Annotated in this window: 48 protein-coding genes and 7 pseudogenes (1 of these 55 cut by a window edge); 31 read left to right on the top strand and 24 right to left on the bottom strand. The window is 71.5% G+C overall.

Annotation, left to right across the window (positions count from 1 at the left end):
• On the bottom strand, positions 1–617 hold the 5' portion of the coding sequence (locus AB0N14_RS22400; protein ID WP_366027463.1) for a helix-turn-helix transcriptional regulator. 247 nt of this gene lie to the left of the window's left edge; 617 of the gene's 864 nt are visible here — the first part of the coding sequence; it begins with the start codon at positions 615–617; its stop codon lies off the left edge, out of view.
• A gap of 121 nt (positions 618–738) precedes the next feature.
• Positions 739–1,581, bottom strand: a complete 843-nt coding sequence (locus tag AB0N14_RS22395) for a helix-turn-helix transcriptional regulator (RefSeq protein ID WP_366027462.1) — start codon at positions 1,579–1,581, stop codon at positions 739–741.
• Positions 1,582–1,609: 28 nt separating this feature from the next.
• On the opposite strand from AB0N14_RS22395, the gene AB0N14_RS22390 reads away from it, so the two are divergent.
• From AB0N14_RS22390 to AB0N14_RS22380, 3 genes and pseudogenes are all read left to right on the top strand, one after another.
• Positions 1,610–2,674, top strand: coding sequence for an ADP-ribosylglycohydrolase family protein (locus AB0N14_RS22390; protein WP_366027540.1), 1,065 nt, complete (start codon positions 1,610–1,612; stop codon positions 2,672–2,674).
• 114 nt (positions 2,675–2,788) lie between these two features.
• Positions 2,789–3,094 carry a 4a-hydroxytetrahydrobiopterin dehydratase gene (locus AB0N14_RS22385; protein WP_200417958.1) on the top strand — a complete coding sequence of 102 codons (306 nt, stop codon included), beginning with the start codon at positions 2,789–2,791 and terminating at the stop codon, positions 3,092–3,094.
• A 13-nt stretch (positions 3,095–3,107) separates the two neighbouring features.
• Positions 3,108–3,845 (top strand): annotated as a pseudogene (locus AB0N14_RS22380) (class I SAM-dependent methyltransferase); the annotation flags it as partial.
• Positions 3,846–3,872: 27 nt separating this feature from the next.
• Here the strand turns inward: AB0N14_RS22380 and AB0N14_RS22375 are convergent.
• Both AB0N14_RS22375 and AB0N14_RS22370 read right to left on the bottom strand, forming a co-directional pair.
• On the bottom strand, positions 3,873–4,334 hold the full coding sequence (locus AB0N14_RS22375) for a hypothetical protein (RefSeq protein WP_366027461.1): 462 nt from the start codon (positions 4,332–4,334) through the stop codon (positions 3,873–3,875).
• A complete protein-coding gene (locus AB0N14_RS22370) occupies positions 4,334–4,810 on the bottom strand; it encodes a hypothetical protein (protein WP_366027460.1) in 477 nt (158 codons plus the stop codon). The genes AB0N14_RS22375 and AB0N14_RS22370 overlap by 1 nt, the downstream gene beginning before the upstream one ends.
• Positions 4,811–4,850: 40 nt before the next feature.
• Here AB0N14_RS22370 and AB0N14_RS22365 point away from each other — a divergent pair, with 40 nt between their 5' ends.
• Positions 4,851–5,819, top strand: coding sequence for a YafY family protein (locus AB0N14_RS22365; protein WP_366027459.1), 969 nt, complete (start codon positions 4,851–4,853; stop codon positions 5,817–5,819).
• Positions 5,820–5,869: 50 nt separating this feature from the next.
• A pseudogene (locus AB0N14_RS22360) lies at positions 5,870–6,040 on the top strand (hypothetical protein); the annotation flags it as partial.
• A 43-nt stretch (positions 6,041–6,083) separates the two neighbouring features.
• Here AB0N14_RS22360 and AB0N14_RS22355 read toward each other — a convergent pair.
• The 3 genes and pseudogenes from AB0N14_RS22355 to AB0N14_RS22345 all read right to left on the bottom strand — a co-directional run.
• On the bottom strand, positions 6,084–7,391 hold the full coding sequence (locus AB0N14_RS22355) for a vanadium-dependent haloperoxidase (protein WP_366027458.1): 1,308 nt from the start codon (positions 7,389–7,391) through the stop codon (positions 6,084–6,086).
• A gap of 111 nt (positions 7,392–7,502) precedes the next feature.
• Positions 7,503–8,027: pseudogene (locus AB0N14_RS22350) on the bottom strand (cellulose binding domain-containing protein); the annotation flags it as partial.
• Between the two features lie 83 nt (positions 8,028–8,110).
• Positions 8,111–8,398 (bottom strand): annotated as a pseudogene (locus AB0N14_RS22345) (phytanoyl-CoA dioxygenase); the annotation flags it as partial.
• Positions 8,399–8,522: 124 nt separating this feature from the next.
• On the opposite strand from AB0N14_RS22345, the gene AB0N14_RS22340 reads away from it, so the two are divergent.
• Positions 8,523–9,395, top strand: coding sequence for a class I SAM-dependent methyltransferase (locus AB0N14_RS22340; protein ID WP_366027457.1), 873 nt, complete (start codon positions 8,523–8,525; stop codon positions 9,393–9,395).
• An 82-nt stretch (positions 9,396–9,477) separates the two neighbouring features.
• On the opposite strand, the gene AB0N14_RS22335 is transcribed toward AB0N14_RS22340, so the two are convergent.
• The gene (locus AB0N14_RS22335; RefSeq protein ID WP_366027456.1) at positions 9,478–10,170 is read right to left on the bottom strand and encodes a glycoside hydrolase family 75 protein; all 693 of its coding nucleotides are present in this window, start codon (positions 10,168–10,170) and stop codon (positions 9,478–9,480) included.
• 172 nt (positions 10,171–10,342) lie between these two features.
• Positions 10,343–11,179 carry an aldo/keto reductase gene (locus tag AB0N14_RS22330; RefSeq protein ID WP_366027455.1) on the bottom strand — a complete coding sequence of 279 codons (837 nt, stop codon included), beginning with the start codon at positions 11,177–11,179 and terminating at the stop codon, positions 10,343–10,345.
• Positions 11,180–12,004: 825 nt separating this feature from the next.
• Between AB0N14_RS22330 and AB0N14_RS22325 the strand changes: the two genes are divergently transcribed.
• A complete protein-coding gene (locus tag AB0N14_RS22325) occupies positions 12,005–12,790 on the top strand; it encodes a Tat pathway signal sequence domain protein (protein WP_366027454.1) in 786 nt (261 codons plus the stop codon).
• 28 nt (positions 12,791–12,818) lie between these two features.
• On the opposite strand, the pseudogene AB0N14_RS22320 reads toward AB0N14_RS22325, so the two are convergent.
• From AB0N14_RS22320 to AB0N14_RS22310, 3 genes and pseudogenes are all read right to left on the bottom strand, one after another.
• Positions 12,819–13,120 (bottom strand): annotated as a pseudogene (locus tag AB0N14_RS22320) (IS200/IS605 family accessory protein TnpB-related protein); the annotation flags it as partial.
• Positions 13,121–13,249: 129 nt separating this feature from the next.
• The gene (locus AB0N14_RS22315; protein ID WP_366027453.1) at positions 13,250–15,076 is read right to left on the bottom strand and encodes an AMP-dependent synthetase/ligase; all 1,827 of its coding nucleotides are present in this window, start codon (positions 15,074–15,076) and stop codon (positions 13,250–13,252) included.
• A gap of 328 nt (positions 15,077–15,404) precedes the next feature.
• Positions 15,405–15,929, bottom strand: a pseudogene (locus tag AB0N14_RS22310) (MFS transporter); the annotation flags it as partial.
• A gap of 31 nt (positions 15,930–15,960) precedes the next feature.
• Here AB0N14_RS22310 and AB0N14_RS22305 point away from each other — a divergent pair.
• Positions 15,961–16,581 (top strand): annotated as a pseudogene (locus AB0N14_RS22305) (Lrp/AsnC family transcriptional regulator); the annotation flags it as partial.
• On the opposite strand, the gene AB0N14_RS22300 reads toward AB0N14_RS22305, so the two are convergent.
• The gene (locus AB0N14_RS22300) at positions 16,582–17,445 is read right to left on the bottom strand and encodes a LysR substrate-binding domain-containing protein (RefSeq protein WP_366027452.1); all 864 of its coding nucleotides are present in this window, start codon (positions 17,443–17,445) and stop codon (positions 16,582–16,584) included.
• Positions 17,446–17,627: 182 nt separating this feature from the next.
• Between AB0N14_RS22300 and AB0N14_RS22295 the strand changes: the two genes are divergently transcribed.
• Entirely contained in the window at positions 17,628–18,641 is a 1,014-nt protein-coding gene (locus tag AB0N14_RS22295; protein WP_366027451.1) for a bile acid:sodium symporter family protein, read from the top strand.
• A gap of 103 nt (positions 18,642–18,744) precedes the next feature.
• Here AB0N14_RS22295 and AB0N14_RS22290 read toward each other — a convergent pair whose 3' ends face one another.
• Entirely contained in the window at positions 18,745–19,662 is a 918-nt protein-coding gene (locus AB0N14_RS22290; RefSeq protein ID WP_366027450.1) for a zinc-binding dehydrogenase, read from the bottom strand.
• A gap of 83 nt (positions 19,663–19,745) precedes the next feature.
• On the opposite strand from AB0N14_RS22290, the gene AB0N14_RS22285 reads away from it, so the two are divergent.
• Positions 19,746–20,183: a MarR family transcriptional regulator gene (locus tag AB0N14_RS22285; protein WP_366027449.1), complete on the top strand. Its 438-nt coding sequence runs from the start codon at positions 19,746–19,748 to the stop codon at positions 20,181–20,183.
• 19 nt (positions 20,184–20,202) lie between these two features.
• Positions 20,203–20,730 (top strand): isochorismatase family protein, encoded by a 528-nt coding sequence (locus AB0N14_RS22280; RefSeq protein ID WP_366027448.1) that lies wholly within the window; start codon positions 20,203–20,205, stop codon positions 20,728–20,730.
• A 23-nt stretch (positions 20,731–20,753) separates the two neighbouring features.
• Here AB0N14_RS22280 and AB0N14_RS22275 read toward each other — a convergent pair whose 3' ends face one another.
• The 6 genes from AB0N14_RS22275 to AB0N14_RS22250 form a co-directional block, all read right to left on the bottom strand.
• Positions 20,754–21,026 carry an SDR family oxidoreductase gene (locus AB0N14_RS22275; protein WP_366027447.1) on the bottom strand — a complete coding sequence of 91 codons (273 nt, stop codon included), beginning with the start codon at positions 21,024–21,026 and terminating at the stop codon, positions 20,754–20,756.
• 327 nt (positions 21,027–21,353) lie between these two features.
• Entirely contained in the window at positions 21,354–22,202 is an 849-nt protein-coding gene (fdhD, locus tag AB0N14_RS22270; protein ID WP_366027446.1) for a formate dehydrogenase accessory sulfurtransferase FdhD, read from the bottom strand.
• A gap of 7 nt (positions 22,203–22,209) precedes the next feature.
• Entirely contained in the window at positions 22,210–23,070 is an 861-nt protein-coding gene (locus AB0N14_RS22265) for a 2Fe-2S iron-sulfur cluster-binding protein (protein ID WP_366027445.1), read from the bottom strand.
• The gene (locus tag AB0N14_RS22260) at positions 23,067–24,890 is read right to left on the bottom strand and encodes an NADH-ubiquinone oxidoreductase-F iron-sulfur binding region domain-containing protein (RefSeq protein ID WP_366027539.1); all 1,824 of its coding nucleotides are present in this window, start codon (positions 24,888–24,890) and stop codon (positions 23,067–23,069) included. Before AB0N14_RS22260 ends, AB0N14_RS22265 begins: the two co-directional genes overlap by 4 nt.
• Before the next feature lie 5 nt (positions 24,891–24,895).
• Positions 24,896–26,815, bottom strand: coding sequence for a molybdopterin-dependent oxidoreductase (locus AB0N14_RS22255; protein ID WP_366027444.1), 1,920 nt, complete (start codon positions 26,813–26,815; stop codon positions 24,896–24,898).
• A complete protein-coding gene (locus AB0N14_RS22250) occupies positions 26,812–27,783 on the bottom strand; it encodes a 2-dehydropantoate 2-reductase (RefSeq protein WP_366027443.1) in 972 nt (323 codons plus the stop codon). The genes AB0N14_RS22255 and AB0N14_RS22250 overlap by 4 nt, the downstream gene beginning before the upstream one ends.
• Positions 27,784–28,016: 233 nt before the next feature.
• Here AB0N14_RS22250 and AB0N14_RS22245 point away from each other — a divergent pair, with 233 nt between their 5' ends.
• The 20 genes from AB0N14_RS22245 (at position 28,017) to AB0N14_RS22150 (ending at position 51,335) form a co-directional block, all read left to right on the top strand.
• Positions 28,017–29,348: an OFA family MFS transporter gene (locus tag AB0N14_RS22245; RefSeq protein ID WP_366027442.1), complete on the top strand. Its 1,332-nt coding sequence runs from the start codon at positions 28,017–28,019 to the stop codon at positions 29,346–29,348.
• Positions 29,323–29,451 carry a hypothetical protein gene (locus AB0N14_RS22240; RefSeq protein ID WP_366027441.1) on the top strand — a complete coding sequence of 43 codons (129 nt, stop codon included), beginning with the start codon at positions 29,323–29,325 and terminating at the stop codon, positions 29,449–29,451. Before AB0N14_RS22245 ends, AB0N14_RS22240 begins: the two co-directional genes overlap by 26 nt.
• 151 nt (positions 29,452–29,602) lie before the next feature.
• Positions 29,603–30,550 carry a beta-ketoacyl-ACP synthase III gene (locus AB0N14_RS22235; RefSeq protein ID WP_366027440.1) on the top strand — a complete coding sequence of 316 codons (948 nt, stop codon included), beginning with the start codon at positions 29,603–29,605 and terminating at the stop codon, positions 30,548–30,550.
• A gap of 431 nt (positions 30,551–30,981) precedes the next feature.
• Positions 30,982–31,659, top strand: a complete 678-nt coding sequence (locus AB0N14_RS22230; protein WP_366027439.1) for a GntR family transcriptional regulator — start codon at positions 30,982–30,984, stop codon at positions 31,657–31,659.
• A gap of 159 nt (positions 31,660–31,818) precedes the next feature.
• Positions 31,819–33,000, top strand: a complete 1,182-nt coding sequence (locus tag AB0N14_RS22225; RefSeq protein WP_366027438.1) for an ROK family transcriptional regulator — start codon at positions 31,819–31,821, stop codon at positions 32,998–33,000.
• Between the two features lie 121 nt (positions 33,001–33,121).
• On the top strand, positions 33,122–34,639 hold the full coding sequence (locus tag AB0N14_RS22220; RefSeq protein ID WP_366027437.1) for a sugar ABC transporter ATP-binding protein: 1,518 nt from the start codon (positions 33,122–33,124) through the stop codon (positions 34,637–34,639).
• Entirely contained in the window at positions 34,636–35,655 is a 1,020-nt protein-coding gene (locus AB0N14_RS22215) for an ABC transporter permease (protein WP_366027436.1), read from the top strand. Before AB0N14_RS22220 ends, AB0N14_RS22215 begins: the two co-directional genes overlap by 4 nt.
• 17 nt (positions 35,656–35,672) lie before the next feature.
• Positions 35,673–36,713 (top strand): substrate-binding domain-containing protein, encoded by a 1,041-nt coding sequence (locus AB0N14_RS22210; protein WP_366027435.1) that lies wholly within the window; start codon positions 35,673–35,675, stop codon positions 36,711–36,713.
• A 56-nt stretch (positions 36,714–36,769) separates the two neighbouring features.
• A complete protein-coding gene (locus AB0N14_RS22205; protein WP_366027434.1) occupies positions 36,770–38,008 on the top strand; it encodes a Gfo/Idh/MocA family oxidoreductase in 1,239 nt (412 codons plus the stop codon).
• Positions 38,009–38,021: 13 nt separating this feature from the next.
• The gene (locus AB0N14_RS22200; protein ID WP_366027433.1) at positions 38,022–39,020 is read left to right on the top strand and encodes a sugar phosphate isomerase/epimerase family protein; all 999 of its coding nucleotides are present in this window, start codon (positions 38,022–38,024) and stop codon (positions 39,018–39,020) included.
• Between the two features lie 84 nt (positions 39,021–39,104).
• Complete coding sequence (locus tag AB0N14_RS22195; protein ID WP_366027432.1) at positions 39,105–41,609, top strand: PQQ-dependent sugar dehydrogenase; 2,505 nt, start codon at positions 39,105–39,107, stop codon at positions 41,607–41,609.
• A 12-nt stretch (positions 41,610–41,621) separates the two neighbouring features.
• Positions 41,622–42,950, top strand: coding sequence for a ThuA domain-containing protein (locus AB0N14_RS22190; RefSeq protein WP_366027431.1), 1,329 nt, complete (start codon positions 41,622–41,624; stop codon positions 42,948–42,950).
• Between the two features lie 91 nt (positions 42,951–43,041).
• A complete protein-coding gene (locus AB0N14_RS22185) occupies positions 43,042–44,190 on the top strand; it encodes an inositol-3-phosphate synthase (protein ID WP_366027430.1) in 1,149 nt (382 codons plus the stop codon).
• Entirely contained in the window at positions 44,187–45,104 is a 918-nt protein-coding gene (locus AB0N14_RS22180; protein ID WP_366027429.1) for an SCO3242 family prenyltransferase, read from the top strand. The genes AB0N14_RS22185 and AB0N14_RS22180 overlap by 4 nt, the downstream gene beginning before the upstream one ends.
• On the top strand, positions 45,101–46,084 hold the full coding sequence (locus AB0N14_RS22175) for a sugar phosphate isomerase/epimerase family protein (RefSeq protein WP_366027428.1): 984 nt from the start codon (positions 45,101–45,103) through the stop codon (positions 46,082–46,084). The genes AB0N14_RS22180 and AB0N14_RS22175 overlap by 4 nt, the downstream gene beginning before the upstream one ends.
• Positions 46,081–46,779 carry an EboA domain-containing protein gene (locus AB0N14_RS22170; protein WP_366027427.1) on the top strand — a complete coding sequence of 233 codons (699 nt, stop codon included), beginning with the start codon at positions 46,081–46,083 and terminating at the stop codon, positions 46,777–46,779. The genes AB0N14_RS22175 and AB0N14_RS22170 overlap by 4 nt, the downstream gene beginning before the upstream one ends.
• Positions 46,779–47,627 (top strand): TatD family hydrolase, encoded by an 849-nt coding sequence (locus tag AB0N14_RS22165; RefSeq protein WP_366027426.1) that lies wholly within the window; start codon positions 46,779–46,781, stop codon positions 47,625–47,627. Before AB0N14_RS22170 ends, AB0N14_RS22165 begins: the two co-directional genes overlap by 1 nt.
• A 3-nt stretch (positions 47,628–47,630) precedes the next feature.
• Positions 47,631–48,800, top strand: coding sequence for a metabolite traffic protein EboE (gene eboE / locus AB0N14_RS22160; RefSeq protein WP_366027425.1), 1,170 nt, complete (start codon positions 47,631–47,633; stop codon positions 48,798–48,800).
• Positions 48,797–50,191: a nucleotide pyrophosphatase/phosphodiesterase family protein gene (locus AB0N14_RS22155; RefSeq protein WP_366027424.1), complete on the top strand. Its 1,395-nt coding sequence runs from the start codon at positions 48,797–48,799 to the stop codon at positions 50,189–50,191. Before eboE ends, AB0N14_RS22155 begins: the two co-directional genes overlap by 4 nt.
• A gap of 91 nt (positions 50,192–50,282) precedes the next feature.
• The gene (locus AB0N14_RS22150) at positions 50,283–51,335 is read left to right on the top strand and encodes a sugar phosphate isomerase/epimerase (RefSeq protein WP_366027423.1); all 1,053 of its coding nucleotides are present in this window, start codon (positions 50,283–50,285) and stop codon (positions 51,333–51,335) included.
• A 69-nt stretch (positions 51,336–51,404) separates the two neighbouring features.
• On the opposite strand, the gene AB0N14_RS22145 is transcribed toward AB0N14_RS22150, so the two are convergent.
• From AB0N14_RS22145 to AB0N14_RS22130, 4 genes are all read right to left on the bottom strand, one after another.
• On the bottom strand, positions 51,405–52,811 hold the full coding sequence (locus AB0N14_RS22145) for an OFA family MFS transporter (RefSeq protein ID WP_366027422.1): 1,407 nt from the start codon (positions 52,809–52,811) through the stop codon (positions 51,405–51,407).
• A gap of 1 nt (position 52,812) precedes the next feature.
• Positions 52,813–54,201, bottom strand: coding sequence for an OFA family MFS transporter (locus AB0N14_RS22140; protein ID WP_366027421.1), 1,389 nt, complete (start codon positions 54,199–54,201; stop codon positions 52,813–52,815).
• A 114-nt stretch (positions 54,202–54,315) separates the two neighbouring features.
• Positions 54,316–56,517, bottom strand: coding sequence for an acetate--CoA ligase family protein (locus AB0N14_RS22135; RefSeq protein WP_366027538.1), 2,202 nt, complete (start codon positions 56,515–56,517; stop codon positions 54,316–54,318).
• A 4-nt stretch (positions 56,518–56,521) separates the two neighbouring features.
• Positions 56,522–56,968, bottom strand: a 447-nt coding sequence (locus AB0N14_RS22130; protein WP_366027420.1) for a CoA transferase, incomplete at its 5' end; no start/stop codon positions are given.

Genomic DNA, 56,968 nt, shown 5'->3' with positions numbered 1-56,968 from the left:
ATCGCGGGGTTCTCGGAGGCCTCCAGAAGCCGGTCGAGCTGGTCGCGCATCACCTGGGAGCGGATGCTGACCGGGCGCCGCAGCACCGTCTCGTCCATGATCACCCACAGGTGGGGCGGGTTCTCCCCGGTGAGCAGCTTCTGCCGGGCCAGCCGCAGCGCCACGTGCCGTTCGATGTCCTGGGGACTGCCCTGCCCGACCGTCCCGGCCTCCAGCACGGCACGCGCGTAGTCCTCGGTCTGCAGCAGCCCGGGCACGAAGTGCGGCTCGTAGGACCGGATGATGCGGGCGGCGCCCTCCAGGCTGACGTGCAGGCTGAACCAGTCCGGCAGCACGTCGTGGTACCGCTGCCACCAGCCGGCCTGGTTGGCCTCCTCGGCGAGCCGCACGAAGGAGGCGATCTCCTCCTCGGGCACGCCGTACGTCGTCAGCAGCACCTGCATGTACGGGATCTTCAGCGCGACCTCGGCGGTCTCCATGCGCCGCACGGTCGCCGGGGCGACGCGCAGCACCTTCGCCGCCTCCTCGCGCTTCAGCCCGGCGGCCTCCCGCAACTCCTGGAGCCGCCGCCCGAGCACCACCTGCCCGACGGTCGGCGCAGCCCGCCGCTCACTCACGCCACGCCTCCCCACGCGCCGAAGTACGCGAGCAGTGTGGCATGTTCCCGGGTGATTCTCACGGGGCCGGAGAACACTCGGGTGAGGAGACGGCGGCGTACCGGCGGTTACCGACGACCCGTCACGTTCCTCGCGACTGGAGGTACTTCACCGTCGCCGGATCCGCAGGCAGGAACGTCTCGATGGCCAGTTCCGCGACCGTCACGTCCATCGGGGTGTTGAAGGTGGAGATGGACGACACGAAGGACAGCACCCGGCCCTCGTGTTCGATCCGCATCGGCAGCGCGAAGTAGGGGACCTCCTCGGCCTCCTCGCCCGGTCCGGACGCGGACTCGCTCCGGGTCGGGACCGGGTACGCCGCCACCTCCTCGTAGAGCGCACGCAGAGCCGGCGAGCGCTGCAGCGCGATCTGGCGCTCCATCTGCGCGAGCAGGTGGCCGCGCCACTCGGCCAGGTTGCGGATGCGTGGCGCCAGGCCCTCCGGATGCAGCGTCAGACGCATCGCGTTCAGGGGCGGGGCGAGCAGGCGGTCCGGGACGCCCTCCAGGAACATCGCGATGCCACGGTTCGCCGCCACCACCTCGTACGTCGCGTCCACCACCAGCGCCGGATAAGGCTCGTAACCCTGCAACAGCCGCTCCACACCCGCCCGCAGCGCATCCATCGACGGGTCGTCCAGCGGCGTCTCCGGGTAGTGCGGGGCGTAACCCGCCGCCAGCAGCAGCGCGTTGCGTTCCCGTACCGGCACCTCCAGATGTTCGGCGAGCCGCAGCACCATCTCCTCGCTGGGCCGGGACCGGCCCGTCTCGACGAAGCTGATGTGCCGCGCCGACGAGCCCGCCCGCAGCGCCAGTTCGAGCTGACTGACCCGCCGCCGCTCCCGCCACCCGCGCAGCAGCGGACCGATGCCCTGCTCGGAGGGGGCGGGGGAGGGGGCGGCGGGTGAGGAGGCGACAATGGTCATACGGACGACCGTAGTCGAGGAGTGGTGCATGGACGACCGGCTGAACCCGTCCTGGGAGGCGACCGCGATCTACCGGGCCAGGGTGCGCGGATCCCTCCTCGGCGGCGCGATCGGCGACGCCCTCGGGTACCCGATCGAGTTCGCCTCCCTGGACCGAATCCGCGCCACGCACGGCGTGAAGGGCGTCACCGGTCTCGTACCCGACGGGCAGGGCACCGTGGGCCGCGTCACCGACGACACGCAGATGACCCTGTTCACGGTGGAGGGCCTGTGGCAGGCGCACGAGCGTGAGCGCCACAAGGGCATCGGCGGCGGCTGGTCCCGGCTGGTGCGGGACGCGTACGGCCGCTGGTTCGACACCCAGCGCCTGCCCGGCCCGCCCGCCGGCGCCGCCGGTCTCGCCGCGCAGGGGTGGCTGTACGCGCGCCGCGCCCCCGGCAACGCCTGCCTCTCCGGCCTCGCCCAGGACTTCGTGCCCGACCCCGGCGCCGCACTGGGCCGCCCCGGCCCGGTCAACTCCGACTCCAAGGGCTGCGGCGCGGTCATGCGCTCGGCGCCCTTCGGTCTCGCCCGGGTGCCCGGCGACACCGCGTTCCTGATGGCCGCGCTGTGCGCCCAGACCACCCACGGCCACCCCACCGGTTACTACTCCGCGGGCGCCTTCGCCGCGATGGTCGCGTACCTGGTGGAGGGCGACTCCCTGGAGGGCGCCGTACTGCGCGCCCTGCGCCTGCTCGCCCGTCACCCCGGCCACGAGGAGACCACGGCCGCGCTGCGGCGCGCCCTCGACCTGGCCGCCGAGGGCGCGCCGACCGCGGAGAAGGTGCAGACGCTCGGCGGGGGCTGGATCGGCGAGGAGGCCCTGGCCATCGCCGTGTACTGCGCCCTGGCCGAGCCCGATGTCCGGCAGGCGCTGCTGCTGTCCGTCAACCACTCCGGCGACAGCGACTCCACCGGCGCCGTCTGCGGCAACCTCCTCGGCGCCCGCCACGGCGACCACGGGCTGCCGCACGAGTGGCTGGAGCGCGTCGAGGGACGGGCCGAGACGACCGTCCTGGCGGACGACTTCGCCGCGGAGTGCGTACGACGCTGAGAGCCCGTCGCACACAGGCCCTGAGGGCCACGGCCGCGCGTACGGGGCCGCACGGAGGGGATGTGACAGGGTGGGGCCGTCCCCCGCGTCGCGTCGTACGGAAGGAGCCAGGTCATGCCCGTCGAACCACTGTCGCAGAAGGAGATCGAGGACCGGCTGGCGGAGCTGCCCGGCTGGTCCCTCGAGGGCGATCGGATCGCCCGCTCCTACCGGCTCGGCACGCACTTCGCGGCGACCGCGATGGTCGTGCACATCGCCCAGGTGCAGGAGGAGCTGGACCACCACTCCGACCTCACCCTCGGCTACAATACCGTCTCCCTGACGGTGAACACGCACAGCGCCGGCGGCGCGGTCACCGACCTGGACTTCGAACTGGCGCGCAGGGTCGAGGAACTGGCGCCCGGTCACGGCGCGCACTGAGCGGTCGCAGCACGTGCTGGACTACGAGAAGGAGGCCGCGGAGTACGACGCCCTGCGCGGCGGCGAACCCCGGGCCGCCGCGGCGGCCGACGCCGCGCTCCGACTGGTACCCGAGGGTGCCGGCCGACTCCTCGACGTGGCCTGCGGCACGGGCATCGTCAGTCGGCGGCTCGCGGCCGCGCGGCCCGGGCTTCGGGTCGTGGGCGCGGACCTGGCGCACGGGATGGCGTGCCGGGCCGCCGCCCGGCTGCCCGGTGCCGTCGTTCTCGCCGACAGCCGCCGACTGCCTTTCGCAGACGGGGCGTTCGACGCGGTCACCAGCGTGTGGCTGCTGCATCTCCTGGACGGCCCCGAGGCGGTACGGGCCGTGCCGGCCGAGTGCGCCCGGGTACTGCGGCCGGGCGGTGTCCACGTCACCACCGTCGACAAGGCCGCCTCCCACAATGTGGGCAGCGACATCGACGCCGTGCTCGCCCCCCGCCCGCGCCGGCCCGCGGACGACGCCGCCGAGGCGGTCGCGGCGCACGCCGCCGCCTGCGGCCTGGTCCCGGCCGGAGGGGCCCGCTTCACCGGGACCGGCCAGGGCCGCAGCCCCCGCCGCCCCCTGGCGGACCTGCGCCGCGGCTGGTTCGTCACCCTGGCCCCCGGCGACCCGCTCACCGAACGGATCGCCGGCGGACTCGCGGCACTCCCGGACCAGGACCGGCCGCGCCCCGACCCGGTGTTCACCCTGCGGGCGTTCCGCAAGGCCGGACTCCGACGAGGGGACCTGGTGGCCTCAGGCGGCCCTGCTGAACTCCATGACCCAGTTGGTCACCCAGGTCTCCCCGCCGTCCACCGAGAACGCCTGCTCCCAGCGGGCGGCGGTGGGCGAGACCCCCGACCACACGAACCGGACCCGCACGTCCTTGCCGTCGTGCGTGTCGTCGCCGTGGAACTCGCCCCGGTCGCCGTCGAACTGCCCGATCACGGGCGGGAACAGCTTTCCGCTGGCGCTGGAGGACCAGTTCAGCGACCACTGCTGGGTCTCCCGGTCGAACAGCCTCAGGGTGAGTCCCTTCGACCCCAGGTGCGGCATGTCGATCTCGTCGATGTTCGCCGCCCCGTCGAACAGCGGCCAGCAGCAGTGCGTCGCCGGGAACTCCTCCCAGTCGCTGCCGGGGTCGAGGAAGTCGGTCCGGCGGCGGTTGAGGACCTGCCACTCGCCGTGGAAGAAGTCGAAGTCGTGCGGGCTGCTCATCAGCGGTCTCCTGTCGTGCCCTCGGGCAGGGAGTCGGTCAAGTAAGCGTTGAGATCGGGGACGTCGGGTGCGAGCAGATGCCGTACCCAGGCGTCCCGTTCGTGCAGAACCGGCGGCAGCTCCCAGACACAGCCGATCCACGGCCGCTCGGTCAGGACGAAATGAGCGGTGTCCCGGTCCGGGCAGCCGAGCACAGGCTGGCCGGCCGCCGCGCCACGGAAATGCAGGACGTTGTCCCACACCCAGCTGTACGCGTTCAGATAGGCGCCGTCGTCGTCGCCCCGGTGCAGCACGACGAACGTCGCGGGCGGCGTGGCGTCCGGCTCGGGCAGCAGCTGGGGCAGCATCGCGTACGCCGCCTTCTCGACGTCGGACGCGATGCCGGCGGGGTCGGCGGTGACGTGGTAGCGCTTGATCCACCGGCCCGCCACCTCGATCGGCGGCGGCACGGTGAGGAGTTTCTCCCTGAAGGCCATGTCAGGGACGCTAACGCCGGTTCCCTGACATCCTGTGTCAGTGAAGTCCAGTCGGCTCGTCTCCATCCTGCTGCTGCTCCAGACCCGCGGCCGGATGACCGCCGCCCAGCTCGCCGAGGAGCTGGAGGTCTCGGTGCGCACCGTCTACCGGGACGTCGAGGCGCTGCACGCCGCGGGCGTCCCGCTCTACGGCGACGCCGGGCACGCGGGCGGCTACCGGCTGCTCGACGGCTACCGCACCCGGCTCACCGGACTGACCGCGGGCGAGGCCGAGGCCCTGTTCCTGTCCGGCGCCCCGGGACCGGCCGCAGCGCTCGGACTGGGCTCCGTCCTCGCCGCCGCCCAGCTCAAGGTCCGCGCCGCGCTGCCGCCCGAACTGCGCGTGCACGCCGACCGGATCAGCGGCCGCTTCCACCTGGACGCCCCCGGCTGGTACGCGGACGCCGACGAGGCCCCGTTTCTGCCCGCCGTCGCGGACGCCGTCTGGAACAGCCGTGTGCTGCACGTCCTGTACCGGCGCTGGCGCGAACCCACCGATGTGGAACGCCGTCTGGAGCCGTACGGACTCGTGCTGAAGGCGGGGCGCTGGTACGTCGTAGCCGGGCCGGGACCGCGCACCTTCCGCGTCGACCAGGTCCTCGAACTCGGCTCGAGCGACGAGGAGTTCACCGTCCCCGAGGACTTCGATCTGGCCGCCTACTGGGCGGCGTACCAACGGGATTTCCACGACCGGCTCTACCGCGGAGAGGCGGTCGTCCGGCTGGCTCCGGGTGCGCGGCTCACCGGACCGGCGGGGAGGGCGGTCGAAACCAACGGCCGTGAGACGGACGACGGTTGGACTTCGGCCACCGTACCGATCGAGTCCGTCGAGCGCGCGCACGGCGAGTTCCTGAGTCTGGGCGCGGACATCGAGGTCCTGGAACCCGAGGAGTTGCGCCGGCGGATCGCCCGGACGGTGTCCGAGCTGGCCGAAAGATACGGCAACTCCATTGCGGGCGACGGCGACTGAGGACACGTCAATCCCCCGGCCCCCCTCAGGAGGTCCCCGTTCAGCATCCGCACTCCACGCCGTACGAGACCAGCAGACGGATCACCACCCTGCTGCACGACACCCAGTACCGCACTGCGCTGGCTTGGCAGAACACCGGCTACAACCAGCCCCCGCACCCGGGCTTCTTCATCGGGGACGGGATGGTGACCCCGCCCCGGCCGGCGGTGTACGCGCCGTAGGAACCGCGAGGCGCGCGCGTCGCCCAGGCGCGTGCTCCTCGGATCAGCGGTGCGGGCGCAGCGGTCGGAAGTAGTGGGTCAGCGCCCAGGTGCCGATCCGCTTGCCGGCCTGGGCCCCGGCCACGTCCGCCGAGCGGAAGTGGATTCCGGCCCACACACGCGCGTCGATCATGTCCTGGTCGAACTGGTCGGCGTATGCGTAGTGCCGGGTGGTGCCGGTGATCTCGGACGGGATGTTCAGGTCCAGCCGTGTGGTGCCGAGGATTCCGCTGAGGGTCCGGGTCACCGCGCCGGTGACCGTGGTGTGGCCGCTGAGGTAGTCCGGGTGCGGTGGCGTGACGAGCAGCGGCTGCCACTGCGGGTCGGCCCGGGTCGCGGGGTTGCCGTCGGTGTCGGCCAGTTGGACGGCGGTGATGGGCCGCCAGCGTCCGTACCGGAGCTTGGCGTCCCAGGCGGTGATGACGGCGTCGGTCGCCGACGTGTTCGCCGCGGCGAACACGCGTGCCGTCTCGGCGATGCCCAGGTGGTGCCGGTCGGTGTAGTCCCTGAGCGCCGCCTGGATCTGTGTCACCAGACTGCCCCCGAAGAACAGGGCCGTCTCGGTCTGGAGCGCGGTGCGGGGCGAGCCGGTCTTCGCCCCCATGCACTTCACCTCGTTCAGGTCCTGGGCATAGCGCGCCGAGGGCAGGGTGGGTGGCGGGCCGGGACGGAACTGCTCCGGGGAGAGCAGCAGCACCGGGCGCAGCCTGCCGAGCCAGGGGTCGATGAAGGGCAGATGGCCGGGCGGGGTCGGCCGCCAGACACCGGGCGCCGGCGGGGCGGTGAACTGCACGGGCGCGTCCCGGCCGTCGCCTACGCGCAGGGTGATGATGCGGTCGGCGGCGCGCTCTCCGAAGTCCACGCCCTGTGTCTTCGCCGTGCCGTCGGGAATCCTGGCGAGCCAGTCGGCGTAGGCGGCGTCGAGCCCGGCCCGGGAGGCGGGGAAGTAGGTGAGCAGGACACGGTGCGCCGCGGCCACGGCCGCCGCCTCGGACGATGCGGTGGAGGGGCCGCGTTCCTGCCACTTGTACGTGGCGTAGTCGCCCTGGATGCCTACCACGGCGTTGTAGACGGCGGCCGAGACGAACCCGTGCCAGACGACCGCCTGGCCCGATGGGCGGGCGGGGCCGAGGTTGGTGGCGATGGTGTCGGTGGCGATGGCGTTCCACGCGCGGATGGCCGCGGGGTCCGCCGGAGGGACCACGTGACGGGCGGCGGTGGCCGGGGACCCGGACAGGACGGTGACGACGAGAAGCAGGAGCGAGGTGACGGCGCCGAGGGCGGCGGACCTGCCGGAACGAGAAGCTCCCATGACCGGCATAACCGTCCGGCGTGCGCATGGTCACGCCGACGGCTGGGGCGCGTGCCGTGCGCACGGCACGCGCCCCAGCCGTCAGCTCACCGTGCGGGTCTGGTCGTTCACCGGCGCGCTCGTGTCCGTGCCCGGCAGCGTCGTGTCATCGTAGAACTCGACCTTACTGATCGTCACGTTGTCGGCGGCGGCGGCCGTCGTGGCCGGGTGCGGGACCGCGTCGCCCTGCGTATACACCGCGCCGGCGGCCGGGCTGGTCAGCACGGTGACCGGCGGCTGGTGCGCGCCCGCGCAGGTCGTGCCGTTGACGGCGAAATTCGCCGGTGCGGCGTTCGTCCCGCCGGAGGTGAACTGCGCGCCCGTGTTCGCGGCGGCCCCAGCGGCGAACGTGCCGTTCCAGGAGGCGTTCTTCACCGTGATCGACTTGCCGGACTGGGACCAGGTGCCGCTCCACCCGTTGGTCAGCGCCCGGTTGCCCGTGTAGTCGTACGTCAGCGTCCAGCCGTTGATGGCGTCGGCGCCGCGGTTGGTGATCGTGAGGTCCGCGGTGAAGCCGGAGCCCCAGTCGTTGGTCTTGTAGTCGACGCTGCACTGAACTGCCGCCGCATGGGCGGGAGTCGCGCCGTTCGCGAGCATCGTCAGGGGGAGTGCGAGTGCCGCCACGGCGGCGGTCCAGAGCCGCCGCTCTCGCGGCGTCTCCGTCCTTGGGCATGTGCTGGTCAGCCCTCCCGGGTCAGGCCCCGGCGGATCGCGAACTCGACCGGTGAGTAGTCGCCGTCCGGCCGCTGAAGCTCATAGGGGACGGCCGGCATCAGCGGCGGCTGGGCCATGAAGCGGGGACGGGTGCCGTGGTTCGGCTGGGCCGCGTGCACCGGGAACGGGTGGCAGAGGTAGACGTCGCCGGGGCTGCCGGTGGCGTAAGCGAGCGGACGGTGCGCGGAGGCCTCGACGACCTGCGGGGCGATCTCCAGCATGGACACACCCTCCTCGCCGTAGGGCTCAAGGACGGGGCCATCCTTGGCGACCGGTCGGCGACGGTGCACCCCTTTTTTTGCCGTACCGGCAACAGAAGTTGCCCCCTCACGGTGCGTCGGCGCAGGCTGACGGCACCGAGAAGAGAGGGTGACCACCATGGCGCACGAGCACCACGACCATCACGCGCACGCCGACGTCGACTGGGCCACGATGGCCCCGCTGCTGGAGTCGCAGGCCGAACTGCTCACCCCCATGTACCGGCGGATCGCGGGCTGGCTGGGAGAGCGCGGTGCGCGGCCGGGGCTTATCGTCGACGCCGGCAGCGGACCGGGAGCCGTCACCTGCGTCCTCGCCGAGGCCTTCCCGGACGCCCGGGTCGTGGCGGCCGACGGCTCCGAGCCGCTGCTGGAACGCGCCCGTATGCGGGCCGCCCGGCTGGGGCTGGCCGACCGCTTCAGCACTCTGGCCGGCGAACTCCCGGGTGTGCTCAATGAGTTGGAGTACCCGGCGGACCTGCTGTGGGCGAGTCGCAGCCTGCACCACCTCGGTGATCAGCGCGCGGCACTTGCCGCTTTCGCGGATCGTCTCGCTCCCGGCGGGGTCCTGGCGCTGCTGGAGGGCGGCCTGCCCCCGCGCTCGCTGCCGCGTGACATCGGCATCGGACGCCCGGGTCTGGAGGCCCGGCTGGACGCGGTGGAGACCGAGCGGTTCACCACGATGCGCGCGGAGCTGCCCGGCGCGGTCACGGAGACCGAGGACTGGGCCGCGCTCATGACCTCCGTCGGGCTGCGCGCACCGGTGACCCGCACCTTCCTGTTCGAGCTGCCCGCCCCGCTCTCCGACGAGGCCCGCACCTGCGTCGTCGCCGAGTTCCAGCGCCGTCGCGACAAGCTCGCGGACGGCCTGGACGCGACGGACCGCGCGACCCTGGACCGCCTCCTGGACCCGGACGACAAGGCGAGCCTGTACCACCGCCCCGATGTCCACGTGCTGGAGGCGCACACGATGCACACCGCCGTCAAGGCTTGACCTGGAGAGCGCTCCACGACCGGTCGGCCGGCCCGACTGACGTATGCCGGGCGCCCGGTGGCGGGCGCCCGGCATCACGGGCTCAGTTGTTCTGGAGGAACTGCTTGGCCAGCGACTCACCGCGGGACACCGCCGCGCTGTGGCTCTCGATCGGTGATACCTGCGAGTTCTTGAACAGGATGTACGTCACGCCGGAGTCCGCCCCGCCGGTCGCCGGGTCGGGGTCGATGCCGAGCGCCTTCGCGGTGGCGTAGGACGCCTCGCCGATGATCTTTGTGGGGCCGGTGTCGCCGACGACCGCGTACTCGACCTTGTTGTTGTAGATCACGGCGACCACGCCACCGCCCTTGATGCCGGAGCTGGAGTACTTCCAGATGCTGTCGGCGCTCGGCACGACGACGTACGGCAGCGAGTCGGCGAGCAGCGGCTTGCCGTCGGACTGGTGGAACGCGGTGTCGTCCTGGAACCAGGGGTCGGTGTCGCCGTTGCACTTGCCGGTGACCTGGCCGTCGCAGTCGATGTCCATGTCGGCCTTCCAGAACACCGCGCCGTTCTTGCCGCAGACGGGGACGGTGGCCGAGGTCTCGTCGTCGGTCTTGTACTTGCCGTTCGATATCTGCGAACAGGACGTCACCTTGGCGAGGAGGTCGGCCGCGCTGACCGCGCCCTCCTGGGCGGACTTGGGGGCGGCTCCGGAGGCGTTCGCGGGGAGCACGGCGGTGGCGAGGAGTGCGGCGCCGGAGGCCGCGGCGAGGGTCAGTGGTCGAGTGCGCACTGTGGGGGACCCTTCTGTTAGGAAAGTTTCCTTACCGGGTGCCGTACAAGGTGGACCCGTCGGCATGCCCTCGTCAAGCCCCCGTCTTTTCCGCCCTCAGCGCCTTCGGCAGACAGCGACGCGCCCCGGAGTCGCCGTGGCGGCGGTCCGGGGCGCGTCGTTCAGTCGTCGGTCAGCCCATGTCGAACGTCGCCGGGTTCGGGCCGAGGCGACGGTCCTCGTTCAGCGCGCTGATCGCCGCCATGTCCTCGGTGTCCAGCGAGAACTCGAAGACCTCGATGTTCTCCCTGATCCGGGCCGGGGTCACGGACTTCGGAATCACGATGTTGCCGAGCTGGACGTGCCAGCGCAGCACGATCTGGGCCGGGGTGCGGCCGTGCTTCTGCGCGATGGCGACGATCGCCGGCACCTCGAGGAGGCCCTTGCCCTGGCCGAGCGGCGACCAGGCCTCGGTCGCGATGCCCTGCTCCGCGTGGTACTCACGGGCGGCGTGCTGCTGCAGGTGCGGGTGCAGCTCGATCTGGTTGACCGCCGGGATGACGGAGGTGGCCTCGATCAGCGTCTCGAGGTGCTCGGGAAGGAAGTTGGAGACGCCGATCGCCCGGGCGCGGCCGTCCGCGTGGAGCTTCTCGAAGGCCTTGTACGTCTCGACGAACGTACCCCGGGACGGCAGCGGCCAGTGGATCAGGTACAGGTCCACGTACTCCAGGCCGAGCTTCTCCAGCGACGTGTCGAAGGCGCGCAGCGTGGCGTCGTACCCCTGGTCGCTGTTCCAGAGCTTGGTGGTGATGAAGAGGTCCTCGCGGGGGATGGCGGACGCGGTGACGGCCTTGCCGACGCCCTCCTCGTTGCCGTAGATCGCCGCTGTGTCGATGCTGCGGTATCCGGCCTCCAGAGCGGTGGTGACCGCGCTCTCCGCCTCGTCGTCCGGCACCTGCCAGACGCCGAAGCCCAGCTGGGGCATCTCGACGCCGTTGTTCAGGATGATCGGGGGGACCTTGCTGCTCACGAGCTCTCGATCCTTCAGTCGTCGGGTGGTGCTCCTATCGTCAACGATCACCACCTTACGTGCATTTCTGACCGGCGGGTTCCCCGCCAAGTCTCGACGACAACCACACATTGGCCGGAAATGGATCCGACCTTATCGGTCCGGACCATTGACCGGGCCACGCGCCATCCCGTAACTCTGTATCGCGGCACCGAACGTGATGCTGAACACGGTGCATGTATGTGAACAACGCGCCTGCCTGGCCCTGCCCTCGGCCCACCCACCCCCACTCGCTGGAAAGCAGGTACGCACACATGAACGAGAAGGCGTACGCAGCCTGCCGACTGGAGCAGAGCTCTCGGGAAACATCGGAGGAAAGGGGCCCGACAGGCCCCTGACTGACCGGGACCGCGGGGCATGGTGACCCACGGAGGGCACATCCCCGCCGCCGCGCGGGAGTTGGCGGCAGACCCGTTGGAGCTCGTGGACGGTATCGCGAGCCGTGCGGAGCCGGCTCAGGCGCCGCCGCCCCGCTCCCCAAGCGCTCCGCTCCCGCTCCCCGGCCGGGAGGCCGCCGAGCCGTACCGCACTCGTGCCGCCATCGCGCCCATCGCACCCAGCGCGCCAACTAGAGCGTCCTAGCCGTCCTAGCCAGGCTGTCCGTCGGCTCCGCCGGATGCACCGACCTCGCCGACCTCACCGACGTCCCCGTCGGCACCGACATCGGCGACCACGCGTACTACGTCGCCCGCACCGGGCCACCGACGACCTCCACGGTCTGGGCGCCTTCCGATCACGAACGAGCAACTCCGGACGACACATCCCTTCGCAGCGAGGTGAACAGTCATGAGCCCCACCAGAAGAACACTGCTGAGCGCGGCCCTCGGCGGTACGGCGGCCGCGGCGGTCGGTCTGCCGGCGGCCACGGCGCGAGCGGCCTCCTGGCAGTTGAAGTGGTCCCCCTCGGCGAGGAACGACGGCCTCGGTGCCTTCGAGGCCGTCGAGGACGACCGCGCCGACTCCCACCCGGCCGGGCACCCGCACATCTTCGCCACCGGCGACAACTGGCGCTTCAACATGCACACGGTCGACCGCGACACATCGACCGACCGGCAGCGCCAGGAGGTCACCGGGCTGCGCATGAGCAGCAGCGGTTACCTCAAGTGGACCGAGGGACAGACCTGGCGGATCACGTACTCGATGTACATCCCCAGCTCCCTGAAGGCGACCACCACCTTCACCCACATCATGCAGATGAAGCAGCCCGGCACCGGCACCTCCCCGATCGTCGTGCAGTCGCTGCGGCGCGTGAACGGCGTGCAGACCATCGAGCTGAAGCTGGCGATCGACGACATCCTGGTCGGCCGGACCAACCTGGAGCCGCTGCACGACAAATGGACCGACGTCGACTTCCAGATCAAGGTCGGCGACGGCTCGGCCGGTTCGGTTCGGTGGATCCTCAAGAGCGGCTCGACCACCGTCATCGACAAGTCGAAGACAGGCGTCGACACCTTCCTCGCCGACCGGGTGCGGCCCAAGTGGGGCATCTACCGCTCCCTGGGCGACACCTCCGGGTCCCTGCAGGACACCTACCTCCTGCTCACCAACCTCCGCGGCTACCAACTGGCTTGATGAGCCGCGGTGGCCTGGAGAACCGTTCCTAGAGACTGAGCGGGAGTGAGTCCTGGGGCCAGGGCTCGTGCTCAGCCGTGTGCCCCGAACGGTTGTGGGCACGCTGGTCGCCCGCTTTGGCTCCGCAGCCGGCGCCGGCGGATCGTGTCCGTGGTCCGGGAATGCGGGGGCGGGTTCCTCACGTCCCAGGACAGCCGGTGCGGCCTGGACGGTCCGTTGCCCCGCACGATCGCTCCGGTCGTGTGGGGGCGGTGCCGTCCGTCGCCGGATCGAGTGTCCCAGGGCGCGCCTTCCGATCGCCACGGCTGCAGCCTGGTGGCGGGTGGTCTTGACGCGTCCAAGTGCTGTCAATCAGCAGCAGTTCCCAACCCCCGCCGGACTTGGATCGGAACGTCCGCACGCCACCCGCGAAGGGGGGACGGTCAAGCCGGCCCGAGGGACACGGGCGCTGTGCCGGGCTCAGGTCCGGTACAGCGCCTCGACCTCGTTCGCGTACGCGTTCTCGATGGCCTTGCGCTTCAGCTTCAGCGACGGCGTGAGGAGCCCGTGCTCCTCGGTGAACTGGTGGGCGAGGATGCGGAACGTACGGATCGACTCGGCCTGCGAGACCAGCGTGTTCGCGGCGACCACCGCGCGCCGCACCTCGGTCTCCAGGTCCGGGTCGCGCACCATCTGGGCCGGGGACAGCTTGGGCTTGCCCTGCATCTGCAGCCAGTGCTCCACGGCCTCCGAGTCCAGTGTGACGAGCGCGGCGACGTAGGGGCGGTCGTTGCCGACGACGATGCACTGCGCGACCAGCGGGTGGTCCCGTACGCGCTCCTCGAGCAGCCCGGGGGAGACGCTCTTGCCGCCGGAGGTCACCAGGATCTCCTTCTTGCGCCCCGTGATCGTGAGATAGCCGTCCTCGTCGAGGGAGCCCAGGTCGCCGGTGGCGAGCCAGCCGTCGTGGAGGGTCTCGTCGGTGGCCTTGGGGTTGTTGAGGTAGCCCTGGAAGACATGGGGGCCGCGCAGCCAGATCTCGCCGTCGTCCGCGATGTGCACGGTGGTGTCGGGGATGGCCTGGCCGACCGTGCCGTACCGGGTGCGCTCGGGCGGGTTGGCGGTCGCCGCCGCCGTCGACTCCGTCAGCCCGTAGCCTTCGTAGATGTGCACGCCGGCGCCCGCGAAGAACAGGCCGAGCCGGCGGTCCATCGCCGAGCCGCCGGACATGGCGTGCCGTACCCGGCCGCCCATCGCGGCGCGGATCTTGGCGTAGACGACCTTGTCGAAGAACTGGTGCTGCATGCGCAGGCCCGCCGACGGGCCGGGGCCGGTGCCCCACGCCTTCGCCTCCGTCGCGTCCGCGTACTTCACGGCGACCTCGACCGCCTTCTCGAAGGGCCCGGAGCGGCCCTCCTTCTCGGCCTTGCGGCGGGCCGCGTTGAACACTTTCTCGAAGATGTACGGCACCGCGAGGAAGAACGTCGGTCTGAACGCGGCGAGATCGGGGAGCAGCGCCGCCGCGTTCAGCTGCGGCTGGTGGCCGAACTTGACCCGGCCGCGGATGGCCGCCACCTCGACCATCCGCCCGAAGACGTGCGCCAGCGGCAGGAACAGGAGGGTCGCCGCCTCGTCGCCGCGCTTGGTGTGGAACACCGGCTCCCAGCGCTCGATGACCGTGTCGGCCTCGAACATGAAGTTGCCGTGCGAGAGGACACAGCCCTTGGGGCGGCCGGTGGTGCCGGAGGTGTAGATGACGGTCGCCACCGTCTCCGGGGTGACCGCCTGCCGGTGCCGGTGCACCACCTCGTCCTCGATGTGCGCGCCCGCGTCGTACAGCTCCTGCACGGCGCCCGCGTCGAGCTGCCACAGCCGGCGCAGCTGCGGCAGCCGGTCGATGACCGTGGCGACCGTCATCGCGTGGTCCTCGTGTTCCACCATCGCGGCCACCACCTGCGCGTCGTGCAGCATCCAGAAGACCTGCTCGGCCGACGAGGTGGGATAGACGGGGACGACCTGGGCGCCGATCGACCACAGCGCGAAGTCGAAGAGCGTCCACTCGTAGCGCGTACGGCACATGATCGCGACGCGGTCCCCGAAGCGGACGCCCTGGGTCAGCAGACCCTTGGCGAGCGCCAGCACCTCGTCGCGGAACTCGGCGGCGGTCACGTCGCGCCACCGGCCCTTCTCGTCCTTGCGGCCGAGGGCGACACGGAGCGGATCTTCCTGGGCATACTCGAAGACGACATCGGCCAGGCCGCCCACCGGCGGCGCCGACGCCAACGGAGGGTTGGTGAACTCGCGCAATCCCCGCTCCCGGCTCCTTGGTTCGCCTGCGAGGTGCCCCAGCCGGTCAGGCTCACTGGTGGCGCTCCGCACAGCGCCGTGAAAGCTACCCCACCCAGGGGCCCGGCGGGAGAGGGCTGGAAACCCCGGAACTCCTCACAAACGCACAGGTCAGCCACGGAAAATGCGAGCACAAGGGGAAGGGGCGGACAGAATCCCTTACGGCGGCGTAAGTTCCGGTTCCGTAATCTCCACGGAATCTGTACGGGGCGGTTACCGCGCCGCACGCCCTACTGACGAGTAGGGCGGGGCGGTGGCCGGTGCCTTCCGCGGCCACCGCCCCCGGCGGTCACCCCTGCCGTACCACTGTCTTCTTCAGCGTCCGCGGCGCCGATCCTGTCACTCGGTCCCGCGGCTGCCGCACCAGGACCAGCACGGCCGCCCCCGCGACCAGTCCCACCACGCCGGCCGTCACGAGCGCCGCGTCGAGTCCGGAGGCGAAGGCGGTGCGCAGGGCGTGCTCGGAGAACGTGCCGCTCAGCGCCCCGGCGCCGCCGCCCGCCAGGGTGTGCGCCGCGTCGTGCGGCAGCGCGCCGCCCATCCGCGAGGTCAGGACGGTACCGAAGACGGCGACCCCCAGCGCGTACCCCAGCTGCCGGACCGTGTTCACCGCACCCCCCGCCATGCCGGCCCGCTCGGGCGGCACCGCGGCGAGCGCGGCCCCGGCGACGGTGGGCGAGACGAACCCGGTGCCCACGCCCACCAGGACGAAGCCCGGCACCAGCACCACCCAGCCGGAGCCCGCGTCCAGGACGGCCTGGCACAGACACCCCGCCGCCGTCAGCAGCAGCCCGCCCCCGATGGTCAGCCGCGCCCGCGCGTGCGCCGAGGGCGGACTGCGGGTCGTGGTGATCCGCGACGCGCCCCGCACCCCCAGCGTGGTGGAGATCCGCGCCCACCAGGTGCTCCACCGGTTCTACGGCGGCGTCGACGGCTGGGTGCGCAAGTTCGGCGCCCTCACCGCCGACCAGATAGCCGCCCTCCGCCCCCGTCCGGCGCCCGTCCCGGGACCGGCCCGCATCGACCCGGAGGACGAGCCCCTGCTGGCCGTCCTCGAGCGGGACGGGCGCGCCGGCTACCCGGAACTGCAGCGCGCCACCGGCCGCTCGGAGTCCGCCGTCAAGCGCCGCCTGGCGTCCCTGATCGCCTCCGGTGCCGTGTACATCGACGTGGAGTACGACAATGAGCTCCTGGGGTTTCCCGTCGCGGCAGTGCTGTGGATCACCGCCGCCCCCGCCGCCCTGCACTCCGTCGGCCAGGCGCTCGCCGGCCACGACCGGATCGCCCACGCCTCCGCGACGGCGGGCCCCTCGAACATCGTGGCGACCGCCCTGGCGAGGAGCACCGCGGACCTCTATGCCTATCTGAACGGGCCCCTTGGGCACCTGGACGGTGTCCAGCACGTGGAGGTGACGCCGTTCCTGCGCCGGGTCAAGCAGCTCACGTATCCGCGGCCGGTGCGGTGACTACCGTCGGTGCAGCCGGTCGCCACCCGCGAGGATCGTCGACGCCAGCGCCTGGGCCGCGCTGTGGGCGGGGCCCCGGCGCTCTGCGTGGACCAGGACGAAGTCGACCTCACCCAGGTCCGGCAGGCCCGCACGCTCGGGGATCCTGAACAGGCCCGGAGGGATGAGGCCCCGGGAGTGGGCCATCACGCCGAGGCCGGCGTGGGCCGCCGCGATCAGGCCGTTGAGGCTGCCGCTCGTGCAGGTGATGCGCCAGGCCCGGCCTTGTTTCTCCAGGGCCTGGAGGGCGCGGGCGCGGGTGATGCCCGGCGGCGGGTAGACGATCAGCGGAACCGGGCGGTCGGGGTCCAGGCGCAGTCGCTCCGCGCCGATCCACACCAGTTTGTCGTGGCGGACCAGTTCGCCGCGCGGGTCCTCGGGGCGCCGCTTGGCCAGCACCAGGTCGAGCCGGCCCGCCGCCAGCCGTTCGTGCAGCGTGCCCGACAGCTCGACCGTCAGCTCCAGATCCACCTCGGGGTGCTCGTACCGGAAGCCCTCGAGGATCTCCGGCAGCCGGGTGAGCACGAAGTCCTCGGAGGCGCCGAACCGCAGCCGGCCGCGCGGCCGGGTCCCGGTGAAGAACGCCGTCGCCTGCTCGTGCACCTCCAGGATCCGCCGTGCGAAGCCGAGCATCGCCTCGCCGTCCTCGGTCAGCTCCACTGAGTGCGTGTCCCGCAGGAAGAGCGGGCGCCCGGTCGCGTCCTCCAGCCGCCGCACGTGCTGGCTCACCGTGGACTGGCGCAGTCCCAGCCGCCGGGCGGCTTGCGTGAAGCTCAGCGTCTGGGCCACCGCGAGGAACGTACGCAGGTGGGAAGGGTCGTACATGGCTGAAGTTTATCGTGGAACGCGATGACAGTCAGAGCGGCATGAGGGATTCCCGATCACCGGCCGGAAGAGGATGATGGAGAGGGCACGACCGTGCCCCGCACCGGGCACGATGGTGCCCCTGCCCCGGACGTACAGCGAAGTAGTGGAGCACTGTGAAACGCCTGCGATGGCCGCGTCGGATGCCCGTCGATCCGTACATCCTCCTGTTGCTGGGGACCGTGGGGCTCGCCGCCCTGGTCCCGGCGCGGGGCGCGGGCGCGAGCGTCACCTCCGGTGCCTCCACGGCCGCGATCGCCTTCCTCTTCTTCCTGTACGGCGCCCGGCTCTCCACCCGTGAGGCGCTGGAGGGACTCCGGCACTGGCGGCTCCACGTCACCGTGCTCGCCTGCACCTTCGTGATCTTCCCGCTGCTGGGTCTGGCGGCCCGTGGCCTGGTGCCGGTGTTCCTGACGCACAACCTCTACACCGGGCTGCTCTTCCTCACCCTGGTCCCCTCCACCATCCAGTCGTCGATCGCCTTCACCTCGATGGCCCGCGGCAACGTGCCCGCCGCGATCTGCGCGGGCTCCTTCTCCTCCCTCGTCGGCATCGTCATCACCCCGCTGCTCGCGGCGGCTTTGCTGGGCAACAGCGGCGGCGGATTCTCGGCGGACTCGCTCGTCGAGATCGTGCTGCAGCTGCTGGTGCCGTTCCTCGCGGGACAGGTCCTGAGGCGCTGGATCGGCGGGTTCGTCACCCGGCACAAGAGGGTGCTCGGGCTCGTCGACCGCGGCTCGATCCTGCTGGTCGTCTACACCGCGTTCAGCGAGGGCATGGTCCGCGGTATCTGGCACCAGGTGAGCCCGCTCCGGCTCGGTGGCCTGCTCGTCGTCGAGGCCGCGCTGCTCGCCGTGATGCTGGCGCTGACCTGGTACGGCGGCCGCGCCCTCGGCTTCGGCCGGGAGGACCGGATCGCGATCCAGTTCGCCGGGTCGAAGAAGTCCCTCGCCTCCGGGCTGCCCATGGCGAGCGTCCTGTTCGGCGCGCAGGCCTCCCTCGCCGTGCTCCCGCTGATGCTCTTCCACCAGATGCAGCTCATGGTCTGCGCGGTGATCGCCAAGCGCCGCGCCCACGACGCCGGCAGCCCCGCGGTCGGCCCGGAGCCGGCCGCGGCATCACGAACCGCGGTCGGCACGGCGACACGTGCCGGCTGAGGTTCGCCCGCTCCGACCGTGGTGAGACCCTTGGTGCCCGAGACACGGTGGTCAGTAGCGGGCCTGCTTACAACCGAACCGCCATCGGCCGGCCACTGGCGGCTCAGGGGCGCAGCACCACCTTGCCGAGGTTGCCGCGCGACTCGATGACCGCGTGTGCCTTCGCCGCCTCCTCGAGCCGGAACTCGGCGTGCACGACGGGCTTCAGCGCGCCCTCGGCGAACAGCCGCCACAGCTCCTGCCGCCATCGCTCGTACCGCTCCGGCTTCCCGCGGGCGATCCGCGCCATCTGGAAGCCGATCACGGACTTGGCGCCCACCAGCAGGTCGTACGCCTGAACGGTCCCGCCGCCCGAGCTGTACGCGACGAGCCGGCCGCCCGGCGTGAGCGCGGCGACGGCCGGGCCGAGCAGGTCGCCGCCCACCGCGTCGAGGGCGTAGTCGACGGGCTCACCCCACGCGGGGGCGTCGTAGACGACCACCTCGTCGGCGCCGAGCGCGCGCAGGAACTCCGCCTTGCCGGCGCCGGACACGGCGCCGACGACGCGGGACGCCCCGCGCACCCGGGCCAACTGCACGGCGAGATGGCCGACGCCGCTCGCCGCCGCCGTGACCAGGGCCGACTCGCCCGGCTCGGGGCGTGCCGCCTGAAGCGCGCCCAGCGCGACCAGCCCGCTGCGAACCAGCGCGACGGCGTCGACGGCGCTAGCCGTACCGGGGACCGGAGAGGCCATGGCCTCGTGCAGGACGGCGAAGTCGGCATAACCGTGCCCGAAGCACAGTCCCGTCACCCGGTCGCCGGTCCGGAAGCGGGTGACGCCGGCGCCGGCCGCGACCACCTCGCCGGCGATCTCGCCGCCGAGCGCAATCGGCTCGGCGGCCTCGGTGACCTTGCGCACGACGGGCAGCGTGACCCCGACGGCCTCGCACCGCACGAGGAGTTCGCCGGGGCCCGCCTCGGGGACGGGTGCCTCCTCCAGGAACAGGGGGCCGCCGGTGGACTCGTACCGGACGCGACGCATCGCACCTCCAGGGATCGTTGGGAGTCCCAACGGCATCGGAAAACTCATAGGGACTCCCAACGATTTTTCGCTAAGCTGTGGCCGTGGCCGAAGCTCCTCTCCCCGCGATCCGCTCCCTGCCGAGCTGGCTCCTCGGACGTGCCGCCGCCCGCGGTCGCGCCCTGGTGGCCGACGCCCTCGCCGCCGAGGGCATGAAGATGTGGCACCACGTGGTGCTCTCCGCCGTCCGCGACCTCGCCCCGGTGGCCCAGGCCGACCTCGGCCGCGGCATCGCGCTCGACCCGAAGGATCTGGTCGGCATCCTCCACGACCTGCAGGCGGCGGGTCTCGTCCTCCGCGAGCCCGATCCCAAGGACCGCCGCAAGAACGCGGTGTCGCTCACCGAGGAGGGCGCCCGGCTGCTGAAGCGCTGCGAGAAGGCGGCCCGCGAGGCGAACGACGCACTGCTCGCCCCGCTCTCCGCGGCCGAACGCGACCGGTTCATGGATCTGTTGATCCGTATTTCCGGCACGGACGGCTGACGACGGCTAACGTTCCGTGATGACCGCAGCCGACGCACTCGATCCGGCGCGCACGGCCCTCGTGCTCGTCGACCTGATGGACCGCATCGTCGCCCTGCCTCTGGAGCCACGCAAGGGCACGGACGTCCTCGCCACGGCCGAGGGGCTGGCGGACGCCTTCCGCTCGGCCGGCGCTCCCGTCGTCCTCATCCGCGTCGAGCGGCCCGGCGTAGCCGAACAGCCGCCCGGCAGCGGCCTGGTGGCCGACCTGCTCCGGGACGGTGACCTCGAGGTGGTGAAGCGGACGATCGGCGGCTTCCAGGGCACCGGCCTGGACGAGCGCCTGCGCGAACGCGGCATCATCACCCTGGTGTTCGGCGGCATCGCCACCAACCTCGGCGTGGAGTCCACCGCCCGTGCCGCCGCCGACCTCGGTTACGACCTCGTCTTCGTCGAGGACGCCATGGCCGCCTTCACCGCCGCCGAGCACCAGGCGTCGGTCGGGCTGGACTTCCCGCGCCTCGGATCGGTCGTGGCCGCCTCGCAGGTGCGGCTCACGACCGGTTGACACTGAGCCGGTGTCCCCGGCTCTCAGACCAGCAGCCCGCCGCCGTCCACGACCACCACCGAGCCCGTGCTGTAACCGCCGCGCATCGGATACAAGTACGCCTCTGCCACGTCCTCCGGCGTGCCCACCCGGCCGACGGGCAGCGCGGCCGCGCTCGACTCGAACAGGCCGCGCCGGTCCTCCTCGGTCATGTCCCGCCGCAGCTCGGTGTGGACCACGCCGGGGGAGACCACGTTGACCCGGAGCGGAGCGAGCTCCAGGGCCAGTGCCCGGGTGAGCGCTCCATCGCCCCGCACAGGCTCGCCGCGACGGTCGTGCCCGGCAGCGGGCGCTGCCCCGCGATCCCGGTGGTCAGCACCACGGAGCCGCCCTTGCGGATCGAGGGCGCGCCGTGCTTGACGGCCGTGTACGCGCCCCACAGCCGGGTGTCCAGGAACCGCCTGGCCCGCGGAAGCGCGGCGATGCCCGCAGGGCATCGCCACCGGAACGGCGGAAAGGGCGACCGGAGATCTCGGCCTGCGCAAGGTCCGCTGCTTCGGGCGCGAGGGCGCAGCAGGGCCCCGGCGGCGCAGGGGGCGCTCCCCGCCGGCCGGGGTCCCCGCCGCCGTGTCGCGGGGAGGCGGTCAGCCCTGGGCGGCCGTGGCCCCCAGGGCGATGCGGTCCTCGCCCGCGTACACGTTCATGGAGCTGCCCCGCAGGAAGCCCACCAGGGTCAGCCCGGTCTCCGCGGCCAGGTCCACGGCCAGCGAGGAGGGCGCCGACACGGCGGCGAGGACCGGGATGCCCGCCATCACGGCCTTCTGCGCCAGCTCGAAAGAGGCTCGGCCCGACACCAGCAGGATCGCGCGGGACAGCGGCAGGTCCCCGTTCTGCAGGGCGCGGCCGACCAGTTTGTCCACCGCGTTGTGCCGGCCCACGTCCTCCCGCACGTCGAGCAGCTCGCCGTCCTCGGCGAACAGGGCCGCCGCGTGCAGGCCCCCGGTCCGGTCGAAGACCCGCTGGGCCGCGCGCAGCCGGTCCGGGAGGCTCGCCAGCAGTTCCGGCTCCACCCGCACCGGGGGCGTGTCCGCGATCGGCCAGCGCGTCGTCGTACGGACCGCGTCCAGGCTGGCCTTGCCGCACAGGCCGCAGGATGAGGTCGTGTAGACGTTGCGCTCCAGCGTGATGTCCGGGATCGCGACACCGGGCGCCGTCTTCACGTCCACCACGTTGTAGGTGTTGGAGCCGTCCACGGTGGCGCCCGCGCAGTAGACGATGTTCTGCAGGTCACGGTGGTCGCCCAGCACGCCCTCGCTGACCAGGAACCCGGCGGCGAGCGCGAAGTCGTCGCCGGGTGTGCGCATGGTGATCGCCAGCGGCTTGCCGTTGAGCCGGATCTCCAGCGGCTCCTCGGCGACCAGCGTGTCCGGCCGGGTGGAGACCGCCCCGTCCCGGATGCGGATCACCTTGCGTCGTTCCGTGACTCGTCCCATGTCCTGATCAGCCTCGGTTCTGTACGTGCTGGTAGCCGAAACGGCCCTTGATGCAGAGGTTGCCGTGTGTCACCGGGTTGTCGTGCGGGGAGGTGACCCTCACGATCTCATTGTCCTGCACGTGCAGCGTAAGGTTGCAGCCCACACCGCAGTAGGCGCAGACCGTGGTGGTCCACGTCTGCGCCGACTCGTCCCACGTACCCGCCGCGCGCATGTCGAACTCCGACCTGAACGACAGCGCGCCCGTCGGGCACACCTCGATGCAGTTGCCGCAGTACACGCACGCCGAGTCGGTCAGCGGCGCGTCGTGCTCCACGGCGATCCGGGCGTCGAAGCCGCGCCCGGCGACGGAGATGGCGAAGGTGTTCTGCCACTGCTCGCCGCACGCGTCCACGCACTTGTAACAGAGGATGCACTTGCCGTAGTCGCGCACGTACAGGTCGTTGTCGATCCTCGGCTGCTCGTCGACGCGGGCCGCGTCCGGGCCGAAGCGGTCCGGTTTCGCCTCGTACTCCTTGATCCACTCGGCGGCGCCCGGCGTGGTGGACAGGTCCACCGAGGATGCGAGCAGTTCGAGCACGACCTTCCGGCTGTGCCGGGTGCGCTCGGTGCCGGTCAGCACCTCCATGCCCGGCTCGGCCTTCCGCGAGCAGGCCGGGACGAGGGTCCTCGACCCCTCCACCTCGACCACGCAGACGCGGCAGGCGTTCTTCGGAGTGAGCGTGTCGCCCTGGCAGAGGGTCGGCACGTCCTTCCCGGCGGCACGGCACGCGTCCAGGATCGTCGAGCCCTCGGGCACCCTGACCTCCTGCCCGTCGAGAGTGAACTCGACGGGCCTGCGCGGCACCCCCAGCGGTATCGCGGTCATGCGTACGCCCCCAGACGGTCGATGGCGGATTCAACGGCGTTCCACGCCGTCTGCCCGAGACCGCAGATCGAGGCGTCCCGCATCGCGCGGCCGACCTCCCGGAGCAGGGCGATGTCGTCGGCGGCGTCGGCGCCCGTACGCTCCACGATCCGCTGGAGCGCCTCCTGCTGGCGCACGGTCCCCACCCGGCACGGCACGCACTGCCCGCACGACTCGTCGCGGAAGAACTGCGCGATGCGCAGCAGCAGCCGAGGAAGGGGAACCGTGTCGTCGAAGGCCATGACGACGCCCGAGCCGAGCGTCGTGCCCGCCTGCCGTGTGCCCTCGAAGGTGAGCGGGATGTCCAGCTCGTCGGGGCGTACGAAACCGCCGGCCGCACCGCCCAGCAGCACCGCGCGCAGCCGCTCCCGCGCACCGGCGAGCGTCAGCAGCTGGCCGAGCGTGGCGCCGAACGGAAGCTCGTAGACCCCCGGCCGCTCCACGCTGCCCGACACGCAGAACAGCTTCGGCCCTGTGGACGTCTCCGTGCCGACCGCCGCGTACGCGGACGCGCCCATCGTGAGGATCGGCAGCACATTGACCAGGGTCTCGACGTTGTTCTCCACCGTCGGTTTGCCGAACAGGCCCTTCTCCACGGGGAACGGCGGCTTCGAACGCGGCTCGCCCCGGTACCCCTCGATGGAGTTGAACAGGGCCGTCTCCTCCCCGCAGATGTAGGCGCCCGCCCCCCGCCTGATCTCGATGTCGAAGGCGTATCCCTGGCCCAGGACGTCGTCACCGAGCAGGCCCCGCGCGCGTGCCTGCGCCAGGGCGTGCTCCAGGCGGCGCAGTGCCCGCGGGTACTCGCCGCGCAGATACAGATGGCCCCGGTGCGCTCCGATCGCGTACCCCGCGATCGTCATCGCCTCGACGAGCGCGTACGGGTCGCCCTCCATGAGCACGCGGTCCTTGAAGGTGCCCGGCTCGGATTCGTCGGCGTTGCAAACGAGATGGTGCGGGTGGTCGGGCTGGGACGCGGTGGCCTGCCACTTGCGGCCGGTGGGGAAGGCCGCGCCGCCACGCCCGAGCAGACCGGATTCGGTGACCTCGCGGATCACCCCGGCGGGGCCGAGTGCGAAGGCCCGGCGCAGGGCCGTGTAGCCGCCGTGGGCGCGGTAGTCGTCCAGGGAGGAGGGATCGACGACGCCGACCCGGCGCAGCAGCATCAACGACGGGTCTCCGGCCTGGGGCACCGTCGTCGCCGCCTGCGGCTCCTCCGGTGCCGAGTCGGGCGCGGTGGCGGCGAGGACGGCCCCCTCCACCGTCCCCGGCGCCGACACCGCCGTACGCACCGGGTCGCCCGCCCTGATCGCGAGCGCCGCCGGGGCTCGTTCGCACAGGCCCAGGCACGGGCTGCGCTCGACGCTCACCCCGCTGCCGGGGCCGAGCCGCGCCTCGACGCCGGCGCACAACTCGCCCGCCCCGCCGGCCACGCAGGCCAGGTCCGTGCAGACGTGCAGCACGGTCGCCGGGCGGGGCCCGACCGAGAACATCGCGTAGAACGTGGCCACGCCGTACGCCTCCGCCGGCGGCACGGTCAGCCGCCGGCACAGGTAGTCGAGGCCGCCCTCGCTGATCCAGCCGACCCGGTCGTTGAGCGCGTGCAGCCCCGGCAACAGCAGATCGCGGCGGTCCCGGGCCGCGCGCCCGCCGCGGGCCCACCTCAGGTCGGCGCCCGTACGGTCGGCGCCCTCCCACGAGGACTCCGGCGGGCCCAACAGGGCGTCGACGGCTGCCCGTTCCTCGTCCGTCGGCTTGCTGTCACCGAAGTGCAGGTCCACTTGCGTCACCTCACGATGGTCGCGACGGGCAGCTTCTCGATCCGGATCGCCGACGCCTTGAACTCCGCCGTGCCCGCGATCGGGCAGTTCGCCTCGATCGTCAGCTGGTTGGTGTCCACCTCGTCGGGGAAGTGCATGGTCATGAAGGCGAGCCCGGGCCTGAGGCCGGTGTCGATCCACACCGGGGCGACCACGGACCCGCGCCGCGAGGTCACCCGCACCTCCTCGCCGACGACGACCCCGTAGCGCTCGGCGTCCTCCGGGGACAGCTCCACGTACTCGCCGCGCCGGAGGGGGGATGCGTAACCGCCGCTCTGCACCCCGGTGTTGTACGAGTCGAGCCGCCGCCCGGTGGTCAGCCGGATCGGGTACTGCTCGTCGGTGAGGTCGACGGGCGGGTCGTGCCGGACGATCCCGAACGGTGCGGGCCTGCCGCGCCTTTCCGGGTCCGTCTCCCACAACCGGCCGTGCAGGTAGGTGGGTTCGAGCCGGTCCGTGCTCGGACACGGCCACTGGATGCCCTGGTGCTCCTCCAGACGCGCGTACGTCATCCCGTAGTGGTCCGGCGACACCGACCGCAGCTCGTTCCACACGGCCTGCGCGTCGGCGTACTCCCACTCGTGGCCGAGGCGTGTCGCCAGGTCGCAGAGGATGTCGATGTCCTCGCGCGCCTCACCGGGCGGCGTGACCGCACGCCGTACCCGCTGCACCCGGCGCTCGCTGTTGGTCGTCGTGCCTTCGGTCTCCGCCCAGCCGGCCGTCGCGGGCAGCACCACGTCCGCCAGCTCGGCGGTCTTGGTCAGGAAGATGTCCTGCACGACGAGGAAGTCGAGCTGCCGCAGCCGCCGCACGGCCTGTTCGCTGTCCGCCTCCGACTGCGCCGGGTTCTCCCCGATGCAGTAGACCGCCCGGAGCGTGCCCTCCTCCATCGACTCGAACATCTCCGTCAGGTTCAGCCCGTAGTGCGGCTGGATGACGGTGTCCCAGGCGGACTCGAACCGGTGGCGCGCCTCGGGGTCGAGGATGTCCTGGAAGCCGGGCAGACGGTTCGGGATCGCTCCCATGTCGCCGCTGCCCTGCACGTTGTTCTGGCCGCGCAGGGGTTGCAGCCCGGAGCCGTAGCGGCCCACGTGACCGGTGAGCAGAGACAGGTTGATCAGGGCGCGGACGTTGTCGGTGCCGTTGTGGTGCTCGGTGATGCCGAGGGTCCAGCACAGCTGGGCGCGCTCGGCGCGGGCGTAGGCGTGGGCCAGCTCGTGGATGGCGCGGGCCGGTACGCCCGTCACCTTCTCGGCGAGCGACAGCGTCCACGGCTCGACCAGCGCCTTGTACTCCTCGAAGCCGGTGGTGGCCCGCTCGACGAACGCCTCGTTGACCAGGCCGGCGTGGATGATCTCGCGGCCGATCGCGTGCGCCATCGGGATGTCCGTGCCGACGTTGAGACCGAGCCAGCTCTCCGCCCACTCGGCGGTGGACGTGCGGCGCGGGTCGACGGCGTACATCCGCGCGCCGTTCCTGATGCCCTTCAGCACATGCTGGAAGAAGATCGGGTGCGCGAAGCGGGCGTTGGAGCCCCACATCACGATGACGTCGGTGTGCTCGACCTCCTCGTACGACGAGGTCCCGCCGCCCGAGCCGAACGCGGCCGACAGGCCCGCGACGCTCGGGGCGTGGCAGGTGCGGTTGCAGGAGTCGACGTTGTTGGTGCCCATCACCACCCGGGCGAACTTCTGCGCCACGTAGTTCATCTCGTTGGTCGCGCGGGCGCAGGAGAACATGCCGAACGCGCCGCGGTTGCGGGTCAGGCCCCGGGCGGTTCGGTCCAGCGCCTCCTCCCACGTCGCCGGGCGGAAGGGCTCGTCGCGGGAGTCACGGACGAGCGGGTGGGTGAGCCGGGTGTAGGTCTTCGGTTCGCGTTTCCTCATGCGGCGCTCCTCAGCGCGAGCAGGTCCGAGATGGCGTGCACGGTCCGCAGGGTGGGCACCTCGACGCCGGTGATCTCCGCCAGCTCGACGACGTCCGCGAGGAGTACGTCGAGTTCGAGCGGTTTGCCGCGCTCCAGGTCCTGGAGCGTGGAGGTGCGGTGGTCACCGACCCGCTCGGCGCCCGCGAGGCGCTGTTCGATGGAGACGCCGACCGTGCAGCCGAGGGCCTCGGCGACCGTGAGCGTCTCGCGCATCATGATCTCGATGACCCTGCGGGTGCCGCCGTGCAGACACATCTGCCGCATGGTGGCGCGGGCCGGCGCGCTGATCGGGTTGAAGGAGATGTTGCCGAGCAGCTTGACCCAGATGTCGCTCCGCAGGTCCGGCTCGACCGGACACTTCAGGCCGCCCGCCCGCATCGCCTCACCGAAGGCCGGACAGCGCTCCGAGATGCTCCGGTCCGGCTCGCCGACGGAGAACCGGGTGCCTTCCCAGTGCCGTACGACACCGGGGCCTTCGAGTTCGGTCGCCGCGTACACCACACAGCCGATGGCCCGTTCCGGCGCGAGCACCGCACCGACCGTGCCGTCGGGGTCCACGCTCTCGAGGCGACGGCCGTCGTAGGGGCCGCCGTGGCGGTGGAAGTACCACCAGGGGATGCCGTTCTGGGCGGCCACGACCGCTGTGGTGTCGTGCAGCAGCGGCTCGATCAGCGGCCCGCACGCCGCGTACGAGTGGGCCTTCAGACCCAGGAACACATAGTCGACCGGGCCGATCTCGGCCGGGTCGTCGGTGGCGTGGGCGTGCGCGGTGAAGTCGCCGCGCGGGCTGCGCACCCGAACTCCGTGCCGCCTCATGGCCGCCAGACGCCGTCCCCGGGCGATGAGGTGCACATCGGCGCCCGCACGGTGCAGTGCGGCGCCGACGTAGGCGCCGATCGCACCGGCGCCGAGAACTGCGACTTTCACAGGACACTCCGTTCGGTCGAGGGAGTACCGCGGAGGTGGCAAGAACTGCCAAGAGGGTCGAGTACGGAGTGTCGACGAAATATTGTCTACAGTATGGAAGGGGCCTCGGCAAGGGTATGTGCAGCGCCGGAAACCGGGCGGCACGACCGTTCGGCGCATCCTGGATACCGCTCACCGCATACGGTCGACCGCGGGGTTCTCAATGCCCGTCCGCCTTCCTACTGTTCGGGATCATGAGCCCACCTGTCGCACCCCCGGGATGGAGCCGCTGGCTGGTGCCGCCCGCCGCTCTCTCCGTCCACCTGTCCATCGGCCAGGCCTACGCCTGGAGCGTGTTCAAGCCGCCGCTCGAATCCGCCCTGCACCTCAGCGGCACCCAGAGTGCGCTGCCCTTCCAGCTCGCCATCGTGATGCTCGGGCTGTCGGCCGCGTTCGGCGGCACGCTCGTCGAACGCAACGGCCCGCGCTGGGCCATGACCGTCGCCCTGGTCTGTTTCTCGACCGGTTTCCTGATCTCCGCGCTGGGCGCGCAGACACAGCAGTACTGGCTGATCGTCCTCGGCTACGGGTTCGTCGGCGGCATCGGCCTCGGCATCGGCTACATCTCACCCGTCTCCACCCTGATCAAGTGGTTCCCGGACCGGCCCGGCATGGCCACCGGCATCGCCATCATGGGCTTCGGCGGCGGCGCGCTCATCGCCTCGCCCTGGTCGGCACAGATGCTCCAGTCCTTCGGCTCCGACCACTCCGGGATCGCGCTCGCCTTCCTCGTGCACGGGCTGTCGTACGCCGTCTTCATGTCGCTCGGGGTCCTGCTGGTGCGGGTGCCGCGCAGCGAGGACCTCGAAGGCACGGCCGCCGGGCCGAGCGCCTTCGAAGGGGTGCAGGTCTCCGCCCGGAGCGCCGTGCGCACCCCGCAGTTCTGGTGCCTGTGGATCGTGCTCTGCATGAACGTGACCGCCGGCATCGGCATCCTCGAGAAGGCCGCCCCGATGATCACGGACTTCTTCGCGGACACCTCCACCCCGGTGTCGGCCTCCGCGGCGGCCGGCTTCGTCGCCTTGCTGTCCGCGGCCAACATGGCGGGCCGGATCGGCTGGTCGTCGGCCTCCGACCTGATCGGCCGCAAGAACGTCTACCGCGTCTATCTGGGTGCCGGTGCGATCATGTACCTGCTCATCGCGTCGTTCGGCGACTCCTCAAAGCCCCTGGTCATCCTCTGTGCGCTGGTGATCCTCTCCTTCTACGGCGGCGGCTTCGCGACCATCCCCGCCTATCTGAAGGACCTGTTCGGCGCGTACCAGGTCGGTGCGATCCACGGCCGGCTGCTCACCGCCTGGTCGACCGCCGGGGTCCTCGGGCCGCTGATCGTCAACTGGATCGCCGACCACCAGAAGGAAGCCGGAAAGCACGGGTCGTCCCTCTACGGCCTGTCCTTCGTGATCATGATCGGGCTGCTCGTCATCGGCTTCGCCGCCAACGAGCTGGTCCGGCCCGTCCACCCCCGCCACCACGTCCCCGCACCGAAGGAGGCCGCCGATGGCCGTCGAGAGCAGCCCGCCTGACCGGCGCGCCCTGATCGCCCTCGCCTGGGTGTGGGTGGGGGCACCGCTGGGCTACGGCCTGTACGAGCTCGTCCTGAAGGCCAAGCAGCTCTTCACCGGGTAACAGTTCGGAGGACATGCCCGGGCGCCCGAAAAACTGCGGGAAGTCGACAAGCCGGGCGCCCCATTCCTGTCCTTTCACCTGCCGCCCTACCCGTGAGTCACTGATCAGACTGGTGGATCCCGACACCCACGGCAACGAGGGGGAACCACCCATGAACGGCTCACGCATCACCGCCGTCGGCCACTACCAGCCCGCCAAGGTGCTCACCAACGAGGACCTGGCGGGCCTGGTCGACACCAGCGACGAGTGGATCAGGACCCGGGTGGGCATCCGCACGCGCCACATCGCCGGAGCCGACGAGCCCGTCGACGAGCTCGCCGCGCACGCTGCCGCCAAGGCGTTGGCGGCAGCCGGCCTGGCGCCCGGCGACATCGACCTCGTCCTGGTCGCCACCTGCACCGCCGTCGACCGCTCCCCGAACACGGCGGCCCGCGTCGCGGCCCGGCTCGGCATGCCGCAGCCCGCCGCGATGGACGTCAACGTCGTCTGCGCCGGCTTCACCCACGCGCTCGCCACCGCCGACCACGCCGTGCGCGCGGGCGCGGCGAGCAGGGCACTCGTCATCGGCGCCGAGAAGATGTCCGATGTCACGGACTGGACGGACCGTACGACGTGCGTGCTGGTCGGGGACGGTGCGGGGGCCGCCGTCGTCGAGGCGTGCCCCGCCGGTGAGGAGCCCGGGATCGGGCCCGTGCTGTGGGGTTCGGTGCCCGAGATGGGGCACGCGGTCCGGGTCGAGGGGACGCCTGCGCGGTTCGCGCAGGAAGGGCAGAGCGTGTACCGGTGGGCGACGACCCAGCTGCCGCCCATCGCGCGCCGGGTGTGCGAGCGGGCCGGGATCGCGCCCGAGGAGCTCGCCGCGGTCGTGCTGCACCAGGCCAACCTGCGCATCATCGAACCGCTCGCGGAGAAGCTGGGCGCCGTGAACGCGGTCGTCGCGCGCGACGTCACCGAGTCGGGGAACACCTCGGCGGCGAGTATCCCGCTCGCCCTGTCGAAGCTCGTGGAGCGCGGGGAGATCTCGAGCGGTGAACCCGTGCTGCTGTTCGGGTTCGGCGGGAACCTCTCGTACGCGGGACAGGTGATTCGCTGCCCGTGAGCGGTCGTTCGTGGGTCGTTCTTGTTCGTGGGTCGGCGGCGGTGGTCGTCGTTGTGGGCGGTCGTTCGTGGATCGGTGCCGGTGGTCGTCGTTGTGGGCGGTCGTTCGTGGATCGGTGCCGGTGGTCGTCGTTGTGGGCGGTCGTTCGTGGATGGGCACCCGTGGTCGTCATCCGTGAGCCGTCGCTCGTGGATCGGCGCCCGTGGTCGTCATCCGTGAGCCGTCGTTCGTGAGTCGTCGCGCTCGGTCGCCCTCTGTGAGCCGTCGCCGGAAGGCCGTGCGTCGGGTCGTCCGTCAGCCGTCGTCGGACGGCCGTGCGACGAGGCCAACTCCCCGCAGGGCCGGCTCTTGTGCGCGTAGACTGTAGACGAAAGACAATTCATACTGGCTTTCCGGCTACCGTGCCGCCGTTGCCCTGGAGGGGGACCGCGATGTTGTCGACAGGACTGCCGCAGGGAGCGGTGCCCAGGCTCGAGCGGCCGGGCCCGTTGCGCGACCGTGTCTACGAGGCGCTGCTCGAACTCATCACCACGCGTGCCCTCCAACCGGGCCAGCACCTCGTCGAGAGCGAGCTCGCCGGGCACCTCGGGGTCTCCCGGCAGCCGGTGCGCGAGGCGCTGCAGCGGCTGAACACCGAGGGGTGGGTCGATCTGCGGCCCGCCCAGGGGGCGTTCGTGCACGAGCCCACGGAGGAGGAGGCCGACCAGCTCCTCACCGTCCGTACGCTGCTGGAGGCGGAGGCCGCCCGGCTCGCCGCCGCGAACGCGGACAGCGCGGGTGTCACGGTTCTGGAGGAGCTGTGCGCCGAGGGCGAGCGGGCCGTGGCGCAGGACGACGTGGACGGGGCGGTCGCGCTCAACGCCCGCTTCCACGCGAAGGTGATGGAGCTGGCGGGCAACGCGGTCCTCGCGGAACTGGCGGGGCAGGTCGACCGCCGGGTGCGCTGGTACTACACGCCGGTCGCCCGGCAGCGCGGCCGGCAGTCGTGGATCGAACACCGCGAGCTGATCGCGGCGATCGCGGCTCGGGACGAGCAGCGCGCCACCCACCTTATGCGTGAACACACCGAGCACACGCGGCGGTCGTACCACGCCCGGTCGGAGTCCTGAGCCACGGGCCGGTCCAGCCCCGTCTTTGTCCTGTGAGTGGAGAAAGTTGGCGGCAATTCGCGCGCTACTTCTTCCCAGCCTCGGCCACCGCTGCTACGTTCCCCTCGAAAGCCCGACAACTGGTGGCCGAATTGAGGCGGGGAGGGGCGCGTGAGACGGATGACGGCACGACCCGCGAACGCACACCAGGCCCGGCTGCTCAAGCTGTTGCGCGACGGGGGGCCGCACTCCCGGGCGCAACTGGGTGACCAGGTCGACCTGTCGCGGTCCAAGCTGGCCGTGGAGGTCGACCGGCTCCTGGAGACGGGACTGGTCGTCGCCGACGGTCTCGCCGCCTCCCGGGGCGGCCGCCGCTCGCACAACATCCGTCTCGCTCCGAACCTCCGCTTCCTCGGCGTCGACATCGGCGCGACCTCGGTCGACGTCGCGGTCACCAACGCCGAACTGGAAGTGCTCGGCCACCTCAACCAGACCATGGACGTGCGCGAGGGCCCCGTCGCGGTCTTCGAGCAAGTCCTTTCCATGGCCGCCAAGTTGAAGACCTCCGGCCTCGCGGAGGGCTTCGACGGCGCCGGAATCGGCGTCCCCGGGCCGGTCCGCTTCCCCGAGGGCGTCCCCGTGGCGCCCCCGATCATGCCCGGCTGGGACGGCTTCCCGGTGCGGGAGGCCCTCAGCCAGGAACTCGGCTGCCCGGTCATGGTCGACAACGACGTGAACCTGATGGCGATGGGGGAGCAGCACGCGGGCGTCGCCCGCACCGTGGGCGACTTCCTCTGCGTCAAGATCGGCACCGGTATCGGCTGCGGCATCGTCGTCGGCGGTGAGGTCTACCGCGGCACGACGGGCAGCGCGGGCGACATCGGGCACATCCAGGCCGTGCCCGACGGACGCCCGTGCGCCTGCGGCAACCGGGGCTGCCTGGAGGCCCACTTCAGCGGCGCGGCACTCGCCCGTGACGCGCTGGAGGCCGCCCACCAGGGACTCTCGGCGGAGCTCGCCTCTCGCCTGGAGACGAACGGCACCCTCACCGCCGCCGACGTCGCCGCCGCGGCCGCCGCGGGCGACGCCACCTCCCTCGACCTCATCCGGGAGGGCGGCACCCGCACCGGCCAGGTCATCGCCGGTCTGGTCAGCTTCTTCAACCCCGGCCTCGTGGTGATCGGCGGCGGGGTGACCGGCCTCGGCCACACCCTGCTCGCCGCGATCCGCACCCAGGTCTACCGCCAGTCGCTGCCGCTCGCGACCGGCAATCTCCCCATCGTCCTCGGGGAGTTGGGCCAGAACGCGGGCGTGATCGGCGCGGCCCGCCTCATCAGCGACCACCTGTTCTCACCCGCGTAAGCAACCGCCGCACGTACGGAACTCCAGCACGGCGCCCTGCTCTGCCCTGCCCTGAAACCGCCTGCCCAGCGCCGGCGGCACGCCCTGACACCGGCCCGCACGCCCGCCGAGGGGAACCCACATGGCACCAGAACCACCGCTGCTCAGCATGTCCGGCATCACCAAGTCGTTCCCCGGGGTCCGGGCCCTCGACGGCGTCGACCTCGACGTCCAGACCGGTGAAGTGCACTGCCTGCTCGGCCAGAACGGGGCCGGGAAGTCCACCCTCATCAAGGTTCTCGCCGGCGCCCACCAGCCCGACACCGGCACCATCCACTGGCGCGGGGAGCCCGTCACGCTCCGCTCGCCGATCGCGGCCATGCGCCTGGGCATCGCCACCATCTACCAGGAACTCGACCTGGTGGAGCACCTGTCGGTGGCCGAGAACGTCCACCTGGGCCACGAACCCACGGCCGCCGGCTTCGTCGTACGGCGAAAAACGGCCCGGACGTCAACAGCACGGCTGCTCCGGCGACTCGGGCACCCGGAGATCGACCCGTCCCGCCTCGTGGGCGAGCTGTCGGCCGCCCAGCAGCAGATCGTGTCCATGGCGCGGGCGCTCTCGCACGACGTACGGCTCATCGTGATGGACGAGCCGTCCGCCGCGCTCGACCCGGACGAGGTCGACAACCTGTTCCGCATCGTCGGCGATCTCACCGCCGACGGAGTCGCCGTCGTCTACATCTCGCACCGTCTGGAGGAGATCCGCCGCATCGGCGACCGGGTGATCGTCCTCAAGGACGGGCGGGCCGTCGCGGGCGGACTGCCGGCGAAGACCACACCGACCCATGACGTCGTCGCCCTGATGACGGGACGCGACGTCGCGCACGTCTTCCCCGAGCGGCCCGCGTCCCCGCCGCACGGCACGCCCGTACTGGAGGTCCGAGGACTGGCCCGGCAGGGCGAGTTCGAGCCGCTCGACCTCGAGGTGCGCGCCGGGGAGATCGTCGGCCTGGCCGGGCTCGTCGGTTCCGGGCGCTCCGAGATCCTGGAGACCCTCTACGGAGCCCGCAGGCCCACCGCGGGACAGGTCCTCGTCGACGGGCGCCCGTTGCGCCCGGGCAGCGTACGCGCCGCGGTGCGCGCCGGGCTGGGCCTCGCACCCGAGGAACGCAAGGCGCAGGCCCTGCTGATGCTGGAGTCCGTCACCCGCAACGTCTCGATCTCCTCCCTGTCCCGCTTCTCGCGCGGCGGCTGGATCGACCGGGGCGCGGAACGGGGCGCGGCGCGCGCGACGACTCGCGAGCTGTCCCTGCGGCCCGACAACCCGGCCGTGCCGATCCGCACCCTCTCGGGCGGCAACCAGCAGAAAGCCGTCCTCGCCCGCTGGCTGCTGCGCGGCTGCCGCGTGCTGCTGCTCGACGAACCGACCCGAGGCGTCGACGTCGGCGCCCGCGCCGAGCTGTACGCGGTCGTCCGGCGCCTGGCCGACGAGGGTCTCGCGGTGCTGCTGGTCTCCAGCGAGGTGCCCGAGGTGCTGGGTCTCGCCGACCGCGTCCTGGTCCTGCGCGAGGGCCGCGTCGTCCATACCGCGCCGGCCCGTGAGCTGGACGAACACCGCGTACTCGACCTCGTCATGGAAGGAAGCCCGGTGTCATGACGCAGCCCGTCTCCCCGCCGCGGGACACCGCCGACAAGGTGCCCTCGGTCGGTCAATTCCCCGCGTGGCGTGCCCTGGTGTCCCGCACCGACGTACGCACCCTGTCCCTCCTCGGCGTGCTCGCCGCGCTCGTCCTCATCGGTGGGATCACCAAACCGGACGAGTTCCTCGACACCCGCAACCTCCAGCTCGTCCTCACCCAGGCCTCCGTGATCGGCGTCGTCACCGTCGGCATGACCTTCGTCATCACCTCCGGCGGCATCGACCTGTCCGTCGGCGCGATCGTCGCGCTGGCCTCGGTGTGGGCGACCACGGTCGCCACCCAGGAGTACGGCTTCGCGGGCATCCTCTTCACGGCGGTCGTCGTCGGCGTGGGCTGCGGACTGGTCAACGGCCTGCTCATCGCCTACGGCGGCATGGTCCCGTTCATCGCGACGCTCGCCATGCTGGCCTCCGCACGCGGCCTCGCCCTGCAGATCACCGGCGGCAGGACACAGATCGTCACCGTCGACGGCATCCTCGAGCTCGGGGAACGCGACTCCTACGTGCTCGGCATCCCCCCGCTCGTCCTGGTCTTCGCCGTCGTCACCGTCATCGGCTGGCTACTGCTCAACCGCACCACCTTCGGCCGCCGCACCGTCGCCGTCGGCGGCAACGCGGAGGCGGCCCGCCTCGCCGGCATCGACGTACGCCGCCAGCGGCTGTACCTCTACCTGCTGTCCGGGCTGTGCTGCGGCATCGCCGCGTTCCTGCTGATCATCCTGTCCGGCTCGGGCCAGAACACCAACGGCAACCTGTACGAACTCGACGCCATCGCCGCCGCGATCATCGGCGGGACGCTGCTCAGCGGCGGTCGCGGCACCATCACCGGCTCCGCCCTCGGCGTCCTGGTCTTCACCACGATCACCGACATCTTCGCCCTGAACAACCTGCAGAGCGACGTCCAGCAGATCGCCAAGGGCGCGATCATCGTCGCCGCCGTGCTGGTCCAGCGCCGTACCGCGAGCACGACCTGAGGAAAGGGTTCACCGCCATGTCGCCACTCACCAGTCGCAGAGGACTGCTCTTCGGGACCGCCGCCGTCTCCGCCGGTACCTTCCTCGCGGGTTGCACGAGTAACGAGGTCAAGGACGACAAGCCCGCCGCGAACGACCAACCGGCCGCCGGCGACAAGCCCGGCAAGCACGTCACCATCGGCTTCGCCGGCCCGCAGGCCGACCACGGCTGGCTCAACGCCATCAACGACAATGCCAAGAGCCGCGCCAAGAAGTACTCCGATGTGACCCTGGAGATCACCGAGGGCTCCAACGACACCGCCGCGCAGATCGGCCAGATCGAGACGCTGATCAACAAGAAGGTCGACGTGCTGGTGGTGTTGCCCGCCGACGGCAAGGCACTCACCCAGGTCGGGCTGAAGGCGATGCGCGCGGGCATCCCCGTCGTCAACCTCGACCGCGTCTTCAACACCCCGCAGGCCTACCGCTGCTGGATCGGCGGTGACAACTACGGCATGGGCCTCAACGCCGGCCACTACATCGGCGAGAAGCTCAAGGGCAAGGCGAACGCCCGCGTCATCGAACTCGCCGGCCTGGACAACCTGGAACTGACCAAGCAGCGCACCCAGGGCTTCGACGACGCCCTGAAGAACTACCCGAACATCAAGAAGGTCGCCCGCCAGGCCGCCGACTTCACGGTCGAGTCGGGGCAGGCCAAGATGGCCCAACTGCTCCAGGCGCAGCCGAAGTTCGACGCCCTCTGGAACCACGACGACGACCAGGGCGTAGGCGCGCTGCGCGCCATCCAGCAGGCCGGGCGCGACGACTTCCTGATGGTCGGCGGGGCCGGGGCGCTGTCCGCGTTCCAGGCCATCAAGCAGGACAACAGCGTGCTCAAGGCGACCGTCCTGTACCCGCCGACCATGGCCGCGTCCGCAATCGACCTCGCCCGCGCCCTCGGCCAGGGCAAGGGCGTCGGCGGCCTGGCCGAGTACGAGATCCCGGCCTCCATCACCCTCTACTCGGCCGTCGTCGACAAGGACAACGTCGACCGCTACATGCCCACCGGCTTCAGGTGACGCTCCACCCGCACCCCCCACGGCGCACCACCACCAGGACGAGGAGGACCTTCCGTATGGGACAGCCGCAGCAGTCAGAAGGTGCGGAGAGCGAGACGACGGCACCTGCCGGGACCGGCGCCGGGAAGCCGTCCCTGCGCGTCGGCATGGTCGGCTACGCCTTCATGGGCGCCGCCCACTCCCAGGGCTGGCGCACCGTGGGCCGTGTCTTCGACCTGCCCCTGCGCCCGGTGATGGCCGCGGTCTGCGGCCGCGATCCGGCCGCCGTGCGCGCAGCGGCCGACCGCCACGGCTGGGCGGCGGCCGAGACCGACTGGCGGGCGCTGATCGCCCGGGACGACATCGACCTCGTCGACATCTGCACCCCGGGGGACAGCCACGCCGAGATCGCCCTGGCCGCCCTCGCGGCGGGCAAGCACGTGCTGTGCGAGAAGCCGCTGGCGAACACCGTGGAGGAGGCCGAGGCGATGGCCGCGGCGGCCGAAGCGGCCCACGCACGCGGTCAGCGCGCGATGGTCGGCTTCAACTACCGCCGCCTCCCCGCCACCGCGCTCGCCCGCCGCATGGTCGCCGAGGGCCGGATCGGCACCCTGCGGCACGTGCGGGTGTCGTACCTCCAGGACTGGCTGGTCGACCCTTCCTTCCCGCTGACCTGGCGGCTGCGCGGGGAGCTGGCCGGCTCCGGCTCGCTCGGCGACCTCGGCGCGCACATCGTCGACCTCGCCCAGTACCTGGCGGGGGAACGCCTGGCCGGCGTGTCCGCGCTCACCGAGACCTTCGTCCGGCAACGGCCCCTGCCCCACGGCCCCACCAGCGGGCTCAGCGCCGCATCGGCCGACGGCACCGGCGAGGTGACCGTGGACGACGCCGCCCTGTTCACGGGCCGCTTCGCCTCCGGCGCCCTCGCCTCCTTCGAGGCCACCCGGTACGCCACCGGCCGCAAGAACGCCCTGTGCATCGAACTCAACGGCGAGCGCGGCTCCCTCGCCTTCGACCTGGAGCGGCTCAACGAGCTGTCGTACCACGACGCCACCGAACCCGAGGCGCACGCCGGCTTCCGCCGCATCCTGGTCACCGAACCCGACCATCCCTACCTGGACGCCTGGTGGCCGCCGGGCCACGGCCTCGGCTACGAGCACACCTTCGTCCACCAGGCCCGCGACCTCGTCCACGCGATCGCCGAGGGCAGCACGCCCGACCCCTCCTTCACCGACGGGCTGCAGGTCCAGCGGGTCCTCGCCGCGGTGGAGGAGAGCGCCGAGAAGAACTCCGTCTATACGCCCATAGCGGTCTGAGGGGGACTGCCGTATGCCGCGCACCTTCACCCTGTTCACCGGCCAGTGGGCCGACCTGCCCCTGGAGGAGGTCTGCCGCCTCGCCCGCGACTTCGGCTACGACGGACTCGAACTCGCCTGCTGGGGCGACCACTTCGAGGTCGACAAGGCCCTCGCCGACCCGTCGTACGTCGACTCCCGCCGTCAGCTCCTCGACAAGTACGGCCTGAAGTGCTGGGCGATCTCCAACCACCTCGTAGGCCAAGCGGTGTGCGACGCCATCATCGACGAACGCCACCGGGCCATCCTGCCCGCCCGCATCTGGGGCGACGGCGAGCCCGAGGGTGTACGGCAGCGGGCCGCCGCCGAGATCGCGGACACCGCGCGCGCCGCCGCCGCCTTCGGCGTCGACACCGTCATCGGCTTCACCGGCTCCGCCATCTGGCACCTGGTCGCGATGTTCCCGCCCGCACCCGAGTCGATGATCGAACGCGGCTACGAGGACTTCGCCGAGCGGTGGAATCCGATCCTCGACGTGTTCGACGCGGAGGGCGTCCGGTTCGCGCACGAGGTCCACCCGAGCGAGATCGCCTACGACTACTGGACGACGCAGCGCGCCCTGGCCGCCGTCGACCACCGCCCCGCCTTCGGCCTGAACTTCGACCCCTCCCACTTCGTGTGGCAGGACCTCGACCCGGTCGGCTTCCTGTGGGACTTCCGCGACCGGATCTACCACGTCGACTGCAAGGAGGCCCGCAAGCGCCTCGACGGGCGCAACGGCCGCCTCGGCTCCCACCTGCCCTGGGGCGACCCCCGCCGCGGCTGGGACTTCGTGTCCGCCGGGCACGGCGACGTGCCCTGGGAGGACGTCTTCCGGATGCTGCGCTCCATCGACTACCGGGGACCCGTCTCCGTGGAGTGGGAGGACGCCGGCATGGACCGGCTCCAGGGCGCCCCCGAGGCCCTGACCCGGCTGAAGGCGTACGACTTCGAGCCGCCGTCGGCCTCGTTCGACGCGGCGTTCGGCAACTGATCACCCCATCAAGCCCTCCGGGATGACGGCGCATCCCGGCGTACCGCACCCGCCCGTACAACCGGCCCCATTCTGGAGGCATTCGTGCACGGGAACGACCGCACCACCCGCACCGGCAGAGTCACCGCTCACAGACGACGCCCGTCCCTGCGCAGAGCCGTCGCCCTGCTCGGCGGCGCCCTGCTGGCAGGCGCGTCCCTCACCTTCGTCGCCCCCCAGGCCGGCGCAGCCGTCACCGACGCGGGGACCGCGGCGGCGGAGGACTTCCAGCAGGTCACCCTCGCCAAGGGCGAGGCCGAGGTCGGCGAGCCCATGTCGCTGGCCGTCCTCCCGGACCGCTCCGTCCTCCACACCTCCCGCGACGGTGAACTCCGCATCACCGACGCGGCGGGCAACACCCGCCTGGCCGGCAAGCTCGACGTCTACTCGCACGACGAGGAAGGCCTCCAAGGCATCGGCGTCGACCCGGACTTCACCACCAACCGTTTCATCTACCTCTACTACGCGCCCCCGCTGAACACCCCGGCGGGCGACGCCCCCGAGACCGGCACCGCGGCCGACTTCGCGGCCTTCGACGGCGTCAACCGACTCTCCCGGTTCGTCCTGAAGACCGACGGGACACTCGATGCGGCGAGCGAGAAGAAGATCCTCGACGTGCCCGCCTCCCGCGGCATCTGCTGCCATGTCGGCGGCGACATCGACTTCGACGCCGCCGGGAACCTGTATCTGTCGACCGGCGACGACACCAACCCCTTCCAGTCGGACGGCTTCACCCCCATCGACGAGCGCTCCGACCGCAACCCGGCCTTCGACGCCCAGCGCTCGGCCGGCAACACCAACGACCTGCGCGGCAAGATCCTGCGCATCAAGGTGAACGCGGACGGCTCGTACGCGATACCCGACGGCAACCTCTTCCCGCCCGGCACGGACAAGACGCGGCCCGAGATCTACGCGATGGGCTTCCGCAACCCGTTCCGCTTCAGCGTCGACAAGCAGACCGGCATCCTCTACGTCGGCGACTACGGCCCCGACGCCGGTGCCGCCGACCCGAACCGTGGGCCCGCCGGCCAGGTCGAGTTCGCCCGTGTCACCGTTCCCGGCAACTTCGGCTGGCCGTACTGCACCGGCGCCAACGACGCCTACGTCGACTACGACTTCGCGACGAAGGCGTCGGGCGCGCGCTTCGACTGCGCCGCGCCGAAGAACACTTCGCCGCACAACACCGGCCTGACCGACCTGCCGCCGGCCCAGCCCGCCTGGATCCCCTACAACGGCCCGTCCGTGCCCGAGTTCGGCGACGGCTCCGAGTCCCCGATGGGCGGCCCGGTCTACCACTACGACCCGGCGCTCGACTCGCCGGTGAAGTTCCCGCAGGCGTACGACGGCAACTTCTTCGCGGGTGAGTTCGGCCGCCGCTGGATCAAGCGGATCGTGACCGACGCCGGCGGCACCGTGCAGTCCATCAACCCCTTCCCCTGGTCCGGCACCCAGATCATGGACATGGCGTTCGGGCCCGACGGCGCCCTGTACGTCCTCGACTACGGCACCGCCTGGTTCGGCGGCGACGAGCACTCGGCCCTGTACCGCATCGAGAACGCCACCGACGGCCACTCGCCGGTCGCGCAGGCCGCTGCGAACCGCACCTCCGGGCAGGCGCCGCTGAAGGTGACGTTCTCCTCCGCGGGCACCAGCGACCAGGACGGCGATGCCCTCACCTACAGCTGGGACTTCGGAGACGGGACGACCTCGACGGCGGCCGACCCGACGCACAAGTACAAGAAGAACGGCACCTACACGGCGACGCTGACCGCCAAGGACCCCTCCGGGCGTACCGGGAGCGCGAGCGTGCAGATCGTCGTGGGCAACACCGCGCCCAAGGTCGTGCTCGAACTCCCGCAGGACGGACAGCTGTTCAGCTTCGGGGACGCCATTCCGTTCAAGGTGAAGGTCACCGACCCGGAGGACGGCGCGAACGTCGACTGCTCGAAGGTCAAGGTCACCTTCGTCCTCGGCCACGACTCCCACGGCCACCCGCTCACCTCTGCGAACGGCTGCTCCGGCACCATCCGGACCAGCGCGGACGGCGGCCATGACGACGACGCCAACATCTTCGGGGTCTTCGACGCCGAGTACACCGACGGCGGAGGCGGCGGCCAGGCCCCGCTCACCTCGCACGACCGGAACGTCGCCCAGCCCCGGCACCGCCAGGCCGAGCACTTCAGCACCTCCTCCGGTGTCTCGGTGATCGCCAAGGACACCGCGCACGGCGGCAAGACGGTCGGCGACATCGACAACGGCGACTGGATCTCCTTCACGCCGTACGTGCTGAGCGACGCCAAGAAGATCACCGCGCGCATCGCCTCCGGCGGCGCGGGCGGCACCCTCGAGGTCCGCGCGGGCTCGGCGACGGGCACCCTGCTCGGCAAGGCGACCGTGCCGGTCACGGGCGGCTGGGAGAACTTCCAGGACGTCAGCGCCGACCTGTCCCGAGCGCCGAGGGGTGCGACCACGCTCTACCTGGTCTTCAAGGGGAGCACCGGTTCCGGAGCCCTGTTCGACGTGGACGACTTCACCTTCACGACCGGCTGAGAGGAGGACGGCATGCACACGACCGGACGACTGACGACGGCCGCGGTGGGCGCCGCCCTGCTCCTCGGCGGTGTCACCCAGCCCGCGGCCCCGCACTCCGCGGACGGCACACGGGTGCTGGTCTTCTCCAAGACGGCCGGCTTCCGGCACGACTCGATCCCGGACGGCATCGCGGCGGTGAAGCAGCTCGGCGAGACGGGCGGCTTCACGGTCGACGCGACCGAGGACGCCGGCGCCTTCACCCCGTCGAACCTGCGACGGTACGACGCCGTCGTGTTCCTGTCCACGACGGGGGACGTGCTCGAACCGACGCAGCAAAGTGCCTTCGAGGACTACATCGGGCGCGGCGGCGGCTATGTGGGCATCCACGCGGCCGCCGACACCGAGTACGACTGGGCGTTCTACGGCGGCCTCGCCGGCGCCTACTTCCAGTCGCACCCGGCGATCCAGCCGGCCACGGTGAACGTCGAGGACCGCGCCCACCCGGCCACCTCGGAGCTCGGCCGGACCTGGCAACGCACCGACGAGTGGTACAACTACCGCTCGAACCCCCGGGACAGGGCCCACGTCCTCGCCTCGCTCGACGAGTCCTCGTACACCGGCGGCACCATGAACGGCGACCACCCGATCGCCTGGTGCCAGAACTACCAGGGCGGCCGCGCCTTCTACACCGGCGGCGGCCACACCAAGGAGTCCTACGCCGACCCCGCCTTCCGCCGGCACCTGCTGGGCGGCATCCGGTGGGCCGTCGGCGAAGCCCAGGCGGACTGCCGCCCGGAGAACGGCTACCGTCCGCTCTTCGACGGCACCTCGCTGGAGGGCTGGAAACAGGCGGGCCCGGGCTCCTTCACCCTGGACGCCGACGGCACCCTGACGTCGCAGGGCGGCATGGGCCTGCTCTGGTACGCCGCGTCGGGCTTCTCCTCGTACTCGCTGAAGCTCGACTGGAAGACGTCCGGCGACGACAACTCGGGTGTGTTCGTGGGCTTCCCGCCCTCGGACGACCCGTGGTCGGCCGTGAACAACGGCTACGAGATCCAGATCGACGCCACGGACGTGCCCGAGAAGACCACCGGGTCCGTCTACGGCTTCCAGTCCGCCGACCTGAAGAAGCGCGACCGCGCGCTGAACCCGCCGGGGGAGTGGAACACGTACGAGATCCGCGTGGAGGGCGAACGCCTGCGCGTCTGGCTCAACGGCGTGAAGATCAACGATTTCACCAACACCGATCCGGCCCGGAGCCTCACCGACGGCCACATCGGCATCCAGAACCACGGGGCCGATGACCAGGTGTCCTTCCGCGACATCCGGATCAAGGAACTGCCCGTCAAGGGCAAGTGAGCGGCGGCGGGCGGGCGACGCCGGACTCCCGCCCGCCGCTTTCCTCCCGTCCCCGTTGAGGTTTCCCGCACGACAAGGAGGCTGCCTGCCCATGTCCGCATCCCCTGCCCGAGCCCGTCTCGGGGTGTGGCTGATCGGCGCCCGCGGTTCCGTCGCCACGACGGTCGTCGCGGGCTGCGCCGCCGTGACCGCGGGCCTGCACCCGCCCACGGGCATGGTCACCGAGACCCCCGTCTTCGCGGACAGCGGCCTTCCGGCCCTGTCGTCCCTCGTCTTCGGCGGCCACGACACGGTGGACTGCCCCCTGCCCAAACGCGCGGAAGCCCTCGCCGCGGGCGGCGTACTGCCACCCGGTCTGCCCTCCGCCGTCGCGGCCGAACTCGCCGCCGCCGACGGGGAGATCAGGCCGGGCGGCCCCCTGCCCGGGGACACCCGGGACGAGGAACAGCTGATCGGCGCCTTCACCGCCGACATCCAGGACTTCGTACGGCGCCGGGGGCTCGCAGGGGCGGTGGTGGTGAGCGTGGCGTCCACCGAGCCTCCGGCCACCGGCGACCGTCTTCCGCCCAGCTCGCTGTACGCGGCGGCGGCCCTGCGCGCGGGCTGCCCGTATGTGAATTTCACCCCGTCCACGGGCCTGCACCACCCGGCGCTGGCGTCGACGGCTGCGGCGAGCGGTCTGCCGTACGCGGGCCGGGACGGCAAGACGGGGCAGACGCTGCTGCGGTCGGTGCTGGGCCCGATGTTCGCCCAGCGTGCCCTCACGGTGCGGGCCTGGTCCGGGACCAACCTGCTCGGAGGCGGCGACGGCGCGTCCCTGGCCGACCCGGCCGCGGCAGCCGCGAAGAACGCCGGCAAGGAGCGGGTCCTCGCCGACACCCTCGGCGCGGGGGTCGAGGGCGAGGTCCACATCGACGACGTGCCCGCCCTCGGCGACTGGAAGACCGCCTGGGACCACGTCGCCTTCGACGGCTTCCTCGGCGCGCGCATGGTGCTGCAGACCATCTGGCAGGGCTGCGACTCGGCACTCGCCGCCCCGCTGGTCCTGGACCTGGCCCGGCTGACACTGCGCGCCCACGAGGCCGGCCTGTCCGGTCCGCTCACCGACCTGGGCTTCTACTTCAAGGACCCGGTCGGGGACGGGCCGTCGGCGCTCGGGGAGCAGTACGCGGCACTCACGGACTTCGCGCGGCGACTGCGGCGGGCGCCCGCCGGGCAGCGGGCGGGGGAGGCCCGATGAGCGGGAGCACCGGGGACCGCGAAGGCCCTCGTGCCTGGGCCGAACTGCTGCGCCTGCCCGCGTTGTTCACCGTCCCCGGCGACGCGCTGGCCGGCGCGGCCGCCGTCCGCGCCCGTCCCAGCCGCCGCACACTGCTGGCCATCGGCTCCTCCCTGTGCCTCTACGAGGCGGGCATGGCCCTCAACGACTGGGCCGACCGCGCCGAGGACGCCGTGGAACGCCCGCACCGCCCCCTGCCCTCCGGCCGGATCCGCCCCACCGCCGCTCTCGCGGCGGCCTGCGCCTTCACGACGGCCGGCCTCGACCTCGCCGCCCGCTCCGGCCGCCCCGCACTCGCCGTGGCCGCCCCCCTGGCGGCGACCGTCTGGGCGTACGACCTGGCCCTGAAACGCACCCCGGCGGGCCCGGCCGCGATGGCGGCGGCCCGCGGCCTGGACCTGCTCCTGGGCGCCGCGGCCACCACGGGCCGCATCCGCCCGGCCCTGCGCCCGGCCGCCCTCCTCGCCGGCCACACCCTGGCGCTCACCACCGTGTCCCGCCAGGAAACCCGCGGCGGCTCGCCCTTGCCCGCTCTGGCCGCGCTGGCCACGACCGGGGTGCTGGCCCGATCACTGACCCGGCGGCGCGCCCGACCGGCCACCGCCGCGCGCCCGGCCCACTCCCGCACCGCAGCCGACACCCTGCGCGGCGCCCTCGCCGCCGTCTACGCCGTGACCGCCGCCCGCCCCTACCTCCATGCCGCCCTCAACCCGTCACCGCCGCTCACCCAACGCGCCGTCGGCGGCGGCATCCGCGCCACGATCCCACTCCAGGCCGCGCTGTCCGCCCGCTCGGGCGCCCCGGTCACGGCGCTGCTGACCGCGGCCCTGGCCCCGTCGGCAGTCAGGTTCGCGAGGAAGGTGAGCGTCACATGAGCGCGCTGCCCTCCGAGAGCACCCCAGCGTCCGCCCCGGCCGCCGGCGGCACGCCGCTCCGCTTCGGCTACGGCACCAACGGCCTCGCCGACCTCCGCCTCGACGACGCCCTCGCCCTGCTCGCCGACCTCGGCTACGACGGCGTCGGACTGACCCTCGACCATATGCACCTCGACCCGATCGCCCCCGACCTCGCCGCCCGCACCCGCCGGGTCGCCCACCGACTGGACGCGCTCGGCCTCGACGTCACCGTCGAGACGGGCGCCCGCTATGTGCTCGACCCGCGCCGCAAACACGGCCCTTCCCTTCTGGACCAGAACCCGGACGACCGCGCCCGCCGCATCGACCTGCTGACCCGGGCCGTCGGCGTCGCGGCCGACCTCGGCGCGCACGCCGTGCACTGCTTCAGCGGCGTCACTCCCGCCGGAACCGACGAGGACACGGCGTGGACACGGCTGGCCACCGCCCTCGCCCCCGTCCTGGAGGCCGCCACCGCCGCCGGTGTCCCTCTCGCCGTCGAACCGGAACCCGGACACCTCCTCGCGACCCTCGCCGACTTCCACCGCCTGCGCCACACGCTCGGCGACCCCGAACACCTCGGCCTGACCCTCGACCTCGGCCACTGCCTGTGCCTCGAACCCCTCTCTCCCGCCGACTGCGTACGCGCCGCCGCGCCCTGGCTGCGTCACGTCCAGATCGAGGACATGCGCCGCGGCGTCCACGAACACCTGCCCTTCGGAGAGGGCGACCTGGACGTCCCGGCCGTCCTCGGTGCCCTGTCCGCCACCGCCTATCAGGGTCTGACCGTCGTCGAGCTGCCCCGTCATTCCCACGCCGGACCCCACTTCGCCGCAGTCTCCCTCCCCTTCCTCCGCAGCGCGGCGGCCTCCTCCACCGGGCGGCGGCTCCCACCGGACGCCCCGCCCCCCACACCACCTGCCGGCGAGCCCTCCGCCACCCCCGAAGGGAGCACCGCATGAGCCACCCGCACGCCACGCAGCCCACCCCCACGATCGGCACCGGCCTCGCCCTCACCCCACCGGCCGAGCTGCGCGCCCACCTCGACGCCCGGCTCCCCGCGGGCGCCCGCGCCTGGCTCGACCAGGCCCTCGACGAGGCGGCCGCCCAGCCCGGCAGCCACGGGCCCATCTCCGTGTGGGAGTTGCGCCTCGCCGAGGCCGGCCGCCGGTGCGGCACCGCTCACGCCGACGCCGCCCGCGTCCTCATCCTGCACGCGGCGCGCCCCGACGCGGACGGGCTCACCCGCGTCTACCACCAGGGCACCGCCGACGAGCGCCGCGCCGTCCTCCACGCCCTGCCCCACCTCCTGCCGGGCCCGGAAGGACTACCGCTCCTCGAGGACGCGCTGCGCACCAACGACACCCGGCTCCTCGCCGCCGCCCTCGGCCCCTACGCCGCCCGCCACCTCAGCCCCCACCTGTGGCGGCAGGCGGTCCTGAAGTGCCTGTTCACCGGGGTCGGCGTGGACAGCGTGGCCGACCTGTCCGGGCGCGCCCGCGGCGACACCGAACTGGCCCGCATGCTCGGCGACTACGCCGCGGAACGCACCGCCGCGGGCCGTCCCGTGCCGGACGACCTGTACCGGGTGCTGGCGCTCACCGAACCGGCGCTTGCGCCGCACTCCACGGACGCCCCCCACGGCAAGGAGTCCTGATGCGCATCTTCGACCCCCACATCCACATGACGTCCAGGACCACCGACGACTACGAGGCCATGTATGCCGCGGGCGTCCGCGCCGTCGTCGAGCCGTCCTTCTGGCTCGGCCAGCCCCGCACCTCTCCCGCCTCCTTCCTCGACTACTTCGACTCCCTCCTCGGCTGGGAGCCCTTCCGCGCCGCCCAGTACGGCATCGTCCACCACTGCACCCTCGCCCTCAACCCCAAGGAGGCGAACGACCCCCGCTGCCTCCCCGTCCTCGACGAACTGCCCCGGTATCTCGTCAAGGACCAGGTCGTCGCCGTCGGGGAGATCGGCTACGACTCCATGACCCCCGCCGAGGACACCGCCCTCGCCGCCCAGCTCCAGCTCGCCGCCGACCACGAAGTGCCGGCGCTGGTGCACACCCCGCACCGTGACAAGCTCGCCGGCCTGCGCCGCACCCTCGATGTGGTCCGGGAGTCCGCACTTCCCCCGGACCGGGTCCTGGTCGACCACCTCAACGAGACCACCGTCAAGGAGGCCAAGGCCGGCGGCTGCTGGCTGGGGTTCTCCGTCTATCCCGACACCAAGATGGACGAGCGGCGGATGGTCGCGATCCTGCGCGCGTACGGGCCCGAGCGGGTCCTGGTGAACTCCGCCGCCGACTGGGGCAGAAGCGACCCGCTGAAGACCCGCAAGGTCGCCGACGCGATGCTCGCCGAGGGGTTCACCGAGGACGACGTGGATCTGGTGCTGTGGCGCAACCCCGCCGCCTTCTACGGGCTCAGCGGCCGCCTCACCCTCGACGTGGCCGCCACCGCGCCCACGCACGAGGGCAACTCCGTGCTGCGCGGCGGGGAGTGAGCGATGCGTTTCCGGCACCCCGACGGCTCCACCGTCCACCTCGCCTACTGCACCAACGTCCACCCGGCCGAAACCCTCGACGGTGTCCTCGCCCAGCTCCGCGACCACTGCGAGCGCGTGCGTCGCCGCCTCGGCCGTGACCGCCTCGGCATCGGCCTGTGGCTCGCCAGGGACGCCGCCCGGACCCTCGTCACCGACCCGTCCGCGCTGCGCGGCCTGCGCACCGAACTGGACCGCCGTGGCCTCGAGGTCGTCACCCTCAACGGCTTCCCGTATGAAGGCTTCGGCGCCGAGGAGGTCAAATACCGCGTCTACAAGCCGGACTGGGCCGACCCGGAACGCGTCGACCACACCACCGCCCTGGCCCGCGTCCTCGCCGTCCTGCTCCCCGACGACGTCACCGAGGGCAGCATCTCCACCCTGCCCCTCGCCTGGCGCACCGCCCATGACACCGAGCGCGCCGAGAGGGCCCGCACCGCCCTTCGCACCCTCGCCGCACGCCTCGACGCCCTCGCGGAGCTGACCGGCCGCTCCATCCGCGTCGGCCTGGAGCCGGAACCCGGCTGCACCGTCGAGACCACCGGCGACGCCATCGCACCTCTGACCGCGATCGCCCACGACCGCATCGGCATCTGCGTCGACACCTGCCACCTCGCCACCTCCTTCGAAGACCCGCACACCGCTCTGGACGCACTCACCCGAGCCCGCGTCCCCGTCGTCAAATCGCAGCTCTCAGCGGCACTGCACGCCGAACACCCCCATCTGCCGGAGGTCCGCGAGGCGCTCGCCGCCTTCGCCGAACCCCGCTTCCTGCACCAGACCCGCACCCTCACCGCCGCCGGCCTGCGCGGCACCGACGACCTGCCGCAGGCGCTGAAAGGCGACGCCCTTCCCGACACCGCGCCCTGGCGCGCCCACTTCCACGTCCCGCTGCACGCGACCCCCGCCGCGCCCCTCACCTCCACACTCCCCGTCCTCCGCGCCGCCCTGACCCGGCTCGTCGGCGGACCGCACCCGCTCACCCGCCACCTCGAGGTCGAGACCTACACCTGGCAGGCCCTCCCGCCCGAGCTGCGGCCCCGCGCCCGTGCCCAGCTCGCCGACGGCATCGCCGCCGAACTGGCGCTGGCCCGCGACCTGTTGACGGACCTCGGCCTGAAGGAGCTTCCATGAGCACCCCGACCGGCACCGGCCCCACCCCACTCCTCGTCCTGGACGTCGTCGGCCTCACCCCCCGTCTCCTCGACCACATGCCCCGCCTCCAGGCGCTCGCCCGGTCCGGCTCCCGCGCACCGCTCGGCACCGTCCTGCCCGCCGTCACCTGCGCCGCCCAGTCCACCTTCCTGACCGGCACCCTGCCGTCCGAGCACGGCATCGTCGGCAACGGCTGGTACTTCCGTGAACTCGGTGACGTCCTGCTGTGGCGACAGCACAACGGCCTCGTCGCCGGCGACAAGCTGTGGGACGCCGCCCGCCGCGCCCACCCCGGGTACACGGTCGCCAATATCTGCTGGTGGTACGCCATGGGCGCCGACACCGACATCACCGTCACCCCTCGTCCCGTCTACTACGCCGACGGCCGCAAGGAACCCGACTGCTACACCAGGCCCCCGGCCCTGCACGACGAACTCACCACGAAACTCGGCACATTCCCCCTGTTCCACTTCTGGGGACCGGGCGCCGACCTGGTCTCCAGCCAGTGGATCATCGACGCGACCCGCCACATCCTGCGCACCCGGCACCCCGACCTGACACTCTGCTACCTCCCGCACCTCGACTACGACCTGCAGCGATTCGGCCCCGACGACCCGCGCTCGGCGAAAGCGGCCGCCGACCTGGACGCCGCGCTGGCGCCGCTGCTGGACGACGCCCGCGCCGAGGGCCGCACCGTCGTGGCGCTGTCCGAGTACGGCATCACCCGCGTGGCCCGCCCCGTCGACATCAACCGAGCCCTGCGCCGCGCCGGACTGCTCGAGGTGCACACGCAGGACGGCATGGAGTACCTCGACCCGATGGCCTCACGAGCCTTCGCGGTCGTGGACCACCAGATCGCCCACGTCTATGTGCGCCGCCCCGAGGACCTCGACGCCACCCGGGCCGCCCTGTCCGGTCTGCCCGGCATCGAGCAGCTCCTGGACGACGCGGGCAAGAAGGCCCGTCACCTCGACCATCCACGCTCCGGCGAACTCGTCGCCGTCGCGGAGCCGGACGCCTGGTTCACGTACTACTACTGGCTCGACGACGCCCGCGCGCCCGACTTCGCGCGGCTCGTCGACATCCACCGCAAACCCGGCTACGACCCGGCCGAACTCTTCATGGACCCGCTCGACCCCTACGTCAAGGTCAGAGCGGCCACGGCCCTGGCGCGCAAGAAACTCGGCATGCCCTACCGCATGGCGGTCGTGCCCCTCGACCCGTCACCTATTCGCGGCAGCCACGGCCGCCTTCCCGCGAGCGACGACGACGGTCCGCTCCTCATCTGCTCCACCCCCCGTGCCGTCGGTGACCGCGTCGCGGCCACCGATGTGAAGTCACTCCTGCTCCAACTCGCCGGTCTCACCTGACGCGCCGGTCCCACCGGCCCGTCGGATCCGACTGGTCACAAGTGAAGCACTCACCACTGACAACGCCCTCCGACACCGAGGAGTTCCAGGCATGAGCCGCATCCCGCAGACCGACCCCGAACTCACCCACCGCCTCACCAGACGAGGCATGCTCGGCGTGGCCGCCGGCGCCACCGCCGCCGCGCTGCTGGGCGCCGTCTCGTCCCCCGCCACCGCGGCCACCGGCACCGCGACCGACACGGCGACCGGTGACGCGGGCCGGGGCCGCCCCGTCCTGCCGCCCGGCCGGCTCGGCATCCAGCTCTACAGCCTGCGCGACAAGGTCGCCACGCTCGGCTTCGCGCCCGTCTTCGCCGAACTGGAGAGGTACGGCTACGCCGAGGTCGAGTTCGCCGGCTACACCCAGGGCTCCGCGGGCCCGATCACCCTCGCCCAGCTGAAGCGGCTGGCGAAGGACCACGGGCTGACCCCGATCGGCAGCCACGTCGGCTACTACTCCAGCGACCCGAACGCGTACACCTTCGCGCAGAACCTCACCAAGGTGCTCGACGACGCCGAGGCCCTGGGGCTCAAGCACATCGGTACCGCCTCGGGCCCGTTCCGCTACGGCTCGACCGTCGACGCCTGGAAGCGCGCCGCCGAGGAGTTCAACACCTACGGCGCGGCGGCCAGGGCGCGCGGCATGAAGTTCTACCAGCACAACCACTCGGACGAGTTCGGCTTCGCGAGCGACAACCCCAAGGTCCGGCTCTACGACGTCCTGCTCGCCGAGACCGATCCCGACCTCGTCCACCTGGAGATGGACATCTTCTGGGCGTACGCGGGCCAGTTTCGCTTCTCGAAGCGCCCCGACGGCACTCCCGCCCCCTTCGAGCCGCTGGACTACGTACTGAAGCAGCCCCACCGCTATCCGCTCTTCCACGTCAAGGACGGGGTGAGCGACCCGTCGAACCAGTTCGGCTACCGCATGGTCGATGTCGGCGACGGCGACATCGACTACCAGCGGTTCATCTCGGCGGTGACCCGGCTGCGCGGCGAGCGTCCGGCCCACCACTGGCAGACCGAGCACGACAACCCGACCGAGTCCTTCACCTTCGCCCGCCGCTCCAGTGCCTACCTGCACTCGTCGCGCGAGAAGTGCTGAGCCGGTAGCCACATGTGAGGAGGCCCTCCCCATGCACTGGGGAGGGCCTCCTCACGTTGTACCGCGTCGTCAGCCCGTGGGCTGCGGCTCCGGAGCCGACGCGACGTCTCGGCCGCGTCCGGGCTGCCTCAGCAACAGCGCGATCGCCGCCGCCACCATCGAGACCCCGCCGGCCAGCGCGTACGCGCCGTTGTAGCCCCAGGCGCCGACCACCATGGAGCCGAGCCCACCGCCGAACAGACCGCTGACCAGCTTGCCGCTGTAGACCAGTCCGTAGTTGGTGGCGTTGTAGTTCTCGCCGAAGTAGTCCGGGGTGAGCGCCGCGAACAGCGGATAGAACGCGCCGCCTCCGAAGCCGGAGAGGAAGGCGAAGAACAGGAACAGCCACTCGCTCTTCATGTCACCCGCCCAGATCACCCCGAACTGGGCCAGACCCAGCACCACGATGACGAGGACCAGCGTCGGTTTGCGGCCCCACCGGTCGGACATCCAGCCCACGACTCCGCGGCCGATGCCGTTGATGACCGCCATGACGCCCATCGACGAGGCCGCCACCAGCGGGCCGAACCCGATGTCCTTGGCGAAGTCGACCTGGAAGGAGATTCCGAAGATCGACACCCCGGCGGTGATCACGATGGAGATCCACATCAGCGGCAGCATGCCCGTCCTGATGGCCTCCTTCGGCGTGTACTGCCGCACGGCCGGCGGGTTCTTGGCGAGGCTCGCCGCGTTCTTGACGTCGCCGGAGTAGGTCAGCGGGTCGATGTCCGCGGGCCACCAGTTCTTCGGCGGATCCTTGAAGAAGAACGCGCACCCGAACACCACGATCATGACGTAGCAGCCGATGAGGTCCAGGACCCGGTGGTAGTTCGCGGTGTCGAAGGCGTAGTTGAAGATGAAGATGAACGGCAGCGACCCATAGGCGAACCCGCCGTTGACGAAGCCGGTGCGCGCGCCGCGCCGCTCCGGGAACCACTTGCCGACCATGTTGATGCAGGTGGCGTAGACCAGGCCGGCACCGAGCCCGCCGACGACGCCGAAGCCGAGGATGGCGAGCCAGACGTTGTTCAGGTGCGAAAGGGCCAGGAAGCCGAAGACGCACATCACGGAACCGGCGTACATCGCCATCCGCGCGCTCAGGATGCCCCTCTCGCGCAGCCAGCCCGCCGGGAAGGCCACGCCGGCCTGGAAGAACACCCAGACGCTGAGGATCCAGAAGGTGTTGCTCTGCGTCCAGCCGTGGGCGTGGGACAGGGTGTCCTCGGCGGAGCCGTACGCGTACTCGAAGACGCTGATGGCCATCATCGCGATCCACGGCAGGTACACCATGAGCTTGCGGGAGTGCCCGAGGATGTCCCGGTCGCTCTCGCCGATGCGGTAGACGCGGCCGTGCGCGTCGGTGACTTCACGGTAGGGACGGTGTGCGGCGCCGGAGTCGGCCGATGAGCTTCCTGTCACCATGGGGTCTGCGGTCATGTCACGCCATCTCCTCACCGAGCGGGTGCGGGTTGGGGACGATGCTCCGGGCGTCGGGCCTGCCCGGTGCCTTCAGGAACAGGGCCAGTACGGCGGAGGCCAGCCCGATGGAGCCGGCGAGGACGAACGCGCCGTGGTAGTCCCACTCACCGACGACGACCGCGCCCAGACCGGAGCCGACCAGGCCCGAGATCAGCTTCGAGCTGTAGACCATGCCGTAGTTGGTGGCGTTGTTGTTCTCGCCGAAGTAGTCCGCGGTCATGGCCGCGAACAGCGGGAAGATCGCTCCGCCGCCGAAGCCGGAGACCATGGAGCAGAAGAGGAAGAACGGCATGCTGCCCATCTGGCCGGACACCAGCACGCCGAACTGCGCCGTGCCGAGCACGATGCACACGATGATCAGCGTGTTGCGGCGTCCGTAGCGGTCGGAGATCCAGCCGATGACGCCGCGCCCGGTGCCGTTGACGATGGCCTTCAGGGACATCGCCGTCGCCACGATCCCGCCCGCGAAGCCCATGTCCTTGCCGAAGGGCACCTGGAAGGCGATGCCGAAGATGTTGATGCCGGCCGTGCACAGCAGGCAGAACCACATCATCCACAGGACCGGGGTCCGGGCGGCTTCCTTCGGGGTGTACTGCTTGACCGCCGGCGGGTTCTTCTCCAGCGCCCGGCGGATCTTCGGGTCGTCGGTGACCCTGAGCGGGTCGACGTGCGCCGGCCACCAGTTCTTCGGCGGGTCCTTGAAGAACCAGCCGGCCGCGGCCACCACCAGGCACAGCCCGATCCCGACGGTCGTGAGCAGCGCCTTGTAGTTGCTCAGGTCGAGCACGGAGGTGAAGAGGAACACGAACGGCACGGACCCGTAGGCGAAGCCGCCGTTGACGAAGCCCGTCTTGCCGCCCCTTCGCTCCGGATACCACTTGCCGACCATGTTCACGCAGGTCGCGTAGACGAGGCCGGCGCCGATGCCGCTGCAGGCGCCGAAGCCGAGGTAGGCGACGAACACGTGCGGTGCGAAGGCGAGCGCCAGATAACCCAGCAGCGTGCCGAGCGCGCCGATCAACATGGCCGTACGGGCGGGGAGGCGGCCGCTCTCCCGTAGTTGTCCGGCCGGGAAGGCCACGGCCGCCTGGAAGAACACCCAGACGCCCATCAGCCAGAAGATGTGTCCGCTGCTCCACAGATGTGCCTCGTGGAGCGTGTCCTCCGCCGAGGTGAACGCGTACTCGGCGGAGCTGATGCCCATCATGCCCACCCAGGGCAGGAGGACCATCCACTTGCGTGTGCGGCCCATGATGTCCCGGTCGGATTCACCGATCCGGTACACGCGGCCGTTGCGGTCCGTCACCTCCCTGTAGGGGACGGACGCCGAATAGTCGGTAGTTGCCATCGCTCAGTGCCCCTTGCGTCGAAAGTTCTGGCCAGCGCCCCCTGTCCAATGCCTTTCGTGCGCGCACGGGTCCCGGGGCGGCCGACGCGCACCGTCGGCCGCCCCGCGGTTCACTCACCTCATGAACCGCCCCCCAACATCCCGCCCGTCTCCCGCCACCGCCCTGGCGGAGGGGCCTTCGGCCCCCAGTTTTGATGCCGCCCGCGCCCACCGGTACTTGGCGCCGAGCACGGCCACCGGCTTCTCGGTCGTGTACGGGTAGGCCACGACCCCGCGCTCGAACAGGTACTGGCAGGCCTCCTCGACCTCGACGTCACCGGCGAGCGACGCCACCACCGGCTTCTCGATGCCGCGCTCCCTGAATTCGGCCACCACGCGCGCGGTGAGCTCGGCGAACACCATCGGAGGGGTCACGATGGTGTGCCAGTAGCCCAGCACGAGCGCGTGGATCCGCGGGTCTTCAAGCCCCAACCGGATCGTCGCCTCGTACGTCGACGGCGGCTCCCCGCCGGTGATGTCCACCGGGTTGCCCGCCGCACCGAAGGGCGGGATGAACTTCCTGAAGGCCGCGTCCAGGTCCGGCGGTATCTCCATCAGGGACAGACCGTTGTCGGTGACCGCGTCGGACAGCAGGACGCCGCTGCCGCCGGCGCCCGTGATGATCACGACGTTGTCGCCCTTGGGGGTGGGCAGCACCGGCAACGCGCGCGCGTACTCCAGCATGTCGTTCAACCCGGGCGCGCGGATGACACCGGCCTGGCGCAGGATGTCGTCGTACACGGCGTCGTCACCCGCCAGCGCCCCGGTGTGCGATCCGGCGGCCCTGGCACCCGCCGCCGTGCGCCCCGCCTTCAGAACCACGACCGGCTTCTTCGGGACGGTCGCCCGCGCCGCCTCCACGAAGGCGCGCCCGTCCTTGAGGTCCTCCAGGTGCATCGCGATGCACTCGGTGTGCGGATCCTCACCGAACCAGGTCAGCAGGTCGTCCTCGTCGAGGTCCGACTTGTTGCCGAGGCCCACGATCGCGGACACACCGGTCTTGGTGGTGCGGGCGAAGCCCAGGATGGCCATCCCGATGCCACCGGACTGCGAGGTCAGCGCTACGCCGCCCTTGACGTCGTACGGCGTGCAGAACGTGGCGCACAGGTCCTGCCATGTCGAGTAGTAGCCGTAGATGTTCGGTCCGAGCAGCCGGATGCCGTACCGCTCGGCGATCGCCACGATCTCGGCCTGGAGCGCGTGCTCACCGGTCTCCGCGAACCCGGAGGGGATCAGTACGGCGTTGGGGATCCTCTTGCGTCCCACCTCCTCCAGGGCCGCGGCCACGAACTTGGCGGGGACCGCGAAGACCGCCACATCCACCTCACCGGGAACGTCGGTGACACTCTTGTACGCCTTGCGGCCCAGGATGTCATCGGCCTTGGGGTTCACCGGGTGGATCTCTCCGGAGAAGCCGCCGTCGATGAGGTTGCGCATCACCGAGTTGCCGATCTTGCCCTGCTCGTTCGAGGCGCCGATCACGGCGACGGCGGACGGCTGCATCAACCGGCGCATGGAGGCGAGGATCTCCTCGCGGGTGTAGCGCCTGCGCTCCCTCACCGGCGCGTCGGACAGGATCACGCGGATGTCCGCCGCGACCGCGCCGTCCGGGGTGGCGATCACCGGGTTGAGGTCCACCTCGGCGATCTCCGGGAAGTCCGCGACGAGCCGGGAGACCCTGCGGATCTGCTCGGCGATCGCCCACCGGTCAACGCCCGCCCGGCCGCGCACCCCGCGCAGGATCTCCGCCGACCGGATCGAGTCCAGCATGGACAGCGCCTCGTCGGCGTCCACGGGCGCCAGCCGGAACGTGACGTCCTTGAGGACCTCGACGAGCACCCCGCCGAGCCCGAAGGCCACGACCTTCCCGAACGTCGGATCGGTGACCGCCCCGACGATCACCTCCTGCCCCTCGGGGAGCAGTTCCTGCACCTGCACGCCCTCGATGCGGGCGTCCGGCGCGTACGCGCGGGCGCTCTCGACGATCCGGTGGAACGCGGCGCGCACGTCCGCCGCGCCCTCCACGCCGACGACCACACCGCCGGCGTCGGTCTTGTGCAGGATGTCCGGCGAGACGATCTTCATCACGACGGGCCCGCCGAAGCGCGCCGCGTACGCCACGGCCTCGTCGACGTCCCTCGCCAGTTCCTCACCGGGTACGGCGATCCCGTAGGCGTCGGCGATCACCTTGCCCTCGGGTGCGGTGAGCGCGGTCCGTCCTTCCGCCCGCACGGAGTCCAGGAGCGACCGCACCCTCAGCGCCCGGTCTTCGGCCATCACGTCAGATCACTCCGCTCGACTTGAGCAGGCGCAGTTCCTCGTCCCCGAGGCCCAGCTCGCCGATGTAGACCTCTTCGTTGTGCTCGCCGAGCAGCGGTGAACTGCTGACCTCGACGGGGGAGTCGGACAGCTTCAGCGGGCTGCCCACGGTGATGAACTCACCGCGCTCCGGGTGCGGGACGCGTACGACCATCTCGTTGGCGATCAGCGACTCGTCCTCGATGATCTCCTTGGTCGACAGGATCGGCCCGCACGGGATGTTGTGGGCGTTCAGCCGCTCCAGGACCTCCCACTTGGGCAGCGTCGAGGACCATTCCTCGATCAGCTGGAACATCTTGCTCAGCTTCGGCAGCCGGGCCTGAGGCGTCGCCCACTCGGGGTCGTCCGCGAGTTCGGGCCGGCCGATCAGTTCGCTGATCGGCTTCCAGCCGACCGGCTGCACGATGAC

This window comes from Streptomyces sp. NPDC051104 (genome assembly GCF_040682835.1).
Classification (GTDB): Bacteria; Actinomycetota; Actinomycetes; order Streptomycetales; family Streptomycetaceae; genus Streptomyces; species Streptomyces cynarae.
Note: the sequence above shows the minus strand (reverse complement) of the source record. Positions and strands in the feature narration are given on the sequence as shown.

What these genes read in the sequence shown, in the direction of transcription:
- AB0N14_RS22395 (WP_366027462.1), bottom strand. Translation starts at nt 1,581, where the DNA reads ATGACCATTGTCGCCTCCTCACCCGCCGCCCCCTCCCCCGCCCCCTCC.
- AB0N14_RS22390 (WP_366027540.1), top strand. Translation starts at nt 1,610, where the DNA reads ATGGACGACCGGCTGAACCCGTCCTGGGAGGCGACCGCGATCTACCGG.
- AB0N14_RS22385 (WP_200417958.1), top strand. Translation starts at nt 2,789, where the DNA reads ATGCCCGTCGAACCACTGTCGCAGAAGGAGATCGAGGACCGGCTGGCG.
- AB0N14_RS22375 (WP_366027461.1), bottom strand. Translation starts at nt 4,334, where the DNA reads ATGAGCAGCCCGCACGACTTCGACTTCTTCCACGGCGAGTGGCAGGTC.
- AB0N14_RS22370 (WP_366027460.1), bottom strand. Translation starts at nt 4,810, where the DNA reads ATGGCCTTCAGGGAGAAACTCCTCACCGTGCCGCCGCCGATCGAGGTG.
- AB0N14_RS22355 (WP_366027458.1), bottom strand. Translation starts at nt 7,391, where the DNA reads ATGGGAGCTTCTCGTTCCGGCAGGTCCGCCGCCCTCGGCGCCGTCACC.
- AB0N14_RS22340 (WP_366027457.1), top strand. Translation starts at nt 8,523, where the DNA reads ATGGCGCACGAGCACCACGACCATCACGCGCACGCCGACGTCGACTGG.
- AB0N14_RS22325 (WP_366027454.1), top strand. Translation starts at nt 12,005, where the DNA reads ATGAGCCCCACCAGAAGAACACTGCTGAGCGCGGCCCTCGGCGGTACG.
- AB0N14_RS22300 (WP_366027452.1), bottom strand. Translation starts at nt 17,445, where the DNA reads ATGTACGACCCTTCCCACCTGCGTACGTTCCTCGCGGTGGCCCAGACG.
- AB0N14_RS22295 (WP_366027451.1), top strand. Translation starts at nt 17,628, where the DNA reads ATGCCCGTCGATCCGTACATCCTCCTGTTGCTGGGGACCGTGGGGCTC.
- AB0N14_RS22290 (WP_366027450.1), bottom strand. Translation starts at nt 19,662, where the DNA reads ATGCGTCGCGTCCGGTACGAGTCCACCGGCGGCCCCCTGTTCCTGGAG.
- AB0N14_RS22280 (WP_366027448.1), top strand. Translation starts at nt 20,203, where the DNA reads ATGACCGCAGCCGACGCACTCGATCCGGCGCGCACGGCCCTCGTGCTC.
- fdhD (WP_366027446.1), bottom strand. Translation starts at nt 22,202, where the DNA reads ATGGGACGAGTCACGGAACGACGCAAGGTGATCCGCATCCGGGACGGG.
- AB0N14_RS22265 (WP_366027445.1), bottom strand. Translation starts at nt 23,070, where the DNA reads ATGACCGCGATACCGCTGGGGGTGCCGCGCAGGCCCGTCGAGTTCACT.
- AB0N14_RS22255 (WP_366027444.1), bottom strand. Translation starts at nt 26,815, where the DNA reads ATGAGGAAACGCGAACCGAAGACCTACACCCGGCTCACCCACCCGCTC.
- AB0N14_RS22245 (WP_366027442.1), top strand. Translation starts at nt 28,017, where the DNA reads ATGAGCCCACCTGTCGCACCCCCGGGATGGAGCCGCTGGCTGGTGCCG.
- AB0N14_RS22240 (WP_366027441.1), top strand. Translation starts at nt 29,323, where the DNA reads ATGGCCGTCGAGAGCAGCCCGCCTGACCGGCGCGCCCTGATCGCCCTC.
- AB0N14_RS22235 (WP_366027440.1), top strand. Translation starts at nt 29,603, where the DNA reads ATGAACGGCTCACGCATCACCGCCGTCGGCCACTACCAGCCCGCCAAG.
- AB0N14_RS22230 (WP_366027439.1), top strand. Translation starts at nt 30,982, where the DNA reads ATGTTGTCGACAGGACTGCCGCAGGGAGCGGTGCCCAGGCTCGAGCGG.
- AB0N14_RS22225 (WP_366027438.1), top strand. Translation starts at nt 31,819, where the DNA reads ATGACGGCACGACCCGCGAACGCACACCAGGCCCGGCTGCTCAAGCTG.
- AB0N14_RS22220 (WP_366027437.1), top strand. Translation starts at nt 33,122, where the DNA reads ATGGCACCAGAACCACCGCTGCTCAGCATGTCCGGCATCACCAAGTCG.
- AB0N14_RS22215 (WP_366027436.1), top strand. Translation starts at nt 34,636, where the DNA reads ATGACGCAGCCCGTCTCCCCGCCGCGGGACACCGCCGACAAGGTGCCC.
- AB0N14_RS22210 (WP_366027435.1), top strand. Translation starts at nt 35,673, where the DNA reads ATGTCGCCACTCACCAGTCGCAGAGGACTGCTCTTCGGGACCGCCGCC.
- AB0N14_RS22205 (WP_366027434.1), top strand. Translation starts at nt 36,770, where the DNA reads ATGGGACAGCCGCAGCAGTCAGAAGGTGCGGAGAGCGAGACGACGGCA.
- AB0N14_RS22200 (WP_366027433.1), top strand. Translation starts at nt 38,022, where the DNA reads ATGCCGCGCACCTTCACCCTGTTCACCGGCCAGTGGGCCGACCTGCCC.
- AB0N14_RS22190 (WP_366027431.1), top strand. Translation starts at nt 41,622, where the DNA reads ATGCACACGACCGGACGACTGACGACGGCCGCGGTGGGCGCCGCCCTG.
- AB0N14_RS22185 (WP_366027430.1), top strand. Translation starts at nt 43,042, where the DNA reads ATGTCCGCATCCCCTGCCCGAGCCCGTCTCGGGGTGTGGCTGATCGGC.
- AB0N14_RS22180 (WP_366027429.1), top strand. Translation starts at nt 44,187, where the DNA reads ATGAGCGGGAGCACCGGGGACCGCGAAGGCCCTCGTGCCTGGGCCGAA.
- AB0N14_RS22175 (WP_366027428.1), top strand. Translation starts at nt 45,101, where the DNA reads ATGAGCGCGCTGCCCTCCGAGAGCACCCCAGCGTCCGCCCCGGCCGCC.
- AB0N14_RS22170 (WP_366027427.1), top strand. Translation starts at nt 46,081, where the DNA reads ATGAGCCACCCGCACGCCACGCAGCCCACCCCCACGATCGGCACCGGC.
- AB0N14_RS22165 (WP_366027426.1), top strand. Translation starts at nt 46,779, where the DNA reads ATGCGCATCTTCGACCCCCACATCCACATGACGTCCAGGACCACCGAC.
- eboE (WP_366027425.1), top strand. Translation starts at nt 47,631, where the DNA reads ATGCGTTTCCGGCACCCCGACGGCTCCACCGTCCACCTCGCCTACTGC.
- AB0N14_RS22155 (WP_366027424.1), top strand. Translation starts at nt 48,797, where the DNA reads ATGAGCACCCCGACCGGCACCGGCCCCACCCCACTCCTCGTCCTGGAC.
- AB0N14_RS22150 (WP_366027423.1), top strand. Translation starts at nt 50,283, where the DNA reads ATGAGCCGCATCCCGCAGACCGACCCCGAACTCACCCACCGCCTCACC.
- AB0N14_RS22145 (WP_366027422.1), bottom strand. Translation starts at nt 52,811, where the DNA reads ATGACCGCAGACCCCATGGTGACAGGAAGCTCATCGGCCGACTCCGGC.
- AB0N14_RS22140 (WP_366027421.1), bottom strand. Translation starts at nt 54,201, where the DNA reads ATGGCAACTACCGACTATTCGGCGTCCGTCCCCTACAGGGAGGTGACG.
- AB0N14_RS22135 (WP_366027538.1), bottom strand. Translation starts at nt 56,517, where the DNA reads ATGGCCGAAGACCGGGCGCTGAGGGTGCGGTCGCTCCTGGACTCCGTG.